This is a genomic window from Micromonospora ureilytica, from assembly GCF_015751765.1.
Lineage (GTDB): Bacteria > Actinomycetota > Actinomycetes > Mycobacteriales > Micromonosporaceae > Micromonospora > Micromonospora ureilytica.
Map to the genome: position 1 here is coordinate 2,179,850 of NZ_JADOTX010000001.1, position 54,592 is coordinate 2,234,441.

General features: G+C 71.3%; 63 protein-coding genes and 1 riboswitch (2 of these 64 cut by a window edge). Of the genes, 18 read left to right on the plus strand and 45 right to left on the minus strand.

Features of this window, described 5'->3' with window-relative positions:
• The 6 genes from IW248_RS09625 to IW248_RS09650 form a co-directional block, all read right to left on the minus strand.
• Positions 1-785 carry the 5' portion of an MFS transporter gene (locus IW248_RS09625; protein ID WP_196926668.1) on the minus strand. Its footprint begins 610 nt before the window's first position, so the window shows 785 of its 1,395 coding nt (coding positions 1-785); the start codon lies at positions 783-785; the stop codon falls past the left edge of the window.
• A 17-nt stretch (positions 786-802) separates the two neighbouring features.
• On the minus strand, positions 803-1,570 hold the full coding sequence (locus tag IW248_RS09630) for a glycerophosphodiester phosphodiesterase family protein (RefSeq protein WP_196926669.1): 768 nt from the start codon (positions 1,568-1,570) through the stop codon (positions 803-805).
• 96 nt (positions 1,571-1,666) lie between these two features.
• A complete protein-coding gene (locus IW248_RS09635) occupies positions 1,667-2,242 on the minus strand; it encodes a hypothetical protein (RefSeq protein WP_196926670.1) in 576 nt (191 codons plus the stop codon).
• Between the two features lie 59 nt (positions 2,243-2,301).
• Positions 2,302-3,261, minus strand: coding sequence for an SDR family NAD(P)-dependent oxidoreductase (locus IW248_RS09640; protein ID WP_196926671.1), 960 nt, complete (start codon positions 3,259-3,261; stop codon positions 2,302-2,304).
• Between the two features lie 48 nt (positions 3,262-3,309).
• The gene (locus IW248_RS09645) at positions 3,310-3,885 is read right to left on the minus strand and encodes a TetR/AcrR family transcriptional regulator (protein WP_196926672.1); all 576 of its coding nucleotides are present in this window, start codon (positions 3,883-3,885) and stop codon (positions 3,310-3,312) included.
• Between the two features lie 58 nt (positions 3,886-3,943).
• Positions 3,944-4,717, minus strand: coding sequence for a lysophospholipid acyltransferase family protein (locus IW248_RS09650; protein ID WP_196926673.1), 774 nt, complete (start codon positions 4,715-4,717; stop codon positions 3,944-3,946).
• A gap of 152 nt (positions 4,718-4,869) precedes the next feature.
• On the opposite strand from IW248_RS09650, the gene IW248_RS09655 reads away from it, so the two are divergent.
• From IW248_RS09655 to IW248_RS09675, 5 genes are all read left to right on the plus strand, one after another.
• A complete protein-coding gene (locus tag IW248_RS09655; protein ID WP_196926674.1) occupies positions 4,870-6,282 on the plus strand; it encodes a cytochrome ubiquinol oxidase subunit I in 1,413 nt (470 codons plus the stop codon).
• Positions 6,283-6,296: 14 nt separating this feature from the next.
• Complete coding sequence (gene cydB / locus IW248_RS09660) at positions 6,297-7,295, plus strand: cytochrome d ubiquinol oxidase subunit II (RefSeq protein WP_196926675.1); 999 nt, start codon at positions 6,297-6,299, stop codon at positions 7,293-7,295.
• 167 nt (positions 7,296-7,462) lie between these two features.
• The gene (locus IW248_RS09665; protein WP_196926676.1) at positions 7,463-8,644 is read left to right on the plus strand and encodes a GNAT family N-acetyltransferase; all 1,182 of its coding nucleotides are present in this window, start codon (positions 7,463-7,465) and stop codon (positions 8,642-8,644) included.
• Between the two features lie 76 nt (positions 8,645-8,720).
• Positions 8,721-9,305 (plus strand): RNA polymerase sigma factor, encoded by a 585-nt coding sequence (locus IW248_RS09670; protein ID WP_307787888.1) that lies wholly within the window; start codon positions 8,721-8,723, stop codon positions 9,303-9,305.
• On the plus strand, positions 9,302-10,234 hold the full coding sequence (locus IW248_RS09675) for a CU044_5270 family protein (protein ID WP_196926677.1): 933 nt from the start codon (positions 9,302-9,304) through the stop codon (positions 10,232-10,234). Before IW248_RS09670 ends, IW248_RS09675 begins: the two co-directional genes overlap by 4 nt.
• Positions 10,235-10,292: 58 nt before the next feature.
• On the opposite strand, the gene IW248_RS09680 is transcribed toward IW248_RS09675, so the two are convergent.
• Positions 10,293-10,739 carry a winged helix DNA-binding protein gene (locus IW248_RS09680; RefSeq protein ID WP_196926678.1) on the minus strand — a complete coding sequence of 149 codons (447 nt, stop codon included), beginning with the start codon at positions 10,737-10,739 and terminating at the stop codon, positions 10,293-10,295.
• A 96-nt stretch (positions 10,740-10,835) separates the two neighbouring features.
• On the opposite strand from IW248_RS09680, the gene IW248_RS09685 reads away from it, so the two are divergent.
• Positions 10,836-11,288, plus strand: a complete 453-nt coding sequence (locus IW248_RS09685; protein ID WP_196926679.1) for a MarR family winged helix-turn-helix transcriptional regulator — start codon at positions 10,836-10,838, stop codon at positions 11,286-11,288.
• Positions 11,289-11,294: 6 nt separating this feature from the next.
• On the opposite strand, the gene IW248_RS09690 is transcribed toward IW248_RS09685, so the two are convergent.
• Together IW248_RS09690 and IW248_RS09695 are read right to left on the minus strand one after the other, a co-directional pair.
• The gene (locus IW248_RS09690) at positions 11,295-11,978 is read right to left on the minus strand and encodes a hypothetical protein (RefSeq protein ID WP_196926680.1); all 684 of its coding nucleotides are present in this window, start codon (positions 11,976-11,978) and stop codon (positions 11,295-11,297) included.
• Positions 11,979-12,061: 83 nt separating this feature from the next.
• Positions 12,062-12,523 carry a peroxiredoxin gene (locus IW248_RS09695; protein ID WP_307787889.1) on the minus strand — a complete coding sequence of 154 codons (462 nt, stop codon included), beginning with the start codon at positions 12,521-12,523 and terminating at the stop codon, positions 12,062-12,064.
• A gap of 159 nt (positions 12,524-12,682) precedes the next feature.
• On the opposite strand from IW248_RS09695, the gene IW248_RS09700 reads away from it, so the two are divergent.
• Entirely contained in the window at positions 12,683-13,411 is a 729-nt protein-coding gene (locus IW248_RS09700) for an SDR family oxidoreductase (protein ID WP_196926681.1), read from the plus strand.
• 63 nt (positions 13,412-13,474) lie between these two features.
• On the opposite strand, the gene IW248_RS33495 is transcribed toward IW248_RS09700, so the two are convergent.
• The 3 genes from IW248_RS33495 to zwf form a co-directional block, all read right to left on the minus strand.
• Entirely contained in the window at positions 13,475-13,600 is a 126-nt protein-coding gene (locus IW248_RS33495; protein ID WP_255750329.1) for an MFS transporter small subunit, read from the minus strand.
• Positions 13,597-15,045, minus strand: coding sequence for an OFA family MFS transporter (locus IW248_RS09705; RefSeq protein WP_231396252.1), 1,449 nt, complete (start codon positions 15,043-15,045; stop codon positions 13,597-13,599). Before IW248_RS09705 ends, IW248_RS33495 begins: the two co-directional genes overlap by 4 nt.
• 141 nt (positions 15,046-15,186) lie before the next feature.
• Complete coding sequence (zwf, locus tag IW248_RS09710; RefSeq protein ID WP_231396253.1) at positions 15,187-16,578, minus strand: glucose-6-phosphate dehydrogenase; 1,392 nt, start codon at positions 16,576-16,578, stop codon at positions 15,187-15,189.
• Between the two features lie 201 nt (positions 16,579-16,779).
• Between zwf and IW248_RS09715 the strand changes: the two genes are divergently transcribed.
• Entirely contained in the window at positions 16,780-18,378 is a 1,599-nt protein-coding gene (locus IW248_RS09715) for a beta-N-acetylhexosaminidase (protein WP_307787890.1), read from the plus strand.
• Between the two features lie 58 nt (positions 18,379-18,436).
• On the opposite strand, the gene IW248_RS09720 is transcribed toward IW248_RS09715, so the two are convergent.
• Positions 18,437-18,901 carry a hypothetical protein gene (locus tag IW248_RS09720; RefSeq protein ID WP_196926683.1) on the minus strand — a complete coding sequence of 155 codons (465 nt, stop codon included), beginning with the start codon at positions 18,899-18,901 and terminating at the stop codon, positions 18,437-18,439.
• Between the two features lie 157 nt (positions 18,902-19,058).
• Here IW248_RS09720 and IW248_RS09725 point away from each other — a divergent pair, with 157 nt between their 5' ends.
• Positions 19,059-19,841: an alpha/beta fold hydrolase gene (locus IW248_RS09725; protein WP_196926684.1), complete on the plus strand. Its 783-nt coding sequence runs from the start codon at positions 19,059-19,061 to the stop codon at positions 19,839-19,841.
• A gap of 147 nt (positions 19,842-19,988) precedes the next feature.
• Here the strand turns inward: IW248_RS09725 and IW248_RS09730 are convergent, their stop codons facing one another.
• The 3 genes from IW248_RS09730 to IW248_RS09740 all read right to left on the minus strand — a co-directional run bounded on the left by IW248_RS09730 (position 19,989) and on the right by IW248_RS09740 (position 21,884).
• Positions 19,989-20,471 carry a GNAT family N-acetyltransferase gene (locus IW248_RS09730; protein WP_196926685.1) on the minus strand — a complete coding sequence of 161 codons (483 nt, stop codon included), beginning with the start codon at positions 20,469-20,471 and terminating at the stop codon, positions 19,989-19,991.
• Positions 20,472-20,727: 256 nt separating this feature from the next.
• Positions 20,728-21,486, minus strand: a complete 759-nt coding sequence (locus IW248_RS33000; protein ID WP_231396255.1) for a hypothetical protein — start codon at positions 21,484-21,486, stop codon at positions 20,728-20,730.
• Positions 21,483-21,884 (minus strand): AAA family ATPase, encoded by a 402-nt coding sequence (locus tag IW248_RS09740; RefSeq protein WP_196926686.1) that lies wholly within the window; start codon positions 21,882-21,884, stop codon positions 21,483-21,485. Before IW248_RS09740 ends, IW248_RS33000 begins: the two co-directional genes overlap by 4 nt.
• Before the next feature lie 59 nt (positions 21,885-21,943).
• On the opposite strand from IW248_RS09740, the gene IW248_RS09745 reads away from it, so the two are divergent.
• Positions 21,944-22,933, plus strand: coding sequence for a tyrosine-type recombinase/integrase (locus IW248_RS09745; RefSeq protein ID WP_196926687.1), 990 nt, complete (start codon positions 21,944-21,946; stop codon positions 22,931-22,933).
• Between the two features lie 5 nt (positions 22,934-22,938).
• On the opposite strand, the gene IW248_RS33685 is transcribed toward IW248_RS09745, so the two are convergent.
• The 5 genes from IW248_RS33685 to IW248_RS09770 form a co-directional block, all read right to left on the minus strand.
• The gene (locus IW248_RS33685) at positions 22,939-23,688 is read right to left on the minus strand and encodes a fasciclin domain-containing protein (protein ID WP_196926688.1); all 750 of its coding nucleotides are present in this window, start codon (positions 23,686-23,688) and stop codon (positions 22,939-22,941) included.
• Positions 23,689-23,729: 41 nt separating this feature from the next.
• Positions 23,730-25,838 (minus strand): M14 family zinc carboxypeptidase, encoded by a 2,109-nt coding sequence (locus tag IW248_RS09755; protein ID WP_196926689.1) that lies wholly within the window; start codon positions 25,836-25,838, stop codon positions 23,730-23,732.
• A 114-nt stretch (positions 25,839-25,952) separates the two neighbouring features.
• Positions 25,953-26,753, minus strand: coding sequence for an MBL fold metallo-hydrolase (locus tag IW248_RS09760; protein WP_307787891.1), 801 nt, complete (start codon positions 26,751-26,753; stop codon positions 25,953-25,955).
• Positions 26,750-27,550: an alpha/beta hydrolase gene (locus IW248_RS09765; protein WP_196926690.1), complete on the minus strand. Its 801-nt coding sequence runs from the start codon at positions 27,548-27,550 to the stop codon at positions 26,750-26,752. Before IW248_RS09765 ends, IW248_RS09760 begins: the two co-directional genes overlap by 4 nt.
• A 107-nt stretch (positions 27,551-27,657) precedes the next feature.
• Entirely contained in the window at positions 27,658-28,437 is a 780-nt protein-coding gene (locus IW248_RS09770; RefSeq protein ID WP_196926691.1) for an endonuclease/exonuclease/phosphatase family protein, read from the minus strand.
• Between the two features lie 183 nt (positions 28,438-28,620).
• Here IW248_RS09770 and IW248_RS09775 point away from each other — a divergent pair, with 183 nt between their 5' ends.
• On the plus strand, positions 28,621-29,391 hold the full coding sequence (locus IW248_RS09775) for a TSUP family transporter (protein WP_307787892.1): 771 nt from the start codon (positions 28,621-28,623) through the stop codon (positions 29,389-29,391).
• Here the strand turns inward: IW248_RS09775 and def are convergent.
• On the minus strand, positions 29,388-29,897 hold the full coding sequence (def, locus tag IW248_RS09780) for a peptide deformylase (RefSeq protein WP_196926692.1): 510 nt from the start codon (positions 29,895-29,897) through the stop codon (positions 29,388-29,390). The genes IW248_RS09775 and def overlap by 4 nt on opposite strands.
• Positions 29,898-29,929: 32 nt before the next feature.
• Positions 29,930-31,150, minus strand: a complete 1,221-nt coding sequence (locus IW248_RS09785; protein WP_372432084.1) for a chorismate-binding protein — start codon at positions 31,148-31,150, stop codon at positions 29,930-29,932.
• A gap of 123 nt (positions 31,151-31,273) precedes the next feature.
• Here IW248_RS09785 and IW248_RS09790 point away from each other — a divergent pair, with 123 nt between their 5' ends.
• A complete protein-coding gene (locus tag IW248_RS09790; RefSeq protein ID WP_007460326.1) occupies positions 31,274-31,474 on the plus strand; it encodes a DUF5999 family protein in 201 nt (66 codons plus the stop codon).
• Positions 31,475-31,624: 150 nt separating this feature from the next.
• Here the strand turns inward: IW248_RS09790 and gcvP are convergent, their stop codons facing one another.
• The 3 genes from gcvP to IW248_RS09805 all read right to left on the minus strand — a co-directional run bounded on the left by gcvP (position 31,625) and on the right by IW248_RS09805 (position 36,774).
• Positions 31,625-34,447 (minus strand): aminomethyl-transferring glycine dehydrogenase, encoded by a 2,823-nt coding sequence (gene gcvP, locus IW248_RS09795; protein WP_196926693.1) that lies wholly within the window; start codon positions 34,445-34,447, stop codon positions 31,625-31,627.
• 73 nt (positions 34,448-34,520) lie between these two features.
• Positions 34,521-34,619: riboswitch (glycine riboswitch) on the minus strand.
• Positions 34,620-34,721: 102 nt separating this feature from the next.
• Entirely contained in the window at positions 34,722-35,564 is an 843-nt protein-coding gene (locus IW248_RS09800; RefSeq protein WP_196926694.1) for an NAD-dependent protein deacetylase, read from the minus strand.
• Positions 35,565-35,706: 142 nt separating this feature from the next.
• The gene (locus IW248_RS09805; RefSeq protein WP_196930121.1) at positions 35,707-36,774 is read right to left on the minus strand and encodes a MerR family transcriptional regulator; all 1,068 of its coding nucleotides are present in this window, start codon (positions 36,772-36,774) and stop codon (positions 35,707-35,709) included.
• Positions 36,775-36,893: 119 nt separating this feature from the next.
• Here IW248_RS09805 and IW248_RS09810 point away from each other — a divergent pair, with 119 nt between their 5' ends.
• Both IW248_RS09810 and IW248_RS09815 read left to right on the plus strand, forming a co-directional pair.
• Positions 36,894-37,550, plus strand: a complete 657-nt coding sequence (locus IW248_RS09810) for an NAD(P)H-binding protein (RefSeq protein ID WP_196926695.1) — start codon at positions 36,894-36,896, stop codon at positions 37,548-37,550.
• Positions 37,551-37,575: 25 nt separating this feature from the next.
• On the plus strand, positions 37,576-37,854 hold the full coding sequence (locus tag IW248_RS09815) for a DUF1905 domain-containing protein (RefSeq protein ID WP_196926696.1): 279 nt from the start codon (positions 37,576-37,578) through the stop codon (positions 37,852-37,854).
• Between the two features lie 26 nt (positions 37,855-37,880).
• Here the strand turns inward: IW248_RS09815 and IW248_RS09820 are convergent, their stop codons facing one another.
• The 16 genes from IW248_RS09820 to IW248_RS09895 form a co-directional block, all read right to left on the minus strand.
• Positions 37,881-38,747: an SAM-dependent methyltransferase gene (locus tag IW248_RS09820; protein WP_196926697.1), complete on the minus strand. Its 867-nt coding sequence runs from the start codon at positions 38,745-38,747 to the stop codon at positions 37,881-37,883.
• Positions 38,748-38,958: 211 nt separating this feature from the next.
• The gene (locus tag IW248_RS09825) at positions 38,959-39,654 is read right to left on the minus strand and encodes a DivIVA domain-containing protein (protein WP_124822145.1); all 696 of its coding nucleotides are present in this window, start codon (positions 39,652-39,654) and stop codon (positions 38,959-38,961) included.
• 220 nt (positions 39,655-39,874) lie between these two features.
• A complete protein-coding gene (locus IW248_RS09830) occupies positions 39,875-41,056 on the minus strand; it encodes a globin domain-containing protein (RefSeq protein WP_196926698.1) in 1,182 nt (393 codons plus the stop codon).
• A 2-nt stretch (positions 41,057-41,058) separates the two neighbouring features.
• Entirely contained in the window at positions 41,059-41,457 is a 399-nt protein-coding gene (locus tag IW248_RS09835; protein ID WP_124822147.1) for a group I truncated hemoglobin, read from the minus strand.
• A gap of 258 nt (positions 41,458-41,715) precedes the next feature.
• Positions 41,716-42,312 (minus strand): MerR family transcriptional regulator, encoded by a 597-nt coding sequence (locus IW248_RS09840; protein WP_124822148.1) that lies wholly within the window; start codon positions 42,310-42,312, stop codon positions 41,716-41,718.
• A gap of 159 nt (positions 42,313-42,471) precedes the next feature.
• Positions 42,472-42,936: a bifunctional nuclease family protein gene (locus IW248_RS09845; RefSeq protein ID WP_030327706.1), complete on the minus strand. Its 465-nt coding sequence runs from the start codon at positions 42,934-42,936 to the stop codon at positions 42,472-42,474.
• A 185-nt stretch (positions 42,937-43,121) separates the two neighbouring features.
• Complete coding sequence (gene ftsR, locus IW248_RS09850; protein WP_196926699.1) at positions 43,122-43,823, minus strand: transcriptional regulator FtsR; 702 nt, start codon at positions 43,821-43,823, stop codon at positions 43,122-43,124.
• Positions 43,824-43,873: 50 nt separating this feature from the next.
• A complete protein-coding gene (gene odhI / locus IW248_RS09855; protein WP_007071101.1) occupies positions 43,874-44,326 on the minus strand; it encodes an oxoglutarate dehydrogenase inhibitor Odhl in 453 nt (150 codons plus the stop codon).
• 214 nt (positions 44,327-44,540) lie between these two features.
• A complete protein-coding gene (gene gcvH, locus IW248_RS09860) occupies positions 44,541-44,921 on the minus strand; it encodes a glycine cleavage system protein GcvH (protein WP_196926700.1) in 381 nt (126 codons plus the stop codon).
• Positions 44,922-44,981: 60 nt separating this feature from the next.
• Positions 44,982-45,995 (minus strand): DUF881 domain-containing protein, encoded by a 1,014-nt coding sequence (locus tag IW248_RS09865; protein WP_196926701.1) that lies wholly within the window; start codon positions 45,993-45,995, stop codon positions 44,982-44,984.
• An 11-nt stretch (positions 45,996-46,006) separates the two neighbouring features.
• A complete protein-coding gene (locus IW248_RS09870; RefSeq protein WP_030327710.1) occupies positions 46,007-46,339 on the minus strand; it encodes a small basic family protein in 333 nt (110 codons plus the stop codon).
• Entirely contained in the window at positions 46,336-47,280 is a 945-nt protein-coding gene (locus IW248_RS09875; protein WP_196926702.1) for a DUF881 domain-containing protein, read from the minus strand. Before IW248_RS09875 ends, IW248_RS09870 begins: the two co-directional genes overlap by 4 nt.
• On the minus strand, positions 47,277-47,909 hold the full coding sequence (clsA, locus tag IW248_RS09880; RefSeq protein WP_196926703.1) for a cardiolipin synthase ClsA: 633 nt from the start codon (positions 47,907-47,909) through the stop codon (positions 47,277-47,279). Before clsA ends, IW248_RS09875 begins: the two co-directional genes overlap by 4 nt.
• 294 nt (positions 47,910-48,203) lie before the next feature.
• Positions 48,204-48,665: a MarR family winged helix-turn-helix transcriptional regulator gene (locus IW248_RS09885; RefSeq protein ID WP_124822164.1), complete on the minus strand. Its 462-nt coding sequence runs from the start codon at positions 48,663-48,665 to the stop codon at positions 48,204-48,206.
• A 56-nt stretch (positions 48,666-48,721) separates the two neighbouring features.
• Positions 48,722-49,894 (minus strand): PP2C family protein-serine/threonine phosphatase, encoded by a 1,173-nt coding sequence (locus tag IW248_RS09890; RefSeq protein ID WP_196926704.1) that lies wholly within the window; start codon positions 49,892-49,894, stop codon positions 48,722-48,724.
• 71 nt (positions 49,895-49,965) lie between these two features.
• Complete coding sequence (locus tag IW248_RS09895; RefSeq protein WP_196926705.1) at positions 49,966-50,712, minus strand: SAM-dependent methyltransferase; 747 nt, start codon at positions 50,710-50,712, stop codon at positions 49,966-49,968.
• Between the two features lie 116 nt (positions 50,713-50,828).
• Between IW248_RS09895 and IW248_RS09900 the strand changes: the two genes are divergently transcribed.
• From IW248_RS09900 to IW248_RS09910, 3 genes are all read left to right on the plus strand, one after another.
• Complete coding sequence (locus IW248_RS09900; RefSeq protein ID WP_196926706.1) at positions 50,829-51,710, plus strand: universal stress protein; 882 nt, start codon at positions 50,829-50,831, stop codon at positions 51,708-51,710.
• Positions 51,711-51,809: 99 nt separating this feature from the next.
• Positions 51,810-52,022 (plus strand): phosphatidylethanolamine-binding protein, encoded by a 213-nt coding sequence (locus tag IW248_RS09905; protein ID WP_088989541.1) that lies wholly within the window; start codon positions 51,810-51,812, stop codon positions 52,020-52,022.
• Entirely contained in the window at positions 52,019-52,495 is a 477-nt protein-coding gene (locus IW248_RS09910) for a hypothetical protein (protein WP_196926707.1), read from the plus strand. The genes IW248_RS09905 and IW248_RS09910 overlap by 4 nt, the downstream gene beginning before the upstream one ends.
• On the opposite strand, the gene IW248_RS09915 is transcribed toward IW248_RS09910, so the two are convergent.
• The gene (locus tag IW248_RS09915; protein WP_124822158.1) at positions 52,496-52,699 is read right to left on the minus strand and encodes a hypothetical protein; all 204 of its coding nucleotides are present in this window, start codon (positions 52,697-52,699) and stop codon (positions 52,496-52,498) included.
• A 131-nt stretch (positions 52,700-52,830) separates the two neighbouring features.
• Here IW248_RS09915 and IW248_RS09920 point away from each other — a divergent pair, with 131 nt between their 5' ends.
• Positions 52,831-53,481 (plus strand): HhH-GDP family DNA glycosylase, encoded by a 651-nt coding sequence (locus tag IW248_RS09920; RefSeq protein ID WP_124822159.1) that lies wholly within the window; start codon positions 52,831-52,833, stop codon positions 53,479-53,481.
• Between the two features lie 5 nt (positions 53,482-53,486).
• Here the strand turns inward: IW248_RS09920 and IW248_RS09925 are convergent, their stop codons facing one another.
• Together IW248_RS09925 and IW248_RS09930 are read right to left on the minus strand one after the other, a co-directional pair.
• Positions 53,487-53,672, minus strand: coding sequence for a hypothetical protein (locus IW248_RS09925; RefSeq protein ID WP_036410487.1), 186 nt, complete (start codon positions 53,670-53,672; stop codon positions 53,487-53,489).
• A 73-nt stretch (positions 53,673-53,745) separates the two neighbouring features.
• Positions 53,746-54,592 carry the 3' portion of a hemolysin family protein gene (locus tag IW248_RS09930; protein WP_196926708.1) on the minus strand. 431 nt of this gene lie beyond the right edge of the window, so only the last 847 of its 1,278 coding nucleotides appear in the window; the start codon falls outside the window, past its right edge; the stop codon is at positions 53,746-53,748.

The window sequence follows — 54,592 nt, forward strand, 5'->3', positions numbered from 1 at the left end:
AGGGTGCGGCCCAGCTGCCGGAACCCGTCGGTGAGCACGTTGCCCTGCCGGGCCAGCGCCGCCGCCGCGCTGGGGCGTTCCCGCAGCCAGCGCAGCGGCACGAGGGTGAACACGGCCCACCACACCCCGGCGGAGACGATCGACCAGCGGGCCAGGTCCAGGGTGCGTTGCGGGTTGTCGTCCTCGCTGAACAGGGTGACCGCGACCAGGTTGAACGCCAGCAGAAGGCCACCGCCCAGGTAGCCCAGCGCCCAGCCGCGGCTGGAGATGCCGTCGCGTTCGTCCGGACCACCGAGTTGCGGCAGGAACGAGTTGTAGACCACGAGGGCCGCGCCGAAGGAGATGTTGGCGATCAGGAACAGCGCCCCGCCGAGCAGGTAGCGGTCGCCGGTGACGAAGATCATTCCGATGGTCGCGCCGGCGCCGGTGAACGCGGCGCCGCCCAGCAGCCGCTTCTTGTGCGCCGACCGGTCGGCGATCGCCCCGATCACCGGCAGCACGAACACGGTGAGGAACACCGACAGCGAGATCAGGTACGGGTAGTAGGACCCCGCCGCGACCCGGATGCCCAGCGGGTACACGTACCCGTCGCAGGTGTCCGCGCCCAGTTCGCAACCGGCGGCCAGCTCGGCGACGGTGGTGATGAACGGACCGAGGAACACAGTGATGACGGTGCTCTGGAACGCGGAGTTGGCCCAGTCGTAGATGTACCAGCCGCGCCGCTCCCGGCGAGTGCTCGCCGGAGGCGGGGTGTCGTGCACCGCGGGGGTCGCGGTTTCGGCCATCGGGGGTCCTTCGACGGTCAGGCGGCCCAGTGGCCGCGGCTGCGGTAGACGTCGCGCAGCACGCCGACGTGATCGGTCATGATGCCATCCACGCCACGATCCAGTAACTCGTGCATCTGGGCCGGTTCGTCGATCGTCCAGACGTGCACCTGCAGGCCGATGCGGTGGCAGTAGTCGAGGAAACGGCGGTCCACCACCGGCACCCGCCGGTAGCTTGGCGGCACCTGCGCGGCGACCACCGACGGCGGCAGTCGCAGCGGACGCCCGTGCAGGGAGGCGAGCCGCAGCCGGGCGACGCCGCGCATGCCCAGGCTGGTGGCGACCCGTCCCTCGGTGAGCGCCCGCAGCCGGGTCAGCCGGGCGTCGTTGAACGAGGCGAGCAGCACCCGGCCGCCGGCGCCGGCCCGAGTCACGGTCGCGACCGTCGGCTCGACGCCGCCGTCGGTCTTCACGTCGATGTTGAAGCGGACCTGCGGCCACGCGCCCAACACCTCGTCGAGCCGGGGTACGACGGCAGCGCCGCCGACGCGTACCGAGGCGAGGTCGGCCCAGCTCATCTCGGCGATGCGCCCCGCCTCACCGGTGACCCGGCGCAGCGTCGGATCGTGGAAGATCACCGCCACGCCGTCCGTGGTGGCGTGCACGTCGGTCTCCACGTACCGGTAGCCCATCCCGATGGCCCGGGCGAACGCCTCGGTGGTGTTCTCGTCGCCCTCGGCCGCGCCGCCACGGTGGGCGAACGCCAGTGGCGCGGGCGCGTCGAGGTAGCCCAGTCGGGTCAACACGCGACGCAGTATGCCCTCGGTTGGTGGCCGGCGGGTGGCCGGCCGGCGTCTGTCGCCCGCTCGCGCCGCCGCCCCGTCCGGTGATCGACTGGAACCTCAGCTCCAGTCGGTCTGGTAGCCGTCGTGACGCAGCAGGTCCAGCAGTTCGGCGTCGCTGGGCCGGTGGGCGTCGGTGAGCGCGGCGGTCAACTCGTCGACTGCGACCGGGTCCGGCCCCTGCACCTCGATCGCCCGTACGGTGGCGCCCTCGGTGCGATAGAGGGCGATGGACGGGTCACTGTTGTCGGTGTCGTGAGTCACGATCAGCGTGCTCCCGCCGCCCAGGTCGGTGCAGGTGCGCAGCCGGGGCGTGGTGCAGTCGACACCGTCGGGTAGCCCGCTCGCGGGTTGCGGCACGCGCAACCGCCAGAGCACGGGCACGGCCCGGCCGTCGGCGGTACGCAGCGAGTAGGCGATGTCGAGGCCGCCGCGATCGAGCCAGCCGACGGTGCCGGGCCGGGTGACGTCGTCGGGGATCAGCAGCTGATCTCGAGACCACGGTGACGACCGCGTCAGGTGGGCGAGGTCCCGCTGGTCCTTGGCGTGGTGGTACTCGACCCGCAGACCGGCATAGCCGATCCCGCCGACGACGAGGAGCAGCACTGCGACGAGGACGAGAGGGCGACGCGACACATGATCATTGTCCCCGGCGCCCGTGCGGCTCAGGTGCCCGGGCACCCGAGCCGACCCGGTCAGCGCCCCAGGAGCCGGAGCGTCTCGTCCCAGAGGACGTCGGCGTCCTTGTCGTCGAGGGCGTACGGGAGCACGCCGCTCCTGCCGTCGGCCCGCTCGGCGATGATCGGTGCCTCGTTGGCGTCCTCGAAGTATCGGCCGGTCACGCCCTCGACCTGAGGGCTGGCGGCCAGCAGGACCGAGGTGGCCGCGCCCTGCTGGGGGGTCTTCCAGCCCGGCGGCACCTCCAAGCGGTTGCCCTGCTCGTCGAGCGCGCCGACCCAGCGCAACTGCGCGTCGTCGAGGTGCCGTTGCAGGTTGGTCATGATGCCGCCGGGGTGCAGGGCGTTGGCGGTGATGCCGTCGGCGGCCCACTTCCTGGCCAGGGCCACGGTGAACAGGATGGTGGCGGTCTTCGACTGGCCGTACGCCGACCACGCCTCGTAGGGGCGGGCGGTGAAGTGGATGTCGTCGAAGACGACAGGGGACTGCTGGTGGGCCGACGAGCTGATGACGACGATGCGGGCGCCCCGCGCGGCGGCCAGCGCGTCGTGCAGACCCAGGGTCAGTGCGGCGTGACCGAGGTGGTTGATGGCGAACTGCGTCTCCCAGCCGTCGGCTGTCCTGGTCAGCTCGGGCAGGGCCATGATGCCGGCGTTGTTCACCAGGATGTGCAGTGGGCCTGTCCAGCCGGCCACGAAGGCGTCGATGGAGGCGCGGTCGGCCAGGTCGAGGTGGTCGACCCGGACCTTGCCGGGTGCCCCGCCGGCGGTGATGTCGGCGGCGGCGCGCTCACCGGCGGCGGTGTCGCGTACGGCCAACGTCACCTCGGCGCCGGCGTCGGCCAGCGCCCGGGCGGTCTCCAGGCCGATCCCGGACGCGCCGCCGGTGACGATGGCCCGCCGGCCGGTGAGGTCGACGCCGTCGACGACCTCGGCGGCGGTCGACTGGGCCGAGTACGGGGTGATGATTCGTGACATTTCGGGCCTCCTGGGATGCAAGATCATGGCTTTTCGGGGCGGAGTGTGTCAGCGGTGCAGCAGCCGCAGAGCTCGGCGCAGCCGGTCGCGGAACTCGTCCCTGGAGGTCGAGGTCGACTTCCAGCTGAGCGCCGCGGAGAAGAGCAGGTCCATGACGTCGTCCGCGGTCCGCCCCTCGTCGAGCAGACCGGCCGGGGCGACGGCGTCGATGTGGGCTCGCAGTGCCGCCTGAGCCCGCACCTGGTAGTCGTGGAACATCGAGCCCAACTGTGGCTCGCTGTTCTCCAGCAGGTCGTTGAGGTCGCGGGCCATCTGGGTGTCGATGTACGAGCCCATCAGGGCGTCCAGCCCGGCCACGACCTGCTCGTCGAAGCTCGTCGACCGGTCGGCGAGGCAGGCTTCCATGGCGTGCTGGGCGCGTTCCATGACGCCCTGCATGGTGGCGCGGTACAGCTGCTCCTTGTTGGGGAACATCAGGTACAGGCCCGGCCGGGAGATGCCCGCCGCCTTGGCGACCGCCTCCATCGACGTCTTCTGGAAGCCGTAGCGCCCGAACACCGCGACCGCCGCCGCCAGGACGGCGGCGCGCTTCGGGTCCTCGACATTCGTCTCCACGGTGCTCACGCTAGACAGATTAGACGACTTTCCAAAAATTGTCTAACGCGTTCACCGGGGGCGGGCTTCAGGCCGAGTGGCGGCGGTGCGCCCGGCTGAGGTCGATGGGGCGGCCGGGGTCGACGTGGCGGGGCAGGTCCGGCTCGTCGGGGCGCAGCGGGGCGAGGGTGTCGGTGAGCGCGTCGATGATCCGGTCGGTGGCCCGGCGGGCCGAGCCGGGGTTGGCGGCCGCCGTCTCGGCCAGGTCGACGGGCGTGCCGAAGTGCACCCGGATGACGGGTCGGCGCCACAGCGAGCGGGCGACGCCGCGCAGCATTCCGCGCGGCGCCTGGTAGGGCAACACCTCGTGCGTGCCCCACTGCGCGACCGGGACGACCGGGGCGCCGCAGGCCAGGGCGAGTCGGGCGGCGCCGGTCTTGCCGCGTTCGGGCCACAGGCCGGGGTCCAGGCCGATGCGCCCCTCGGGGTAGATGAGGATCACCGAGCCGCGGGCGACCGCCGTGGCGGCGTCGTCGAGCGCCTGGTGTACGGCGCTGGTGCCCCGGTCGACCCGGATGTGCCCGGCGTGGCGCATGGCGGCGCCGAACACCGGGACGCGGAACAGCCCGGCGGTCGCCATGATCCGCGGGGCGATGCCGCGGGTCTGGCAGGCGGCGGCCATGACCACCGGGTCGAACGGGCTGATGTGGTTCGCGGCCAGCACCAGCGGGCCGCGACGCAGGTGCGCCGGAACGTCGCCGGTGACCTCGAGTCGGGCGAGCAGGCCGACCAGGCCCCGGGTCAGCAGAAGGGCTGCGCGCCAGATCAGCGGCGGCTGCCAGGTGGTGTGTGCGGTGTCCATCAGCGCGCCATCGTCGCACGCGGTCACGGGGTCGCGAGGGCGGGTCGGGTGATCAGGGTCATTGATCCCGGGGCGGCACCGGCCGCCTCACCTTCTACGACGAGCAGTAGTATTTACTACGTCTCGTAGTACGGATGGTTGGGGGTTTTCAGGTGGACGCGTTGGACGTTGCCCGCTGGCAGTTCGGTGTCACCACCGTCTACCACTTTCTCTTCGTGCCGTTGACCATCGGCCTCTCCGTGCTGGTGGCCATCCTGCAGACGATGTGGCACCGCACCGGCAACGAGCGCTACCTCAAGCTCACCAAGTTCTACGGCAAGCTGTTCCTGATCAACTTCGCGATGGGCGTGGTCACCGGCATCGTGCAGGAGTTCCAGTTCGGCATGAACTGGAGCGACTACTCCCGCTTCGTCGGCGACGTCTTCGGCGCACCCCTGGCCATCGAGGCGCTTGTCGCGTTCTTCCTCGAATCCACCTTCATCGGCCTGTGGATCTTCGGCTGGGACCGGCTGCCCAAGCGGGCGCACCTGGCCAGCATCTGGGCCGCCGCGATCGGCACCAACCTCAGCGCGTACTTCATCCTCGCGGCGAACTCGTTCATGCAGAACCCGGTCGGCTACCGGATCAACCCCGACAGCGGACGCGCCGAACTGACCGACTTCCCGGCCGTGCTGACCAACAAGGTCGCCCTGATCACCTTCCCGCACACCCTGGCCGGCTCGTTCCTGGTCGCCGGGTCGCTGATCGTCGCCGTCGGTCTGTGGCACGTCATCCGCAACCGCGACTCCGCCGACACCGGCGCGTACCGCTTCGCCACCAAGTTCGGCTCCTGGGTGGTCCTGGTCGCCTCCGCCGCCGTGCTGTTCACCGGCGACATCCAGGGCAAGATCATGACGGACGTGCAGCCGATGAAGATGGCCGCCGCCGAGGGCCTCTACACCACCGAGAGCCCCGCCTCGTTCTCCGTGCTCACCATCGGCAGCCTCGACGGCAGCCGCGAGGTGTTCGCCCTCAAGATCCCGTACCTGCTGTCGTACCTGGGCACCGGCGACCCGCACGGCACCGTGCACGGCATCAACGACCTGCAGGCCCAGTACGCCACCCAGTACGGCGCGGGCAGCTACACCCCGATCATCCCGGTCACCTACTGGAGCTTCCGCTTCATGATCGCCTTCGGAATGGCGGCCGGCGCTATCGCCCTGCTGGTGCTCTGGAGCCAGCGCAAGGGCCGCACCCCGAGCAGCAGGTGGCTGCTGCGCGCCGGGCTGGCCATGCCGGTGCTGCCGTTGCTGGCCAACTCCTTCGGCTGGATCTTCACCGAGATGGGCCGCCAGCCGTGGATCGTGTTCGGCGAGATGCTCACCCGCAACGGGGTGTCCCGCAGCGTCTCGCTGGCCGAGGTGCTCACCTCGTTCACCGCGTTCACGCTGATCTACGCCACCCTCGCCGTGATCGAGGTCAAGCTGCTGCTGCGCTACGCCAAGGCAGGCGTGCCGGACGTCAGCGAGCAACCCCCCACCGACGACACCGACGACGCCGAGCGCCCGCTCGCCTTCGCCTACTGATCCCGGAGCCCATCGTGGAACTGACCACCATCTGGTTTCTCCTCGTCGCCGTGCTGTTCACCGGGTACTTCATCCTGGAGGGCTTCGACTTCGGCGTCGGCATGCTGCTGCCCGTGCTCGGCCGCGACGACCGGGAACGCCGCGTCCTGATCAACACCATCGGCCCGGTCTGGGACGGCAACGAGGTCTGGCTGATCACCGCCGGTGGCGCCATGTTCGCCGCGTTCCCCGAGTGGTACGCCACCCTCTTCTCCGGGTTCTACCTGCCGCTGCTGCTGATCCTGCTGGCCCTGATCGCCCGAGGAGTCGCCTTCGAGTACCGGCACAAGCGCCCCGAGGCGTCCTGGAAACGCCGCTGGGACACAGCGATCGTGGTCGGCTCGCTGCTGCCGGCGATCCTGTGGGGCGTCGCCTTCGCCAACATCCTGCGCGGCGTGCCGCTGGACGCCGACCACGAGTACGTCGGCGGACTGTTGGACCTGCTCAACCCGTACGCCCTGCTGGGTGGCGCGACCACCCTCGCGCTGTTCCTCACCCACGGCGCGGTGTTCCTCGCCCTGAAGACCTCCGGCGACATCCGCGAGCGCGCGGGCGCGCTCGCGGTGCGCCTGGGCGTGGGTGCCGCCGTGCTCGCGGTCGGGTTCCTGACCTGGACGCTGACCATCCGATCCAGCGCGGCCGCCGTCGTGCTCGCCGTCGGCGCGGCCCTCGCCCTGCTCGGCGCGCTGGCCGCCGCCCGAGTACGCCGGGAGGGCTGGGCGTTCACCGGCACCGCCGTGGCGATCGGCCTGGCCGTGGCGACCCTGTTCGCGGCGCTGTTCCCGAACGTGCTGCCCTCCACCCTGGACGCGGCCGGCACGCTGACGGCCACCAACGCGGCGTCCACCCCGTACACCCTGAAGATCATGACCTGGGTGGCGGTGATCTTCACCCCGGTGGTGCTGGCCTACCAGGGCTGGACCTACTGGGTGTTCCGCAAGCGCATCGGCGTGGCCAACATCCCCCAGCACTGACCGACACGGTGCTCGCCCCACGCCGATCTTGCACTTTCGGTTGCCGATATCCACGTAATGCCCTCTTATGTCGCGACAGAAAGTGCAAGATCGCGGACCGGTCGGCGGGGAGGGGTGCTGGCGGTAAATGGGCGGTCGGTGCGGGGTCGTGCGGCTACGGTTTGCCGATGCCCGCCACTGTGCACGTACGCGAACTCACCGCGGACGACCTCGACGCCGCCTGGGAACTGGGTCGGTTCGCGTTCGGCTCCGACCCGCAGCGCCCGGCGCCCGCGTCCGCCCCGGTGCCCGGCCTGACCCGTTACGGCGCGTTCGACGACACCGGACGGCTCATCGGCAAGGCCGTCGACCTGCACCACGACCAGTGGTGGTCCGGGCGGGCGGTGCCCGCCGCCGACGTGGCCGGGGTGGCGGTCGCCCCCGAGGCTCGGGGTCGTGGCGTGGCTCGCGCCCTGCTCGCCGGGCTGCTGCGCGGCGCCCACGAGCGTGGGGCGGCGATCAGCGCGCTGTACCCGACCGTCGCCGCCCCCTACCGGGCCTGCGGGTGGGAGTCCGCCGGGGTGCTGCGAACCGTCGATTTGGCCACCGCCGCGTTGCCTCGACACCGACCCGCGTCGCACCTCACCGTCCGGGCCGGTACGACCGCCGATCTGGCGGCCGTCGACGCCCTGTACGAGAAGGTCGCCCGGCACCGCAACGGCATGCTGACCCGCCGGGGCGGGCTTTTCGACGCCGCCGACCGCGGCCTGCCGGGCGACGGGCTCACCCTGGTCGAGGCCGACGGCGAGCTGGTCGGCTACGCCACCTGGCAGCGGGGTCGGGGCTACGGGGCGGACTCCGTGCTCACCGTCGACGAGGCCCTGGCCGTCACGGCCGAAGCCGCCCGGGAACTCGTCGGTGTGCTGGGCAGTTGGGCCAGCGTCGCGCCGACCCTACGACTGTGCCCGCTCGACGGGGACGCCGTCAGCATCCAGTTGCCACTGGAGTCGGCCCGCGAGCACGAGCGGGACCTGTGGATGCACCGGCCGGTCGACGTCGCCCTGGCGGTCAGCGCACGGGGCTGGCCCGCCCACACCCGGGGCGTCGTCGACTTCGGCCTCACCGACCCGCTCGCCGAGTGGAACACCGGCACCTGGCGGTTGGCAGTCGCCGACGGCGCCGCCGAGCTGACCCGCGTCGACGGCGAGGCGGATCTCCGGCTGGACGTCCGTGGTTTCGCGCTGCTGTACGCCGGGGCGGCACGGGCCCGGTCGGTCGCGCATGCCGGCCTGCTGCACGGCGCCGGCGACCCGACCGCCCTCGACCTGCTGGGCGTCGGAGGTCCGGCGCAGCTGCTCGACTACTTCTGACCGGCGCTTCCCGGGCGCCGATCGATCCGCGCGCCGCAAAGTGGGAACTCGTCGGCGGCAGCGGACAGATACTGGTGTGACAGCCGAGATGCGGACCCGGATCCGGGCCGGAGACTCCGAAGCGTTGGGTGAGCTCTTCGACGAGCACGCCGACGCGGTTCATCGACATGCGCTGTGGAGCGGAAGCGAGCCGGGGCACGCCGAGGACGTGGTGTCGCTGACCTTCCTCGAGGCGTGGCGGATCCGCGAATCCCTCCGTCCGGGCGGGGACAGCCTGCGCCCGTGGCTGCTCGGCATCGCGACCAATGTGCTGCGTAATCGCCGACGGACGGCGCGCCGGCACCGGGAGGCGTTACGGCGGTTGCCGGTACGCGACGCCGTCCCGGACATTGCCGACGAGGTGGTCGACCGGATGCACGACGCCGATCAGGTGGCCGCCGCCATGGCGGGGCTGCGGGTGCTGCGTCCCGCCGACCGGGAGGTGTTCCTGCTCTGCGTGTGGTCGCAGCTGGATTACACGGCGGCGGCCGAAGCGCTGGGCGTACCCGTCGGGACCGTGCGCTCCCGGCTGTCGCGGGCCCGCGCCCGGCTGCGAGCGCTGGCGCAGCAGGAACTGGCCGGCACCCGGATGATCCCCATCGAGCAGGGAGAATACCGATGAGCGAGCCCTCCGCCCCACCCGTGCCGGCCCTGCCGGCGCTGCGCCGACAGGCACTGCGCCATCATCTGCTGACCGAGGTCCGGCGGCCGTCGAGGCGACGCTGGCGGGTAAGGGTGCTCGTGCCGGTGGCGGGGGCGTTGGTTGTCGCGGTCGCGGCCGGGGTGATCGCCCAGCCGTGGGCGCCGCGCAGCGCGCCGATGGTCGTCCCGGTCGAGCAGGGGGACCGGGTCGGCGCGACGCTGCTGCTGAACCGGATGGCCGTGGTCACCGCCGACAGGCCAGGGCCGCCGTCCGGCGAGGGCGCCTACGTCTACATCCGCAGCCGGGGCGCCTTCGCCGAACTCGGTGACGGCCCGGCGCGGCTGCGACCGGTGCACGAGCGGGAAATCTGGATCCCGCGGGACGAGCGGGGTGACGGCCTGCTGCGACAGCCGTTCTTACACGTGCCGATCGTCGGCGCGATTCCGGAGCACGAGACGCTCACGGACGTGACGCCGAATGCCGCGCTCATCGATCTGCCTGACGACCCGGACGCTCTGCTGGCGACGCTGTACCGGGAGCGCGAGGAGCGGGGCCGGGGCAACAGCCGCGACGGGGCGGCGTTCACCGCGATCGGGGACATCCTGCGCGAGTCGTTGGTGCCGCCGCGCACGAGTGCCGCGCTTTACCGAGCCGCGGCGAAGATCCCCGGGGTCGAGGTGGTGCGCGGGGTCACCGATGCGGCCGGGCGGCAGGGGATAGCCGTCGCGCACACTGAGCGGAGCCGCCGCGACGAGTGGATCTTCGATGAGCGGACGTTCGACTACCTCGGTGAGCGCAGTTATCTGGTGGCGGACACCGTCGACGGGCCGGCTGGGACGGTGTTGGGCACGACCGCGGTGCTGCAACGGGCCGTGGTGGCGCAGCTCGGGCGGCGCCCGCAACGGTAGGCGCACCGGCGGCCGGCCCGGACCTCTGGGTACCGGCCGCCTGGCGACGTCGTCGCGGTCAGGTCGGGGTCGCTGCCAGTTCGGCGTTGGCGCGCTGGGTGACCACGGTGAGGGCCCGGGCGGCGGCGCTCGCCTCGTCGGTCGGGATGTCCGCGTAGAGGCGGGCGCTGATGCCCGCGACGGCGTCGGCGATGCGGGCCTGCACGGCGTGGCCGGTGTCGGTGAGCCGCAGCCGTGGCGCGTCGGCGTGGTGGTCGGCCTGGGCGAGGTTCGCGTCGACGAGGGTGGCGAGCACCCGCTGCACCTCCTGCTCGTCGACCTTGAGCGTGCTGGTGATCCGCTGCGTCAGTTGTGCGCGTTCGACCGGGCCGTTGGCGAGGACGTTGAGGGCGAGCAACTGGTTGAACTCGACGCCGAGGGGAGCGACGGCCCGTTCGAGCAGGGCCCGGGTGGCGTAGTGGGCGTGGCCGATGACCTGGCCGTTGAGGGTGGGGACGGTGGACATGACGCCTCCTTCAATACGTTGGCCGAGCCAACGTTGGTCGCACCAACGTAACATCCGATCGTGGGTCGCGCCAACGATTCCTGGTAGGCTGCGCCCATGGATCACGCGGCCCCGCAGTCACCCGCCGGGCTCAGCACCACCCCGAGTTGGCTGCTCAACCAGACCGCCAGCCACGCCGCCCGCCTGCTCAGCGAGGGCTTCGCCGCGCACGACCTGCGCGGCTACCACTACCGGCTGCTCGCCACCCTGGCCGAGGACGGCCCGGCCAGCCAGGCCGACCTCGGCCGGCGCTGCGGCATCGACCGCAGCGACGTGGTGGCCGCCATCAACGACCTGGCCGGCCGAGGGCTCGTGGTACGCGCCCCCGACCCGGCCGATCGCCGCCGCAACGTCATCAGCGTCACCGACGCCGGCGCCGACGAAGCCCGCCGGATGGGCGCGACCGTCGAACGCGTCCAAGCCGACCTGCTCGCCCCGCTGTCCGCCACCGAGCGCAAGCAGCTGACGCGACTGCTCACCCGACTGCTACAGCACCACAGCCGACACTGACCCGCCTCAGCGGGCCTCGCGCAGCTCCGCCAGCCGGGCCTCGATCTCGGCCAACTCGGCGCGCAGCTTCTCGGCCTGCTGCTCCGCCTCGGCCCGCTCGGTGCCGAGGATCTGCTCCACCGCCTCCTGCACCCCCGGCACGTCGACCAGGGCCACCATCTTCAACGCCTCCGCCGGCTTCACCACGTACGGCTTCGCGAGGGCCTTGCTGCCCTGCTGCGCCGCCACGGTCCACTCACCGTCGGCGTACGCCAGGGTCACGGTGAGGCCCGCGGGCCCCTTCGGCTTGACGGCCTTGACCGCCCGCCGCGCCGGCGGCTTCTCCGACTGCTCCACCTTCGGCTCCTCCTGTCGCTGCGCGGGCACCCGCGGCGTGTCCAACACGAACTCCGGCGCGGCCACCGCGGGCGGCTCGGGCTCCGGCTCCGGCTTCGGCTCCACCACCCGACGAGTAACGCCCTTGGGCGCCACGGCCAGATCGGCGGGGGAGAACGGCAACTCGTCGCGACCGAAGCGCACCACCACGAACTCGTCGGACACCTCGGGGTCGGTCAGCTCGATCACCTGACCGACCTGACCGGCGATCTGCCCCGCCGCCGCGGTGAACACCACCCGCGGTTTGCGCCCGGCCGCCAACGCCTCCCGGATGCTCTGCACCTCGCTAGTGGACAAACCCTGGCCGGCATCCATCACAACCCTCTTCCGTACACCTGTTTGATTGCTGTCTTGATACCAGCCGACTGCGACACCCGCCGCACGGGGCTGTCGCCCGCTCAGCCGCCCAACGCCCGCAGCGCCCGATCCGCGTGGTCATTCATGCTGACCTCGCTGTGGATCACCTCGATGATCCGCCGGTCGGCGCCGATCACGAACGTCATCCGCTTCATGCTCAACGGCCCCAACGGCACCCGCCGCTTGACCCCGAACTGCTGCGCCACCGCACCGTCGACGTCCGACAGCAGCGGATAGTCGAAGCCGTGCAGCTTCGAGAACTCGGCCTGCTTCGCCACCGTGTCGCGGCTGATGCCCACCCGCGACGCGCCCAGCGCCGTGAACTCCGCCGCGAGGTCGCGGAAGTGGCAGCTCTCCGCCGTGCACCCCCGGGTCATCGCCCCCGGGTAGAAGAACAGCACCACCGGCCCGCCCGCCAGGAACTCCGACAGCCGCCGTGGCGTGCCCGTCTCATCCGGCAGCTCGAAATCCTGCACCACGTCGCCGACACCCACACCCGCCACCGCGCACCTCCATCGTCTGATCGACCGCGCGGTGAGCGTAAGCGATCACTCCCAGAGCGCAACCAGATCCGCATCGGTGACCTGCACACGCCCCACCGGCGCCGGTCACGGTAGCGTCGGCACGACCATCGCGCAGCCGTCAGACCCCCGGGAGGCACCGTGGCACCCGTCACCGTCATCACCGGCGGCGGCCGGGGCATCGGCGCGGCCACCGCCCGCCGGCTCGCCGCCGCCGGTCACCACGTCGCCCTGTGCTACCGCCGCGACGAGGCCGCCGCCACCGCCGTCCTGGCCGACCTGCGGGCCGCCGGCGCACAGGCCATCGCGGTACGCGCCGACACCACCGACCCCGAGCAGGTGCGCGCCCTGTTCGACGCGGCCACCCAGCTCGGCCCGCTCACCGGCCTGGTCAACAACGCCGGCGTCACCAGCCCCATCGGGCCCTTCACCGAGCTGCGCGTCGACGACCTGCGCCGGGTCGTCGACGTCAACCTCGTCGGCTACGTCCTCTGCGCCCAGCAGGCCGCCCGGCGGCTCACCGACGGCGGGGCGATCGTCAACGTCTCCTCGGCGGCCGCGACCCTCGGCAGCCCGGGGGAGTACGTGCACTACGCCGCCGTGAAGGCCGCCACCGACACCCTCACCGTCGGCCTGGCCAAGGAACTCGCCCCGAAGGGCATCCGGGTCAACGCCGTCGCCCCCGGCATCGTGCGCACCGACATCCACGCCGACTCCGGGGTGCCCGACCGCGCCGACTCCGCCGCCGGGCGCATCCCGCTGGGCCGCGCCGGTGAGCCCGACGAGATCGCCGCCGCCATCGCCTGGCTGCTCGGCCCGGACGCCTCGTACGCGACCGGGACCGTGCTGCGCGTCTCCGGCGGTCTCTGACCACGCCTCCACGCGGTCGGAGACCGCCGGGCGTTCGCGCGGTCGGAGACCGCCGGATCCGGTTCAGTGGGTGAAGAGCTTCGCCGCGGTCACGACGGTCTGCGCGACCCCGTAGCCGAGCAGCGCCGCCACCACCAACCAGGAGATCCACAACCGGGCCTGCTGCCCGGGTCGGCTGTCCGCACTCATCGCGTACCACTCCTCTGCGCCGTCGTGTCCTCGTCCACGTCCCGATCCGCGTTCCCATCGGCGTCCCGTTGCGTGTTCTGCTCCGCCGACGGTTCGTGGTAGCGCTGCGGCACCGGCCGCACCAGCAGGTTCGCCACGAAGCCCACGGCCAGCACCCCCACCATCGTGAACAGCGCCGGACGGTACGCCGCGGCCGTCAGCGAGCCCGGCTCGCCCTGCGCGTCGAGGAACCCGTTGACGATCAGCGGACCCGCGATTCCCGCCGCCGACCAGGCGGTCAGCAGCCGACCGTGGATCGCACCGACCTGGAAGGTGCCGAACAGGTCCCGCAGGTACGCCGGCACGGTCGCGAACCCACCACCGTAGAACGACAGGATCACGCAGGCCAACAGCACGAACAGGGCCGTCGAGGTCTGCCCGACCAGCGCCAGCAGCGCGTACAGCACCATGCCGACACCCAGGTACACCAGGTAGATCGGTTTGCGGCCGATGACGTCCGAGGTGGACGACCACACGAACCGGCCGGCCATGTTGAACAGCGACAGCAGACCCACGAACCCGCCGGCCGCCGCGACGGTCACCGCCGAGGTGCCGTTGTCGCGGAAGAAGTCCTGGATCATCGGGCTGGCCTGCTCCAGGATGCCGATGCCGGCGGTCACGTTGCAGAACAGCACCACCCACAGCAGCCAGAACGAGCGGGTCTTCACCGCGTTCGCCGCCGACACGTTCGCCGTGGTGACCAGCGGCTTCGCCGCCACGCTGGCCGGGTCGAAGCCGGCCGGCCGCCAGTCCGGCGCCGGCACCCGCACGTTCGCCACCCCGAACATCATGATCACGAAGTAGCCCAGGCCGAGCGTCACGAACAGCCACACCAGGGCGCTGCCCGACGCCGTCGACCCCGCGTTGGACGGGTCGTACCCGGAGTCGTAGAACGACAACAGTTGCCGCGACAGGGGAGAGGCAACCATCGCCCCACCACCGAACCCCATGATCGCCAACCCGGTGGCCAGCCCCGGCCGGTCCGGGAACCACTTGATCAGGGTGGAGACGGGGGAGATGTAGCCGATGCCCAGCCCGATGCCGCCGAGCAGCCCGTAGCCCAGATACAGCAGCCACAGCTGCTTCGTGGCGATGCCCAGCGAGCCCACCAGGAAACCCGTCGCCCAGAAACAGGCCGAGACGAACATGGCCTTACGCGGCCCGTTCGCCTCCACCCAGGTCCCGGCGACCGCGGCGGACAACCCGAGCATCACGATCGCGATGCTGAAGATCACCCCGATCGCCGTCTGACCGGTGTCGAAGTGGGCGATCAGGGAGTTCTTGTAGACGCTTGTGGCGTAGACCTGACCGATGCAGAGGTGGATGGCCAACGCCGCCGGGGGGATGAGCCAACGGCTGTAGCCGGGCGGCGCGACGGTGTGCCGACGATCGAGTGCGGAAAGCATGCGCTGCTTCCTCTCCGACGAGGACGAGAAACGTCGCACCCAACGTGCCCACACCACTCGTATGCGGCAAACCTCACCGTCGCCGGACGGTCGTTCCGCTGAGCTGAGCGGTCAGTCAGCGTCCGCGCGCACCGCGCGCCGCTAGCGCAGGTCCGGGGTGTGCCAGCCGCCGGCCAACGCGTCGGCGTCCGCCGGACCCCAACTGCCCTTCTCGTACGACTGCACCGCCGTCGACAGATCCAGGATCGGCTCGACGATGCGCCACTCCTGCTCGATCGTCTCGGCACGCGCGAAGCGCAGGTGCTGCCCGTCCATCGCGTCGTCGAGCAGCCGCTCGTACGCTTCCTGTCGGCGCCCGAAAGCCGCGCCGAAGTCGACGGACAGGTCCACCGGACGGCTCGCCACCTCGGCGCCCGGGCTCTTCGCCTGGATCGACATCGTGATGCCGTCACCACGCCCGAGGCGGAAACGCAGCAGGTTCGCGAGCCCCACCGTGCCCCGCTCGGCCGGGATCAGCGGGCGCTGCGGCTGCTTGAACTCGACCACGACCTCCGTCGCCGTCCCCGGCAGGGACTTGCCGGTGCGCAGATAGAAGGGCACACCCGCCCAGCGGGGGGAGTCGACAGTCAACCGGGTCGACACGAACGTCTCCGTGTTCGAGTCCGCCGCCACGCCCGGCTCGTCGCGGTAGCCGGCGTACTGCCCACGGACCGTGGACTCCGGCGACAGCGGCGCGACCTGCCGCAGCACCGCGGCCTCCGCCTCCCGGAACGCCGCGGTGTCCTCGCTGGCCGGCGCCTCCATCGCGATGAGCGCGACGACCTGCAGGATGTGGTTCTGCAGCACATCGCGGGTCGCGCCCACCGTGTCGTAGAAGCCGGCCCGGCCCTGCGTACCGAAACCCTCGGCGAGGGTCACCTGGATGTTGTCGATGTGCTCGTTGTTCCACAGCGGCTCGAACAGCCGGTTGGCGAACCGGAAGGCGTAGAGACTCTCGACGGCTTCCTTGCCGAGGTAGTGGTCGATGCGGAACACGCGCTCCGACGCGAAGGCCGAGGCCAACGTGCGTTCCAACTCGCGGGAGGACTCCAGGTCACGCCCGAACGGCTTCTCCACGATCGCCCGACCCCGGTCGGCCAGACCCACGGCCGCCAGGCCCTCGACGACGGAGCCGAACACCGCCGGAGGGATCGCCAGGTAGAAGACGGGACGCTCGGCGTCGCGCAGCCGCTCAGCCAGCCGCTGGTACGTCGTCGGGTCCGCGTAGTTTCCGGAGATCATCGAAAGGTTGTCCGCCAGCCGATCGAAGGTCTCGTCGTCGATCTCGTCGGTGACCTCGGTGACCGACTTGCGGGCCATGGTGACCAACTGCTGATCATCCCAGGGGGAGCGGGCCACGCCGATCACCGGGACGTCGAGCCGGTCGCGCCGGGTCAACTCGTACAGGGCCGGGAACAGCTTTTTCGAGACAAGGTCCCCCGTGACGCCGAACAGCACTACCGCGTCCGAGCGCATGTGCATGGCACTTCCCATTCGATCATCCGAACCTGATCTTCCGAACGGACAACGGCACGACCCACTCCAGGAATTCCCCAGCGTGGGGCGTACGTGAGGTCGGCGACAACACTGTCTCGACGAGCCCTTATGTTAAGGAAGGTTTACAGTACAGGCGGGGCACCGGTAGCCTGCGACTCTAATCGACCAACGTCGATCATGACGAGGCCTGGAGGTACCGTGCGTCGCCGAAACACCACCACACGGCTGCTGGCCATAGCCGCACTCGCGCTACCACTCACCCTGCCCGCAACGCCCGCCGCCGCCGAGGCACCCACCGCACCAGCCCGACACCTCAGCGACGTCATCCCCGCACCTGTCGAAACCCGACCCGACCCGCACACCGCGTTCCGGCTCACCCCACTGACAGTCATCCGCACCACCCCCGGCTCGGCCGCCGCCTGGCGCATCGGCCACCAACTCGCCACGACACTGCGCCCCGCCACCGGCCACCCCCTGCCCGTCCTGCCCGTACGCTCCACCCCGCTACCCGAGATCGCCCTGCTCATCGGGGGCGCCGACGACCGCATCGGCCAGCAGGGCTACCAACTCGACGTCACCCGCCGCGGCGTCACCATCCGAGCCAACACCCCTGACGGGCTGTTCGCCGGCACCCAGACACTGCGCCAACTGCTGCCCGCCGAGATCGAGGCACCCAACCGGCAGCGGAACACCTGGACCGTCCCCGGCGGACGAATCATCGACTACCCACGCTTCGCCTACCGCGGCGCGATGCTCGACCTCGCACGACACTTCCACACGGTCGACGACATCACCGCCTACGTGGACCTGCTCAGCCAGTACAAAATCAACTACCTGCACCTGCACCTCACCGACGACCAGGGCTGGCGCATCCAGATCGACTCCTGGCCCCGCCTCACCACCGTCGGCGGCGGACCCGGCACCGGAGTCGACGGCGTCGGCCCCGGATACCTCACCAAAGCCGACTACAAGACCGTCGTCGCCTACGCCGCCGCGCGACACATCACCATCATCCCCGAGATCGACATGCCCGGACACACCAACGCCGCCCAGTCGACCTACCCCGAACTCAACTGCGACGGCGTCGCACCGCCCCCGCGCACCGACATCACCGTCGGCTACAGCTCCCTCTGCATCAACGACGAACTCACCTACCGATTCGTCGAGGACGTCATCCGCGAACTCGCCGCCATCACCCCCGGACCGTTCCTGCACATCGGCGGCGACGAAGCCCACGCGACCACCGACGAGGACTACCGCACCTTCATGAACCGCGTCCTGCCCCTGGTCGCGAAGTACGGCAAGCGCGCCTCCGGATGGAACGAGATCACCCAGGCCGACACGTCCACCGACGTCGTCGCCCAGTTCTGGGGCACCGGCACCACCAACGCCAGCCTCGCCGCGGCCGCCGCCCGCGGCAACAAAGTCATCATGTCCCCGGCGAACAAGGCCTACCTGGACATGAAGTACGACGCCAACACCCGCCTCGGCCTGCGCTGGGCCGGCCTGATCGAGGTGTCCGACGCGTACGGCTGGGACCCCGCCACCCGAGTCACCGGCGTCGGCGAGAACGCCATCCTCGGCGTCGAGGCCCCACTCTGGTCCGAGACGCTGCGCACCCTCGACGACATCGAATACATGGCCTTCCCCCGCCTACCCGCCATCGCCGAACTCGGCTGGTCCACCTCCGCCAGCCACGACTGGGAATCGTTCCGGACCCGACTGGGGGAGCAGGCACCCCGCTGGCACCTGCAACAGGTCGACTTCTACCCGTCCCCGCAGGTGCCCTGGACCTGAGCCGCACCCCGCCACACAGTGTGGGCACCGGCCGACCCGGCCGGTGCCCACGCGACGATCAGCGACCGCAGACGGTGTCCAACGCCTTCAGCGGCGGGTCGAGATCCGGCGCCTCGACCTCGGTGGCCTTCGGACTGGCCAGGTGCTTCTCGACCCCCGCGGCCAAGGTCTCCAACGCGGTACGCACCTGCGGATCGACAGCGGTCGGCGCCGCCGTCCGGAGATCCTGCAACAGCGCGGTGTAGTGGCCCCGGACCTTCACGCCCGCCTCCTTGGCGCTGACCGGCTTGTCGATCGCGGCGATCGCGTCGTCGGCCATCGCGACGTAATGCTTCTTGACAAAAACGAGGCTGGCGTCGCAGACCTCCTTGCTGTTCGCCGCCACGTCGACGGTCGGGCTGGGCGCCGATGTCGCCGTCGGCGCGCCGGTCCCCGCGCTCTCCTTCTCGGCAGGCTGGCAGCCGACAACGAGCCCAACGGTCGCGACCAGGCCAACGACAATACGGACAGGCTTACTCGTCAAGGTGTTCCCCCGTGGTGATGCGGCCCCACCGTTCACGATGAACGCGCAGTGGCCAGAGCGCACCACTGTAGACAGCCAACGTCGATGACGCACACGCCTTTCACCCGCCGGACATGAGACGTTGGAGCACACAGCCAACTCCAGCGAGGACCCCTCCATGAACCTGGCGTACGACCAATCACCGGACACCGGACCAGCGGTGGTGTGCCTACCCATGTTCAGCATGAGCCGCACCGCCACGGCCTCCGCCTTCAGCCCCGCCCTGGCAGGCTCGGGCCTACGAGAGATCCACCTGGACCTGCCCGGCCACGGAGACACCCCCGCACACTGCCCACCCACCTCCCAGGCGGTGCTGGACACCGTCTGCGCCTGGCTCGACCACCACCTCGACACGCCAGCCCTGCTCGCCGGTGGCTCCTACGGCGCGTACCTGGCCGCCGGCATCGCCCGCCAACGACCCGACCTCGTCCGCGGGCTGCTCCTCGTCTGCCCCGGCGTCACCATCGCCCGTCACAGCCGGAACCTGCCCGACCAACCACCGCTCGACGCGCCCACCGGCTGGCTCGACGCCGCCCCCACCGCCCTGCACGCACACCTCGACGCCGCCCTGGGACACCGCACCCCAGCCGTCGTCGCGACGGTGCTCGCGGCACTGAACTCCGGCGGCCCCGGCGACGCGACATTCCAACAGGAGCTGCAGAGCGGCCCCGGCTACGCGCTACCCGACGAGGACGCCGACGCCACCTTCGACGGCCCGGTCAGCGTCATCACCGGCCGACAGGACCACATCGTCGGGTACGCCGACCAGTTCCGCGCCATGCGCCACTACCCGCGCGGCACCTACACCGTGATCGACGCCGCCGGGCACTACCTGCCGTACGAACAACCCACCCTGCTGCGCGCGCTCACCCAGGACTGGCTGCGCCGTACGCACATCTGACGGCACGAGCTGGGGGAGTGGACCGCTTGGCGAACGCCACCGTCGCCTGGACAGCTTCACGATCACCACGAACGGTTGGCTCAGGCGCGGCCCTGCTGTGATCCGGGGCGGGACGCGGTCCTGTGCCCCGCCCCGGATCAGGTCAAATCAGAGTTCCCGGTAGTAGACGGCGACCGGCAGCGGCGTGCAACCCAGTGCTTCGTACAGGGCTCGGGCGGGCACATGGAATCCGTCCCCACCCGTGCCGATCGTGACGACCTCGGCGCCGAGGTCCCGCATCGCGGCGAACGCATGCTCGCACAGCACGGTTCCCGCGCCGAGCCGGCGGTGCTCCGCGGACACGGCGAGGATCGTGACGCTGGCGCTTCGGCGCTCGGGTTCTACGGCCCAGGCCACGTAACCGGCGATGGCACCGTCGATCTCAGCGACCGCAACGTACCGGTGCTCGGCGGGGTCGTGGAGCACGGCAACCTGCTCGACGTAGTCGTCACGCCACTTTCCGTGCTGGTTGGCAAAAACGATCTCGCCCACGAGCGGGCGGAACGATTCTTCGTAGAACGGTCCGAACGTCTCGATGGTCAGTTCGGTGAGCCGATCCAGGTCATGCTGAAGAAACGAGCGGATACGCATGTGAGTGTGCCTCTCAAGCTGAGGTTCTGAAGGCCGACAAACCAGGCATCAGATGGCCAGCCAGCGGCCGGAACGGCGGCGAGCCGACCCTCAGTGGCGGGTACGCCAAGCGGCGAAGCAACTCATGATCCGAATCCTACGCGGAGCTGCAACCGCATTCGCGGCACAGCACGACGGACTGGTAACGGCGATTCGATAATGCACATTATGTAAAGTAGCGCGTTCTGACGGTCCCCTCACGGTTGCTCGACAGGGGTCAGTCGCGCGTCAGGCCGGGCGGACACGCGTCCTCGTCCGGCCCGACGAGGCGTGCGTTGACCAGCGGGTTGTGCCGCAGTGCCGTGAGCACAGCGACGCTGGCACCGATGTCGGTCCAGGTGTCGTCCCAGAGGGCCGAGACGAGCCAGGAGCGATCCGCGGGAAAGAACAGGTCGGGCAACGCCCCGTCGCCGCGCAGGTGACCGGTCCGCCAGGTGAGGGCCTGTTCCGGCCCGGCCTCCACCAACAGGTAGGACCAGCCCCAGTAGAGGGACACTTTCGGAGCTTGTGGAAAGACGACGTCGTGGGCGCCGGTGTCGAGAAAGCCCAGCCACCAGGGCTGATCCGGCGTGCACGCGGCCAGCTCATCGATCACCGCGCGCTCGTGGGCGTCGAGACCGACGCCGGTGGGCGGGTGGAACGTGCCGTATGCGTCGAACACCGGCGGGATCGCGGTGGTGACCGACAAACCCTGCGTAGTGCGGCCGGCGAGCCAGGCGACGTCGCTGGCCGTGCCGATCCGCCACTGCCGCCCGTCCTTGCCGACCTGGACGCGGCCGGTCCGGGTTGTGGTGTCACCGGCGTGGGGTGCGGCGACGGCGGTGGGCGATGCCCATGGAGACCACCCGGGTCGGTCGGCCGCCGGCCACCGGTGCCCCTCGGGACAGATCCAGTTCAGGGGATCGTCCGGATCCCGGTACACCGTGGGTGTGCCGGGTAGACCACACTCGGGGCAGGTGGCGACGGGCGACGTCATGTCGCGCACCATACGTGTTTCTCGATCAGGGCCACCCGTTTTCGCACCGGTCCGGCAGGCACGTCGACCAGCTGGTACCCGTGCTCCTCGTACACCTCCTGGTGCACGCGCGCGAACGCCAGCGCGTCGGCGTAGCTGATCTGGCGCGCTGCGGTGTGTCGGATGAAGCCCAGCGGGCTGATCAGGAACACCAGGCGTTGGTAGGTGCGCTCGCGCACGATCCGGTCCAGCTCGGCGGTCAACGTCGGGCCGATCGGCCTGCCCAGGTGGCGGGCCAGTGCCAGGGTGCACAGCGGCGACCGGTCGTAGACGTGTCCCCTGTGGCGCAGTGCCTCGATCATGGTTGTCTTGCCGGCGCCGGGCGCTCCCGTGAGGACGTACCGCTGGGGTTTTGGCATCTCCTCCCCCTCCCTCGGCCCTCTTCCCGAGAACCTGAAAATGCTGCATAATATCCCTTATGCATGACAAACAGGACGAATCGCTCGCGGTGCTGATCGAGGAGTTCCTGACGGCGCGGGCCACCCGCAAGCCCTCCCCCCACACCCTGGCCGCGTACCGCAGGGATCTGCACGCGGTCGCGGCTCTGGTCGCGGAAACCCCTCCCCTCCCCCTGGACTCGTTGTCGATCACCGACCTCTCCCCCCGGGTGATGCGGGCGGCCTTCGCCCGGTTCGCCGCTCCCCGCTCGCCGGCGTCGGTGCATCGGGCCTGGTCCACCTGGAACAGCTTCTTCACGTTCCTGGTCGCGGACGGGTTCGTGGCGGGTAACCCGATGCCGGCGGTCGGGCGACCTCGGGCGCTACTCCCCCAGCCGAAGCCGCTACGCGGCGCGGACACCCCCGAGGTGCTGCTCGCGTCCGCCGCGCGCGACGACGGTCGGCAACGCGACCCGTGGCCGGAGCGGGACGTCGCGGTGTTGGCGGTGGCGCTCTGCGCCGGGCTACGCCTGTCGGAGTTGTTGGCGTTGCGCGTCGACTCGCTCGGCGGTCGGCCCGGGGAGCGGCGGGTCGAGGTGGCGGGCAAGGGCGGGCGGCCTCGGGTGGTGCCGATCGAGGCGGACCTGGACCGGGTGCTGCTGGACTACCTGGACAGTCGGGTGCGGCGCTTCGGTTCACGGTCGGTACGCCCCGACTCGGCGTTTCTGGTGGACCGGCGTGGCGAGCCGTTGCGTCGTGGTGGCCTGCAGTATCTCGTCGAGTCGTGTTATCGGCGGGCGGGCATCGGTGACCGGGTGCCGCGGGGGGCGCGGCTGCACGCGCTGCGGCACACCTTCGCGACCCGGTTGGCGGAGGACGGTGCGAGCGCGGCGGAGATCATGCGGTTGTTGGGGCACGCGTCGTTGGCGTCGTCGCAGACGTACATCGAGGTGACGGCCGGGCAGCAGCGCGACGCGGTCCGCGCCAACCGGACCAACCGGGCGCTGGCGGGTCTGGTGCCGCCGGGGTGAGTGGGTCAGTGTGCGCGGTGTCCGGTGCCGTCGGCGGTGACGGGCAGCGGGCCGAGGACGGCGTTGATGATGTGGATGCGGGCGTTGGTGGCCTGGTAGTCGGCGCAGACGGTGTCGGCGCGGTCGGCGAGGCGGGCGGTGGGTCCGGTGCGGGTGACGGTGACGGTGACGCCGTCGAGGGTGGTGGCGGTGCCGGCGGTGGTGAGGTCGGCGATCGGGTGGGTTCCGGTGATGAGGTGGGCTTTCAGCAGGGTGCGCAGTTGGTCGGTGTGGTGGGTCATGAGGTCGTCCCAGTTGTCCTCGGAGAACGTGGCGGCGAAGGCGTCGTCGGAGGGCGCCAGGACGGTGACGCCGGCGTCGGCGGGCAGGTCGGTGAGGACGCCGCTGGTGCGCAGGGCCGCCTCGAAGGTGGTGAGGGTGGGGATCCAGCGCAGCGCCTGGTCGACGGGTTGACCGGCGAGGAAGCTCGGGTTGCCGGGTTCGGTGCCGGTGGGCAGGGCGGCGCAGAGTGGCCCGGTGACCTGGGGTGCGGTGGTGGTCGGCGCGGCATCCGCGTGGGGAGCTGCGGGGCTGCCCGTGCAGGCGGCGAGCAGCAGGGTCGGTAGGAGCAGGCCGAGCGTCCGTCGGACGCCGTGCGGTCCGCCGGATCGGCGGGGGTGTCGCGGTGTGGTGGCGGGGTGCGACACGGTGGCCTCCACGGGGTTGGTGGGTGGTGCGGTGCCGGCGGCGGGGCGTCGGGCCCGCGCCGCCGGCACGGCGGCTCGCTAGTTGTCGGTCACGGTGCCGCAGTTGTCGGTCAGAGTGCCGCGCACTGGGTGGTGCGGGGGCCGTGGACGGTGTTGGCGACGCCGAGGTTGGTCGGGGCGGTGCTGTTCGCGGTGCAGGTGAGCGGGCCGCGGATGGTGTTGCCGGCCAGCAGGGGTGCGTCGGTGCCGGTGGTGTTGCCGGACAGGTTGACCGGGCCGGCGATCGTGACGTCGATGATGGAGATCGCGTCGGTGGTGTTGGTGATCTGTAGCGGCCCGTTGACTGTGGTGTCGGCGAGGAGGACGCCGGCGGCACGGGTGGCGCTGACTGGTCCACTGATGGTCGTTCCGGTCGCGACGAGTGCGGCGCCCGTCTGGACGGTGACCGGGCCGTTGATGGTGGCGTCGTCGGCGCAGGTGAAGCCGGATACGACCAGCGGTCCGTTGCGCCGGCCGGTGAGGGTCGGGTAGACGCGTTCGCCGTCGGTCAGCTTCTCCACGCCCTTGGTGTCGAGCAGCAGCGGGATCAGGCCGCGTTCGGGCTGGTTGAGGGGTACGTAGTAGCCGTCGCCGGTCTTGATGACCTTCCAGCCGTGTGCGGCGATGCGCTGCGCCACTGTGGTGCCCGCACCGCCTGGTCCGTCGGTGCGGGCGCCGTTGTACTGCGCGTCGGTGAGTTTGTAGGCGCAGGGCGCGTTGTCGAGGATCAGGTCGGCGGGTGGCGCGTCGAGTGGTGGTGGGCTGTCGCCGGGGTGTGGTGCCGGGTGGGCGGGGATGGGGCGGGATCCGCGGAAGACCAGCCGGCCGGTGTTGGCGGCCTGGGATTCGATGGCCTCGGCGCGGGCTTTCAGGATGTCGGCGCGGTCGGTGCGGTGGTAGTCGAGGAACTGGTGGAACGTCCACAGGGCGGAGTAGGTCTTGCGGCGCCGGTTGTTGGCGGTGTTGCCCTCGTCGGGGCGGGTCTGGCCGCCGGAGCTGCGTAGTTCCAGCAGGGAGTTGGTGACGTTCTTGAGGCCGAGGGTGTTGCGCAGGATGGTTTCCTCGCTGAGGCCGACGTTGCCGCCGCCTTCGCAGCCGTAGGGGCAGGCCCACCAGCCGGCTTCGGCGCCCTTGGCGTACATGTGGCCTTCGATCATGTCCTGGGACTGGTCGAAGATGGGTTGGGCGACGTTCTGGTGTCGGGGTGGCAGCATCGGCAGGTCGCCGGCGCGGGAGTTGCCGAATTCGTGGCCGTCGTAGCCGGCGACGGGTCGGTAGTCGCGGACCATCTTGATGTACGCGGTGGTCTCGGGCTGGCGGATGAGCGAGTAGTCGCGGTTGAGGTCCTGGCCGGTGGAGTTGCCGCGGGTGTTGTTGGCGCGGCCGTCTCCGTTGATGGTGGGGACGATCAGGACTGTGGTGCGGCTGAGCAGGTCCGTGATGCGGGGGTCGGTGCTGAAGGCGAGTTGGCGGGCCATGATGAGGCAGGCTTCGCGGTCGCCGGGTTCGTTGCCGTGCACGTTGCAGTTGATGGCGACGGGCGCGGTGGCGGCGACGGCTTCCGGGGTGGTTGCCGGGGTGGGGTGTCCGATGACCAGCATGTTGATGGGTCGGTTCTGGACGGTGCGGCCGAGTTCGACGACGCGTACGCGGTCGCTGAGGGTGTCGATGGTGGCGGTGTAGGCGTACTCGTCGGTGTCGCTGGTGTATTGCGCGGCGTGGGTGGTTTCCCATTGGGTGCGCAGGTTCTGGCCGGGGGTGTCGGGGTTGCCCCAGGGTGCGGTGGTGGTGGCGGTGACCGGCTCGGAGTAGGGCTGTTCGGTGGTGCCGGTGCGGGCGCGTACGCGCCATTGGAAGGTGTCGCCGGGGTTGTAGCCGGCGTCGGCGAAGGTGGGTGCCTGTTGGTTGATCTGGCGGTTGGGTCGCCAGATGCCGACGATGGTGGGTGCGCCGGTGGGGGTGTTGTCGGCGTCGACGGGGGTTCGCTCGATCTGGTAGTCGGTGGCGCCGTTGACGGGTTGCCAGGCGAGGGTGGTGTATCCGTCGGCCTGGTGGGCGGTGAGGGCGGTGACCTGGTCGGGTGGCGCGGCGCGTTGGGCGTTGGCGGGGGTGGCTGCGGTGGTGAGGGTGACGGCGATGAGGGTTGACACGGCGATGAGGGTGGGTCGCTTGCGTCTCATGTGGCCTCCGACGAGTTGATCGTGGCGCGTATCGATCAGCATGATCGTCGGAGTTCGTCGATGCAATGATCTTGAGGGAATCTTGCGACTCGGTGGTCCGCTCCCCCGCCCTTGTCAGGCGTCGATGGTGGTGGGTTCGCCCGGTGGGAGCCAGCGGATGCTGTCGCGCGCGGGAGACGGCGCGGCGGTGAACGCCCGCTCGATGACCTCACGGGGTTCCTGGAAGTGTTGCCAACCCTCGTAGTGCACCGGGATCGCGGTGTGGGGCCGCAGGGCGGCACACAGTTGCGCGGCTCGCCGGGCCGTCATCGAGTAGCGCAGCGGCCCGGTGATGGGAAATCGCACTCCGCCCAGGTGCAGCAGTACCGTGCCGACCCGGATGCGGGTGGCGACCTGGCGTACCCGGCGGGTCAGCACGGTGTCGCCAAGGATCCACAGCGCGCCGTGTTGTTGCCCGGCCCAGCGCAGGGCGAAGCCGATGACGGCGCCGACGATCGGGCCGCTCAGCGGCGGGCCGTGCCGGCATGGCGTGGCGGTCACCTCGATCGTCGGTCGTCCGGGGTGCGTGAGCCGGGTGCTCTGCCCGGCGCGCAGGCCGCGGGTCTCAGGGCCGAGCCGGCGTGCGGCGGGCACGGTGGTGAGGACCGTGCCCGCCAAGCTCAGGAGCGCACGGCCGGTGTCGTCGAGGTTGTCGCCGTGGTGGTCGTGGCTGAGCAGGACCGCGTGGATCGGCCCGAGGTCGGCGGCGGGGATCGCCGGGCCGGTGACCTTGCGCGACGAGGTGCCCCAGCCGAAGGTGTAGCGCCGCCCGGGTGGGTCGAAGGTGGGGTCGGTGAGCAGCCGCCACCCGCCGATTTCGATCAGCGTGGTGGGGCCGCCGATGTGGGTGATCCGCAGCTGGTGTGCGGTGCTCACCGGGCGTGCCGCAGGGCCCAGTCGAGGGCGACGTCGGCGATGCGCTGCCAGCCCTGCTGGGCGGGCAGCAGGTGCGCGTACCCGTCGAAGAGCTCGACCTCGGTGATGGTGTCGCCCTTGTAGTGCACGGCGTTGGCGCGTTGCACGCTGGGCGGCATGATGTGGTCTTCCGAGCCGGAGATGAACAGCAGCGGCGCGCGCTGGTCGTTGTGGTAGTTGACGGCGATGTCCTGGGGGCCGGGCAGCAGGTTGGCCAGGACGCTGTCCCAGAGGATGCCGCCGGCGGCGGGGATGGCGTAGCGCTCGTACAGGGCGCGGGCGGTCTGCTCGTCGAAGGTGTTGGTGAACGCGTAGTTCCACTGTTCGAAGGTGAACCCGACGGCGCGGTGCCGGTTGGCGGGGTTGCGCAGCACCGGGAAGGTGGAGCGCAACTGCGAGAAGGGAGTCACCTTGACGCCTTCGGTGGGTGCCGAGTTGAGTACGACCGCCGAGGCGCCGTAGCCGCGGTCGAGCAGCACCTGGGTGAACGCCCCGCCGGCGGAGTGGCCCATGATGATCGGCGGCTTGGGTAGCGCGGCGACCACATCGGTGAGGTGCGCGATGACCTGCGGCGCGGTCAGCGTCTCCAGGGGGCTGGGGTCCGCGTTGACCGCCTCGACCTCGCCCTCCAGCCCGGGGTAGGTGGGGGTGAGCACTCGGAAGCCCTTGTCCTGGTAGTGGGTGACCCAGTGTTCCCAGCTGCGGGGGGTGACCCAGAAACCGTGGATGAGGACGATCGTGTCCGGCGTGTCGCTCATGGTCAGCTCCGTGATCGTCGGGGTGGCGATGGCGCAACGGCGGTGGTGTTCGGTGGGTCCACCCTAGACATTCGTGAGCCGTGATGCGGCCGGTTGGACGATGACGCTCAGCCGAGGTCGACCAGCAGGGGCCGGTGGTCGGAGATGGTGGACGGTGGCGCGGTGACGGCGCGTACCGGTGGGAGATCGGCGAGGGCGTGCCGGTCGGCGAGGATGTGGTCGAGTTGGACGCGGGGCTGCCCGGAGGGGTAGGTGGGGCGTCGGCCCAGGGGGTGCCAGCCGGAGATGAGCCGGGCCGCGCCGGCGGGCAGGTTGAGGTCGCCGAGCAGGACGCGGGGGCCCGGTAGCGCGCGCAGGGCGCGCACGGTCTGGCGCAGTTGGCGGGCGTTCCAGCCGGGCACGAAGGACAGGTGGGTCGCGGCGACGGTGAGGGGGCCGTGGGGGGTGTCCAGGACGGCGGCGAGGATCACGCGGGGTTCGTCGTGCAGCAGGATGAGGCCGCCGCGGGGGCCGGGCACGTAGACCGGTGAGCGCACGGGCGCCGGTTTGAGTCGGGTCACCTGCCAGCTGCGTACGGGGTGTCGGCTGATCAGCCCGATGCCGTAGCAGGGTTCACCGTGGCCGTCGTCGTCGTGGCGCAGCGGGCGGAACCGTTCGCCGGGGGTGCCGACGACGGCGGCGGCGAAGCGGTGGTGGGGCGCGTCGAGGGCGCGGGCGGCGATGGCGGTGAGGTCGAGGTTGCCGCTGCGGCGTTGGTCGCGGTCGACCTCCTGCAGGGCGAGCACGTCGGCGTCGAGGGCGCCGATGGCGGCGGCGAGTCGGTCGGAGTCGACGAGCCCGTCGGTGAGGGACCGTCCGTGCAGCAGGTTGAAGGTGGCCAGGCGCACTCCTGCACCTTACGTGCCCATGGCATGGTTGCCGGGTGGTCAAGGTGTTGCTGTGTTCAGTGCTGGTGTTCGTGGCGGTCGGGGCGTTGGGGGTGTGGTTGCGGCGTACGCGAGGTCGGTGACCGGGTGAGGCTGGCCACTTGGGCGCCGGCGGGGCGCGTCGGGTGGGCAGAATTGCCGCCCGTGGACGCCGTATCGCTGAGTACCCTGCTGGCCGCCGCCGCGATGGCCGGGTGGGTGGATGCCGTGGTCGGTGGTGGCGGGTTGTTGCTGCTGCCGGCGTTGCTGGTGGCCGCCCCGGGGTTGCCGGTGGCCACCGCGCTGGGCACGAACAAGTTGGCCGCGATCTTCGGTACGGCCACGGCGGCGACGACGTACGCCCGCAGGACGACTGTCGACTGGCGGGTGGCGGGGCCGGCGGCGGGGTTGGCGGTGTTCAGCGCGGGCGTGGGCGCGGCGCTCGCCGGGGCGGTGCCGGCGGCGGCGTACCGGCCGGTGGTGTTGGTGGTGTTGGTGGCGGTGGCGGTGTTCGTGCTGCTGCGCCCCCGGCTGGGGGTGGTGGCGGCGCCGGCGAAGCGCACTCCGGTGCGGGTGGCGGCGGTGATCGCGGTGGCCGGGGTGGGGATCGCCCTGTACGACGGGTTGATCGGTCCGGGCACCGGCACGTTCCTGGTGTTGGCGTTCACCGCTCTCGTGGGCGCGGACTTCGTGCACGGCTCGGCGATGGCGAAGGTCGTGAACGCGGGGACGAATCTGGGCGCGCTCGTGGTGTTCGGGGTGACCGGGCACGTGTGGTGGCTGTTGGGCGCGGGCATGGCGGTGTGCAACATCGCCGGCGCGGTGCTGGGGGCGCGGATGGCGTTGCGCCGCGGCTCCGGGTTCGTGCGGGTGGTGTTGCTGGTGGTGGTGGTGGCGTTGGTCGCGAAGCTGGGCTACGACCAGTGGGTGGGCTAGTTGCGGCGGCTGGGTGAGTCGAAGCGCCCGGCGCGGATCTCGCGCAGGGCCCGGCGGCGGGTGTCGCCGCGCAGGGTGTCGACGTAGAGCCGGCCGCCCAGGTGGTCGGTCTCGTGTTGCAGGGCGCGGGCCAGGAACCCGCTGCCGGCGATGGTCAACGGTTCGCCGTGCTGGTCCACACCGCGCGCGGTGGCGTGCAGGGCCCGCACGGTCGGGAAGTACAGCCCGGGGATGGACAGGCAGCCCTCCTCGTCGTCCTGGAGCTCGTCGGACAGCTCCAGGGTGGGGTTGATGAGGTGGCCGCGGTGCCCGTCGGCGTCGTAGACGAACACCTGGGCGCTGACGCCGATCTGCGGTGCGGCGACGCCGGCGCGCCCGGGGGCGCCGAGCAGGGTGTCCATCAGGTCGGTGACGAGGGCGCGCAGCTCGGCGTCGAAGGTGGTGACCGGTTCGCATCCGGTGCGCAGGACAGGGTCGCCGATGATCCGGATGGGCCGCATGGTCATGCGGGTCAGCGTATCGCCGTCCGGTGCGGGGGTCAGCGCCCGGCCAGGGTGGCGCGGATCGGGGTGGTCTTCGCGGCGGCCTCGGCGACCTCGGCGCTCGGGTCGCTGTCCCAGGTGATGCCGCCGCCGGCCCAGGTGTGCAGCCGCTCGCCGTCTGCGGCGGCGGTGCGGATGGTCAGGCCGAGGTCGACGTGACCCGGGGCGACCCAACCCAACGCGCCCATGCTGGCGCCCCGCCCGACGGGTTCGAGGGCGCTGATCTGGGTCAGGGCGGCGAGTTTCGGGGCGCCGGTGACGGAGCCGCCGGGGCAGGTGGCGCGCAGCAGGTCGGCGAGGCCAAGGCCGTCGGCGGCGGTGGCGCGGACTGTCGACTCGGCCTGCCACAGGTCGCACCAGCGGCGCACGGCGAACAGGTCGTCGACGGTGACGGTGCCGGTGCGGGCGACGCGGGCGAGGTCGTTGCGTTCCAGGTCGACGATCATGATGTGTTCGGCGCGTTCCTTCGCGCTGGCGAGCAGTTCGGCGCGGCCGGCGGCGGTGGCCGGGCGGGTGCCCTTGATCGGTCGGGTGATCACCTGCCCGTCGCTGACCTCGACGAGGGTCTCCGGGGACGCGCAGCCGATGGCCCAGCCGTCGCCGGTGAGGACGCCGCCGTAGCGGGCGCCGGGGAGCGCGCCGAGGCGGCTCAGGGCGGGCAACGGGTCGCCGGTGTAGGGGGCGCGGGCGTGGCCGACGATGTTGCTCTGGTAGACGTCGCCGCGGCCGATGGCGGCGCGGACCGCGTCGACGGCGGCGGCGTGCTGGTGGGGGGTCCAGCTCTCGGTCCACTCGCCGAGCCACCACGGTGACCCTGCGCCGGGCCGGGTGGCCCGGGTGGGGCCGTGGCCGTAGACGACGACGGCGAGGTCGGGCAGGTTCGGCGCGGGTTCGGGCGCCCCGGTGGGGGCGCCGGCGAGCAGCGCCCCGGCGGCGGCGGAGAGGTACAGGGCCGCGCCGCAGACCCCGGCGCCGTGCTGGGCGGGGGCGGGTCGGGTCAGGTCGTGCAGGGGCAGGCCGTGCGCGGCGAGGAACTCCTCGGCGAGGGCCGCGGGGTCGCCGCCGTCGCCGCGGGACCAGTGCAGTCGGGCGCGTTCGACGAGCGCGCCCCGGCACGCGGCCGGCGCGGCCGGTACATCGACCAACGCGACTTGGCTGCGGTCCGCGACACAGACCTGTGGGAGCGTTTCCACGCCGTACGGTCCAACCTTCCTCATCCGTTCAGTGGATTTCCCGCGCACCAGGCGTGCACCTGCTCGATGCTGGACACTTTCGCTTGGTACTGTGCGTCACTGGTCATGTGAACCATGACACAGTGCCCCCACAGTCCGGAGAACCCGATGTGCCAGCACCAACCGACCTGCCCCTCCGCTGAAGCCACCGATCGGGAAGCCGCGCGGGTCCTCGCCTGCTTCCGTGAGCAGGGCTGGAGCCTGCTCTGCAACGGTGTCATCGTTTTCGAGGACACCGGCGAGTTGCTTCCCGACGGCAGCAGCATCGCACCGCACCGCGGCCCCGCCCGCCACGCCCTCGTGGCCTAACCGACCACTCAGAGTTACCGAATAGCCGCCGTCGACCCAGGCTAGTCCCCCGGTAAGGGACGTCTCCGCCCAGGTCGCAGCGGCTGCCGGGGCAGGCCGTACCGCCCGCCCCGGCGCGCCGTCGTCAGTCCTCGAACGCCTCCGGCGTTGTCAGTCCTCGAACGCCTCCGGCGACGGGCACGAGCAGACCAGGTTCCGGTCGCCGTACGCGCCGTCGATGCGCCGCACCGGCGGCCAGTACTTCCCGGCCCGGTCCACCCCGGCCGGGTACGCGCCCACCGACCGCGGGTACGCGTGCGACCACTCGTCACCGCTGACCATCGCCGCGGTGTGCGGCGCGTTGGCCAGGGGGTTGTCCCCCGCCGGCCAGGCCCCGGAACCCACCTGCTCGATCTCCGCGCGGATCGCGATCATCGCGTCGCAGAACCGGTCCAGCTCGGCCAGGTCCTCGCTCTCGGTCGGCTCCACCATCAGCGTCCCCGCCACCGGGAACGACATCGTGGGCGCGTGGAAGCCGTAGTCGATCAGCCGCTTCGCCACGTCGTCGACGCTCACCCCGGTCGCCTTCGTCAACGGCCGCAGGTCGAGGATGCACTCGTGCGCCACCAGGCCCTTGTTGCCGGCGTACAGCACCGGGAAGTGCCCGCGCAGCCGCGCCGCCACGTAGTTCGCCGCGAGGACCGCCACCCCGGTCGCCCGGGTCAGCCCCTCGGCGCCCATCATCCGCAGGTACGCCCACGGGATCGGCAGGATGCCCGCCGACCCGTACTTCGCCGCCGAGATCGCCGGCGTGGCGTCCACGTGCGCGCCCAGCGGGTCACCGGGCAGGAACGGCGCCAGGTGCGCGCGGGCCGCCACCGGGCCGACACCGGGGCCACCGCCGCCGTGCGGGATGCAGAACGTCTTGTGCAGGTTCAGGTGCGACACGTCAGCGCCGAACTTGCCGGGCTTCGCGAACCCGACCAGGGCGTTGAGGTTCGCCCCGTCGACGTACACCTGCCCGCCGGCGTCGTGGACCTTCGCGCACAGCGACGCGATGCCCGTCTCGTACACGCCGTGCGTCGACGGGTAGGTCACCATGATCGCGGCGAGGGCGTCCCGGTGCTTCTCGATCTTCGCGTCCAGGTCGACGAGGTCGACGTTGCCGTCGTCGTCGCAGGCCACCACCACGACCCGCATGCCGGCCATCACCGCCGACGCCGCGTTCGTGCCGTGCGCCGACGACGGGATCAGGCACACGTCGCGGTGCGTATCACCCCGCGACGCGTGGTAGGAGCGGATTGCCAACAACCCGGCCAGCTCACCCTGCGAACCGGCGTTGGGCTGCACGCTCACCGCGTCGTAGCCGGTCACCTCGGCCAGCCACGACTCCAGCTGACCGATCAGCTCCCGGTACCCGACGGTCTGTGTGTCCGGCGCGAACGGGTGGATGTTCGCGAACTCCGCCCAGCTGACCGGCTCCATCTCGGTGGTCGCGTTCAGCTTCATCGTGCACGACCCGAGCGGGATCATGCCCCGGTCCAGGGCGTAGTCGAAGTCCGACAGCCGCCGCAGGTAGCGCAGCATCGCCGTCTCGGAGTGGTGGCTGCGGAACACCGGGTGGGTGAGGAAGTCGCTGCCGCGCATCAGGTCGACCGGCAGGGCCGCGTCCACGTCGCCGTCGAACGCGGGCACCCCGAACGCCGCCCACACCTCCCGCAGGTGCGCGTCGGTCGTCGTCTCGTCGCAGGACACCCCGACCCGGTCGGCGTCGACCAGCCGCAGGTTCACGCCCCGCTGCGCGGCCGCCGCGACGACCCGCGCCGCCGCGCCCGGCACTGTCGCGGTGACGGTGTCGAAGAACGCGACGTCCGCGACGTCCACCCCACCGGCGCGCAACCCGGCCGCGAGCCGCGCCGCCATCCGATGGGTACGCGTCGCGATGTCCCGCAGCCCGTCCGGGCCGTGGTAGACGGCGTACATGCCGGCCATCACCGCGAGCAGCACCTGCGCGGTGCAGATGTTGCTCGTCGCCTTCTCCCGCCGGATGTGCTGCTCACGGGTCTGCAACGCCAACCGGTACGCCGGGTTGCCGTCCGCGTCGCGCGACACCCCGACGAGACGCCCGGGCAGCATCCGCTCCAGGCCCGAGCGCACCGCCAGGTAACCGGCGTGCGGCCCACCGAAGCCCATCGGTACGCCGAAACGCTGGGTGGTGCCGGCGGCGATGTCCGCGCCGATCTCCCCCGGTGCGCGCAGCAGCGTCAACGCCAGCAGGTCCGCCGCGACGGTGACCAGGGCGCCGACGGCGTGCGCCGCCTCGACGAGGCTCGCGTGGTCGCGCACCGCCCCGGACGCCCCCGGGTACTGCAGGTGCAGGCCGAAGAACTCCGCCGGCAACTCGTCGCGCTGCACGTCGAGGACCCGCACGTCGATGCCGAGCGGCTCGGCCCGGCTGGTGATCACCGCGATGGTCTGCGGCAGGGCGTCGGCGTCGACGACGTACACGCCGCTCTTGCTCTTGGAGGCCCGCCGCGCCAGGGTCATCGCCTCCGCCGCCGCGGTGCCCTCGTCGAGCATGGAGGCGTTCGCGGTGGCCAACCCGGTCAGGTCGGTGACCATGGTCTGGAAGTTCAGCAGCGCCTCCAGGCGGCCCTGGCTGATCTCCGGCTGGTACGGCGTGTACGCCGTGTACCAGGCCGGGTCCTCCAGCACGTTGCGGCGGATCACCGCCGGGGTGTGCGTGCCGTGGTACCCCAACCCGATCATGGAGACGGCGACGGTGTTACGCGCCGCGATCGCCCGCAGCTCGGCGATCGTCTCGGCCTCGGTGGCCGGGTCGGGCAGGTCGAGGGTGCCGTGCCAGCGGATCACCTCGGGGATCGCGGCGTCCATCAGCTCGTCGATCGAGTCGTGCCCGACGACGTCCAGCATCCGACGCTCATCGTCGGGGCCGGGACCGATGTGACGGGTGGCGAACTGCTCTACGGTCATAGGGGGCACTCCCGGGGCGAGGTCGACGTGTCGGCCTCCCCCTCTGTCGCACCCACAGGGGCACTCCACAGTGCCTGCCCACGAGGTCCTTTTGCCTGAGAGGTTCCGGGGAGGATTTGCCCCTTCGGCGCCGCCCTGCGTGCTGTCGGGCGGTCTCTCCCACGTGGGTGTTACCGGCGTGGTCAACGCTACCAGCGTTGGTGTTTCCGGCTGATGTCCTACCCCCGGGGGCCCGCGGTCACACCCGGGCGGCACCCCACCCGGGGCCGCGCCGTCACACGTTGAGCGGCGCCCCGGCGCCGACCCGCGCGGCCAGTTGCGGCAACACCGCACCCAACGGCGCGTCGACGCACACAGTGGCGTGGCCGTCACCACGGGTCGGCCCCTGGTTGACGATCGCGACCGGGATGCCCCGTTTCGCAGCCCGGATCACGAAACGGCGCCCCGACATCACCGTCAACGACGACCCGAGCACCAGCAACGAACGGGCCTGCTCCACGGCAGCGAAACACCGCGCCACCCGCTGCGGCGGCACCGTCTCACCGAAGAACACCACGTCCGGTTTCACCATCCCGGCGCCGCAGATCCCGCAGTCCACCGGCCGGAACGCCGCCACCTGCTCGTCGGGGAGATCAACATCACCGTCCGGGTTGACCGCGGCGACGCGGGCCACGAAGTCCGGGTTGGCCTCGCGCAGCCGCCGGTCCAACTCCTCCCGGGAGGTCAGGTTGCCGCAGTCCAGGCAGGTCACCTCGTCGAGGCGACCGTGCAACTCGATCACCGACGTGCTGCCGGCAGCGCCGTGCAGACCGTCGACGTTCTGGGTGATCACCGTGTCGACCAGACCCGCGTGTTGCAGCTCGGCCACCGCCCGGTGCCCGGCGTTGGGCGCGGCGCCAGCGATCAACCGCCACCCCAGGTGGCTGCGTGCCCAGTAGCGCCGCCGGGCCAGGGGATCCCCGGTGAACGCCTGGAAGGTCATCGGCGTGTGCCGCCGCGCCACCCCGCTGGGCCCCCGGTAGTCCGGAATCCCCGACTCGGTGGACAGGCCGGCGCCGCTGAGCACCACCACCCCACCGCCGGCCACCAGCGAGGTCAACGCGTCGAGACTCTCCATCACCTCTCCATGCTGCCTCAACCCGTCCGCCAACGCCGAACCCCGCGCCGGATGGGTGGCCCCACCCGGCGCAGGTCGCCGGCGACGGCTGACGCCCGCAGGTCGCCGGCGACGGCTGACGCCCTAGGTGGCCGGCGGCGTCTTACGCCGCGACGACGTCGGCGACGACGCAGGCGATGTTGTCCGGCGCCCCCTCGCCCCGCGCCAGCTCGATCAACTCCCGCACCGTGTCCTCGGGATCGGCGGGCGCGGCCAGCGCCGACCGCAGGTCGGCCCGGTCGACGACCGCGGACAACCCGTCGGAGCACAGCAGGTACCGGTCACCGGGCTGCGCGGTGCGCAGCGCCAGATCCGCCTCGACCTGCCGACCGCCACCGAGGGCACGCACCAGCACCGCGCGCTGGGGATGCGTCGCCGCCTGGCCCCGGTCGAGCCTGCCCTGATCAACCTGGGCCTGCACCCAGGTGTGATCCTGGGTGAGCAGCGACAACTCACCGTCGCGCAGCAGGTACGCCCGGGTGTCACCGACGTGCACCAGCGCCAGTTGGGCGCCGCTGAGCAGCAGCGCGGTCAGGGTGGTGACCGGCTGGTCGGCGTCGCTCGCCAACCCCCGTACGGCGCGGTCGGCGTCGCTCACCGCACCGGCCACCATCGTCAGCAGGTCGGCGGCCGGTACGTCGGTGAGCGCCAACGGCTTCAGGGCGTCGACGGCGGCGGCGCTGGCAGCCGCCCCGCCGGACCCCCGCATCCCGTCGGCCACCGCGAGCAACCGCCCGCCGGCATACGCGGTGTCCTCGTTGCTGTCGCGTACCAGCCCGGTGTCGCAACCGGCGGCGCAGCGCACGGCAACTGCGGAATTCGGGTCGGACATGGTGGCGCCTCCTTCAGACAGGTGGTCCACGAGGAGGGTGGCGAGCCGGGCGCGAGCCGCGGCGTCGGCGCTGACCTGCCGCCAGTACGCGGTGATCGCCTCGGCGGCCGCCGCCGGATCCAGGTCACACACGACCCGGATCGTCGCCAGTGGCATGCCGAGCCGACGCAACTGGGCGACCAGCCGGGCCATCGGCAGTTGAGCCGGGTCATAGAGCCGGTAGCCGGACTCCGGATCCACAGCCGCCGGCACCAGCAGCCCCACCTGGTCGTACAGGCGCAACGCCTTCGGCGTCAGCCTTGCCGCCCGGGCGAACGCCCCGATGGTCATCAGCCCCACGTCGACATCCTCCTCGTGCCGGCCACGGCGACCGGCGCCCACCAGGCTCAGGGTTACCCGAAGGTCAAGGTCAAGGCCGGCGCCGCCGCTGTCACCCGCAACGCCGGTAGGTTGGGCGCATGCGCGTCGTCATCGCCGGAGGCCACGGCAAGATCGCCCTACTGCTGCAACGTCACCTCGCCGGGCGCGGCGACACGGCCGTCGGCCTCATCCGCAACCCCGAGCAGACCGCGACGCTCCGCGCCGCCGGCGCCACCGGAGTCGTCTGCGACCTGGAACACACACCGGTCGCGCAGGTGGCCGCGCACCTCGACGGCGCCGACGCGGTGATCTTCGCCGCCGGCGCCGGCCCCGGCAGCGGCGTCGCCCGCAAGGACACCGTCGACCGGGCCGCCGCCGCGCTGCTCGCCGACGCCGCCACCCGCGCCGGCGTGCACCGCTACCTGCTCGTCTCCTCCATGGGCGTGGACCGACCACCCGCCCCCGGCAGCGACGACGTGTGGGCGGCGTACCTGCGCGCCAAACGCGCCGCCGAGGACGACCTGCGCGGCCGCGACCTGGCCTGGACGGTGCTGCGACCCGGCCGGCTCACCGACGACCCACCCACCGGGCGGGTCACCCTCACCCCACACGCCGGCCGTGGCGCCATCAGCCGCACCGACGTCGCCCACGTCCTCGCCGGCCTGCTCGACGAACCACGCACCACCGGCACGACCCTGGAACTCGTCGACGGGCCCACCCCGATCGCCGACGCCATCCGCGCCACCGCCACCTGACCGACCCGCCGCGCCGAGGAGAGCCATGGACCCGCAACCACTCGACTACCGCTTCACCGCGCCCATCGAGAAAGACGGCGCGTTCGCCACGTACGTGACGGTGCCCGACTCCGCGGACCTGCTCGGCACCCGACGCGCCGTCAAGGTCACCGGCACCATCGACGGGCACCCGTTCAGCGCCACCCTCATGCCCTCCGGTACCGGCCCCCACTGGCTGCCCATCCGCGCCGCCCTGTGCAAGACCATCGGCAAGAGCGCCGCCGGCGCCGAGGTCACCTTCCACCTCGAACAACGGCTCAGCTGACCACCCGCACCCGCCAACGGCGGGCGTCAGCCACCCGGACGGTGCGCGGCGACCAGCACCGGCCCACCGGGGACTGTCGAAAAACGGCGGACATCGCCCAACCCCGCCCCCGCCAGCACCTCCGCCATCCGGTCCGCGTCGAAGGCGTTGCCGCCGTTGCGCACGGCGTTCCACCTGTCGACGGCCGCCCGCAACGGATCCCCGGCCGGCGGGTTCGTGCCCGCCACCAGCCAACCACCCGGGCGCAGCGCCCCCACCAGCCGGGGCAACGCGACCGCCAACGTCTGCTGGGGCAGGAACGGCGCCGGCAGCCACACCAGGTCGTACCCGCCCGGCTCGGCCACCTCCGCGACATCCTGAAGGCGCAGCGTGATCCGATCCGCGACGTCGCGCGCCTCGGCCAACTCCCCGACCGCGAGGTCCAACGCCCGCTGCAGCACGTCGATGCCCACCACCGACACCCGCGGCAACGCGCGAGCCACAGCGACAGCCAACCCCGCCACACCGGTGCCAACGTCCAACACCCGGGCGTCCGCCGAGTCCAAACGCCGCGCCAGCCCCGGCAACTCGGGCACCACCCGCGTCGCCAACGCCCGGCCGGTCGCCGCCGACGCCCGACCCTGATGCAGCAGCACCTCGTCGTCCAGCGCCGCCCAACCGGCCCCGCCCGGCGCAGAAGGCTCCTGCGCCGCCGCGGCGACCGCCTGCCGCAGCGAACTCAACCGCGCCTGCACGGCACTGCGCCCGGTCGGCCCATCGGGTGGCACCAGCGACGGGTGCGCGACCGGCACCCCACCGTCCCAGGACAGCAGACCAGCGGCCTCCAACACCGCGCTGCGGTGCGGCGACGCCGCGAGGACCTCCGCGAGCGGGGCCGACAGGGCGTCACTCATGGTGCCCACCGCGGCCGCCAGAGCCCACGCCGAAGCCTCCAACGCCGCGAGGGGGTCCGGTGACCCGCCGGGCGGGGACGGTGAAACAGCCACGGCAGCGCCTCTCCCAGCGGCGGGGCGCAGGTCAGCCCCACCTGACCCCTCCGACTATGCCACCGCCGCCAACGCGCCGAGTGGGGTCCGCGACAGCGAACCCCACTGCGGCGACCACTCAGCGCTGCTGGTGCCGCGGCAACGCCGACTGCCCCACCACACCACCCACGAACGGCGCCCCCGGCGTCTCCGCCGCGATCCGATCCATCGTGCGCGCCAACTGCTCACTGCCGTCATCGAGATGCCGCGCCGCCGCCTGCATGTGCGACACCATCATCTCGCCGAAAATCCGCAACGCCTCCCGGGTCGCCACCGTGTCGTCGAAGCTCGGCCCGGCCGCGCTGCGATACTCCGCCACCGCCCGCTCCGCCTCCTGCTTCGCCTCCGCCTGCGCCGCGTGCAGGTAGCTCTCGTACTGCACCCGGGCGTACTCGGCGACCCGACGCGCGTAGTCATGCGCCTGCGCGATGATCTGCTCCGCCTCCCGCTGCGCCGCCGACAGCAGATTCACCTCCCGCGCCGCCGGGACCTTCGCCGCCGCCCCCGTACTCGGAATCACCCCGTGCCGGTGCAACTCCACCCGGTCGGTCAGCCGCTCGTTCTCCGCCCGCAACGTCGCGATCTGCGTCGCCAACAGGTCCAACTCGTCAGCGACCTGCACCCGGAAGCGGTCCACGTCAGCGTTGTCGTAACCGCGCCGGGCGAACGACGCGGCACCGAACTCCCACCGCCGAACCCGATCGGCGGTCATCCGCACCTGCACACCGCCGGAAATCTGCACCCCGTCATACCGACTGATCGGCGTCGCACTCACCTGTGCAGACCCCCGTTCGCGACTGCGGGGCTCGCAAGCTCACTCCTCGCGCTCACCTGACCCGCCCTTCGTTCGCGACTGCGGGGCTCGCAAGCTCACTCCTCGCGCTCACCTGACCCGCCCTTCGTTCGCGACTGCGGGGCTCGCAAGCTCACTCCTCGCGCTCACCTGACCCGCCCTTCGTTCGCGACTGCGGGGCTCGCAAGCTCACTCCTCGCGCTCACCTGTGCCCACCTCCCGAAGTGTCACCCGCAGCCGACTGCTGCACCGCCGTCCGCCACGCCGGGCCGTACCACTGCGCACCCAGGCCCTCGTGGTGCACCTGCCCCGCGTGGTAACCCGCCTGAACCAACGTCTGCACCGCGTACGACACCATCTCGTCCGACCCACACACGAACACGTGCCGGGAACGCCAGTCACCGTCGGCCAACGCCCGGTCCACCGCCTGCACGAACTCCCCTGGCCGGTGCACGTCGGCACCCACCACGTACGTCACCGTCAACCACGGATACGACGACGCCAACTTGTCCATCGCGTCGCTGTCGTAGAACTCGCTACGGGAACGGGCCCCCACGTAGAGGTCCACCCGCCGGCGGGAACCCTCCGCGGCCACCTGCTCCACCAACGCCTTCACCGGCGCCCAGCCGGTACCCGCGACCAACAACAACAGGTCACTCGAGCCCGCCGACCACAACCCCAGCCGGTCCCCCACCGGCGCCGCCAGGTGGACCCGATCCCCCACCGCCGACCCGTACACCAGCCGCGACGACACCGCGCCACCCGGCGCGGCCCGCACGTGCAACTCCAACGTGCCGTCCGCCCGCGGCGCGTTCGCCGGCGAGTAGTACCGCCACGACCGCACCGACGGGTGCGACACCCCGATCGACTGACCCGGGGTGAACGGCAACAGGTACTGCGGGCGCACCGTCAACACCGCCACGTCGAACGCCCGCCGCTCGTGCGCCACGATCTCCGCCACCCACCACGGCGGATTGACCGCCTCGGCGGCCTGCGCGGCCTCCATCATCACCTGGGCGACCAACCCGTACGCGGCCGTCCAGTCCGCAGCCAACTCGTCGGTCCACTGCTCGGCGAGGAAATGCTGCAACGTCGCCACCAGCGCCTCACCGACCGCCGGATAGTGCTCCGCGCGGACCGCGAACTTGCGGTGATCCGCGCCGAGATCCTGCAGGAAACCCACCAGCCGATCCACCTGGTCCACATTGGACACGATGTGACCCAACGCGGTCACGAGGCGATCCCGCTGACCGGCCATGTTCGTCGGGAACATCTGCCGCGTCTCAGGATGAGAGAGGAACAACGTCGAGTAGAAGTAGAGCGGCACCTGGTCGCCGTGACCGGCGACCACCGACCAGCTCTGCTTGAGGCGAGCCGCGTCCACGCTCAGACGCCCGACCTGTTCCCGGCAGCCACCACCTGGCCCTGCACCTGCCCCAGCACCGTCTGCACATCCGCCAGGATGTCCGCCGGCACCCCCAGCTCGGTCAACGTCACCGTCAGGTGCTCGCCCACCTTCGCGTAGTGCTCCACCGTGATGTTCAACGGCTGGTGCGCCTCGGCCAACCCACGACCCGTGTACTCGTTCGGGCCACCCAGCACCACGGTCAACATCAACGCCAGGTGCCGCCGCTGACCCGCCATGTCCACATCGGCGAAGTAGTCCGCCAACTCCGGGTCCGCGAGCACCTTGTCGTAGAACAGCTCAACGGCCGCCTTGACCGAGCTGGCACCGCCAATGCGGTCGAAGTGCGAAGCGGGCGCCGTCTCTTCCGTAACCGTCACGGTCGTTCCTTCCGGGGATGAAGGGTCCAGAACCGTGAGGGACCATAGCGTGTCAACCGCCTCCGGTCAGCGACCCCTTATCGGATTCCCGACAACACGCCGACACGTTGCGTCACCACTACCGACGGGTACTTCCACAATCGGCCACCGAAGCGACACCCACCGTATCCACAGTGGACCGTGACGGCCGACAAACCCCGGCCACCGTCACCGACGGTCGCGAGAAAACAACCGAAAAAAATCCGAAAGTTCGGACGATCAGCCGGCGCGCCGCCGCGCCCGCCGCGCCGCCAACTCGTCACCCACCGGATCCGACCCCGACACCACCGCCGGCTCCACCGGGCCGCTCATCGCCGGCTCCGCCGGCAGATGCGACAACGACCCCTGGATCTCCTTGAAAGCACCACCGATCGCGATGCCGAAGACCCCCTGGCCACCCTGCAACAGGTCGACCACCTCCTCCGGAGACCGGCACTCATACACCGTCGTCCCATCAGAGATCAGCGTGATCCCCGCCAGATCCTCCACACCACGCGACCGCAACGCCTCGATCGCCTTACGGATGTTCTGCAGGGACACCCCCGCATCCAACAACCGCTTCACGACCTTCAACACCACCAGGTCCCGGAACGAATACAACCGCTGCGTCCCCGAACCCGAGGCATCACGAACGCTCGGCACCACAAGCGTCGTCCGCGCCCAGTAATCCAACTGCCGGTAACTGATGCCCACCGCGTGGCAGGCCGTCACACCCCGGTAGCCAACCGAACCGTCACCCTCAGCCGCCACACCTGGCGACGAGGCACCCGACTCGTCGAACTCTGCACCCGGATCGGAATCCCGCGGCTCGTGCATCCGGACAACCTCCCCGTCAGTGTGGCGACGCATCGTTTCCGGGACGCGCACCCCTCGACATGGAAACCCTATCGCCACCACCAAGGGTTACCACGGAGGAACCGACGCGACACGCCGCGCAGCCACCGAGAAAGATCACCAACCGAGCCTGGGCACACCTCAGCCCGCGAAATCCTCCGGACGCACCTGCTCCAGGAACTCGCGGAACTTCTCCACCTCGTCCTCCTGCTCATCAGGGATAACGATCCCCGCCTCGCTGAGGACCTGCTCCGCACAACGAATCGGCGCACCGACACGCAACGCCAACGCGATCGAATCGCTCGGCCGCGCCGACACCCGCACCCCATCGCCGATCAACAGATCCGCGTAGAAGACGTTCTCCTTCAGCTCGGTGATCTCCACCGCCTGCAAGGGAGCCTTCAACGCCGCCAACACGTCCCGCAGAAGATCATGCGTCAACGGCCGGGCCGGCTTGACCCCCTGCTGCTCATAAGCGATAGCCGTCGCCTCGACCGCGCCGATCCAGATCGGCAGATAGCGGTCCCCCTCGACCTCCCTGAGCAGGACGATCGGCTGGTTGCTGGGCAGCTCCACCCGAACTCCGACCACGCTCAGCTCGCGCACCGCCGCCTCCGTGTCGTTGTCACCTACGCCGCACCGCGCCCTTCCCTGCACGGTACACGGACCGCAACACGGCCGTCCCATGCGCTACAGCACCACGCCCGCGCCGAAAAGGGGTTACCCCGGCAAGCCTACGGCACGCTTCCCCGAAGAGATCTTTCCGCTCAGCCGCCACCCGCCGGGCACCCTCACCGACCCAACGTCGACCGCAAACCCACCCGCACCAACGCCGCGTGCAGCTGCTCCGACAACGCCACCAACTCACGCGCCGTCTCCGCCGCCCGCGCCCGCGCCGCCGGATCACTCTGCCGCGCCAACGGCGCCACCAACTGCGCGAACAAACCGACCTCCCGGTCCGCCGCCGTCCGATAACCCCGCAGGTGCCGCGGCTCCAACCCGTACGACGCCAACCCCGCCACCGCCGACGCGATGATCAAAGCATCCGCGTCATACCAACCCGGCGGATCCGACACCAGCACACCGAGCCGCTCCAACTCCACCAACGTCGACTCGTCGATCCCACTGCGCGCCACCAGATCCGTCCGGCCGAGCCGCACCTGCGACGACTCGGCCGGCTCCGCCAACTCACGACCCGGCACCGCACCATCAGGACCAACCGCCACCAACGCCGGCCGCGACCGCCCCGGCTGCTCACCGGACGAATCCCACTCGGCCAACTGCTCCCGGATCACCCGCAACGGCAGGTACTTGTCCCGCTGCGCGGTCAACACGAACCGCAACCGCGCCACATCGTCCCAGCTGTACTTCCGGTAACCCGCCGCCGTCCGCTGCGGCTCGACCAAACCCTCGGCCTCAAGAAACCGCAGCTTCGAAATCGTGGTGTCCGGAAAATCCACCCGCAACTGCCCAAGCACCTCACCGATGCTCATCAGCGGCTCAGACCGAGCCGCCCCGGGTGACATGGAGGCCGCAGGCTCGTTCACCCCCGGCCGGCCTCCTCCTCCGGGCGCGGACCGGCGATGAACACCACCCGGAACTTACCGATCTGGACCTCGTCACCATTGCTCAACGTGGCCGCCTCAACCCGCTCACGATTGACGTACGTGCCATTCAGGCTGCCCACGTCCCGCACCGTGAACGTCCCACCATCGCGGTGGAACTCCGCATGCCGACGCGACACCGTCACGTCATCCAGGAAGATGTCACTGTCCGGGTGCCGGCCACTGGTCGTCACATCGTGGTCCAACAGGAACCGGGCACCCGCATTCGGGCCTCGACGAACCACCAGCAGCGCCATACCCGGCGGCAACGAACCGGACATCCGGCTCGGCACCACATCGGTATCCGGCCCCTCCAGCACTTCGTCGAGCGAACCGAGATTGAGCGTCGAAGTGACGTCGAGTGGGGGGAACTCGTCGTCTGGCCGCGTCATGGGACCACCTCACGGATCTGTTCGGTCGGCGTCGGGTAATGGCGGGTCTGGCCGCCGGGCACTTGAACACCCGGCGGCTGGCTCCCCGTGCCCGGGAAGGCAATTCCGCAACGCTCAACTATTGGGTTCTCGGTCGACTGGGCGAGCCTAGCCAGCGCCGAAATGCAGGGCAACCGGACGCGCGCAGACATCCCACGCACCGGATCAAGCACACTCAGCCTTCGGTGATCTTCTGATACGCGGCCGCCGTCAGCAACCCGTCCGTCGCAGTCGGATCATTCGGCGTGATCTCCACCAACCAACCCTCACCGTACGGATCAGTGTTGATCAGCTCAGGCGTGTCGCCCAACGCGTCGTTGCGCGCCGCCACCGTACCGGCCACCGGCGCGTAGATCTCCGACACACTCTTGGTCGACTCGATCTCACCCAACGAGTCACCGGCCGCGACCACCGCACCCGCCTCGGGCAACTGCACGTACACGATGTCACCGAGCGCGTCCTGCGCGAAGTGGGTGATGCCGACCCGGACAGAAGCCGTGCCGTCACCCGCCACCCACTCATGCTCGGCGGTGTATCGCAGATCCTCGGGAATCACCAGACGCGTCCTTCATCCATCGGTGCCCCGGACCACCCGGGTCCGGCGCGGCCGCGCCGGTCAGGAGACCGGACGGGCGTGTTCCAACTTGATCGGCACGTGCAGCGCCGAAACCTCGGCAACCTCACGCTCCCCAAACGTCACGTTACCGCCGTCACCCCGGACCGACGCCACCACCCCACCAGGAATGTTCAACGCCGTACGCATCGTCGCCGGATCACCGATCACCGTGATCGTGTACGGCCCCGACAACCGACGCCCCTCCACCATCAACGACCCGTCGTCCTCATCGAGGAAGTACGTCGATGCGATGATCCGCACCGTCGCCCGATCCCCACCGGATATCTGCATCGCCTCGGCGCCCGCACCGCGCAACTCCTGCACCGCGTCCAACACCCGGTTCGCCGAGATCGGCTTCGCACCCGCGTCGAACTGCACAGTCAACCCCGGCCCCACCGCCGGCAACGTCCCCGCCAGGATGCCCAGCTCGTCCGCCCGCCGCGTCGCCTCGTCCAACGCCGCCTGACGACCCTGCTCACCGGAGCGCAACTGCCGCTGACTGTCCTCCAGAGCACGGATGTCCTGCTGCAGGCGGTTCTCCCGCGCATCCAGATCCGACAGGATCCGAACCAGGTCCTCCTGCCGGGTGGCCCCCAACGTCGGGTCCGTCGACGTCGTCTTCAACTGCACGACCAACGTGAACCCCAGCAACGCCAACAACGCCGCGATCATCACCCCGGCCGCACTCCACCGGGACCGACCAGCCGCCACCGGCGCCACCGGCTCCCCCACCGGCTCCGCCAACCCGTCGGAATCCGCGACCGGCTCCCCCGACCGCGACACCGCGCTCAGGTCCACCGTCGCACCGTCGTCGACCGGCTCCACACCCGGCTCCGCCGCGGGCTCGTCATCCGACGGCTGCGGCTGCGCGGGCCCCTGCGGCGCCAACGGACTCAACTCATCCGGATCCGGCGCATCCGGCCGCGGATCCGGCTCACCCGCCGGACCACCCGGCCGCACCGGACCCGCCGGCTGCGGCCAGCCGGTGCCCGTGTCGGTCTGCTCGTCACTCATCGCAACCCAACCTACGCCCGGAAGAGGTGTCGACGGATCGCCGCCACGTTGCCGAAGATACGCACACCCAGCACAACGACCACACCTGTGGACAACTGCCCGCCCACCCCCAACTGGTCACCCAGATACACGATCAGACCAGCAACCAGCACATTCGAAATGAACGACACCACGAACTGCTTGTCGTCGAAGATGCGATCCAACCGGGCCCGCACCCCACCGAACACCGCGTCCAACGCGGCCACCACCGCGATCGGCAGGTACGGCTGCAACGCCGCCGGCACCGTGGGATCAAGCCACACGCCCAGCACCACACCGGCGAGCAACGCCAGCACCGCGATCATCGGCCACCTCCGGAGGGACTAACAGTCGTCGCCGGACCGGACGACCCGGGACTGCCGGACCGGACACCCGACGCGGAAGGGCTCGGACTGACCGACGGCTTGGCGTAGCGTAGCTGCGGCTCCGGCGCCGCCGGCAGGGTGAGGTCATCCGCCTCCCGCACACCGAACGACAACCCGGTCCCCTGCGCGACCTTCCGCATCAGCGCCGCGTTCCGGCTGTCCTCGAACTTGCGCCGCATCGAACCCGGCCCAATCGCCGACACCTCATACGGCCCGGTCACCGGCCGGAAGTCCACGAGCATCGCCTCACCCGCCGACCGGATCGTCGACGTCGACGTCAACCGCTGCCCGTTGATGGCGATCGCCTCCGCGCCAGCACTCCACAACGCGTTCGCCACCCCCTGCAGGTCGCTGTAGAGCACCCGCGGCGGCCCAGCTCCGGCACCGGTCACCGCGTCCGCCTTGTCCGGCGCGTCCGCCAACCGCACCACCACACCATCACCACGCACCCGACCCAGCCCGGTGCTCGCCTCCAGGTTGCGCAACCGGGCGGCGGCCGACCCGCTCAACGCCGCGTCCCGCTGCCGGCTGACCTCCTCGCGCAGCTGATCCGCTTGGGTGGACAACCGGTCGGTCTGGCTCTCCCGCTCCTTGATCTGCGTCACCAGACCCGAGCGGGCCTGGCTGCGCCCCGGCTCGTCCGCCACCGTCTGCCGGTACGCCACCGCGAACAGGAAACCGAGCATCACCACCACGACCAGGCTCACCGACCGCGCCGGCAAGGCCCGCCACCCCCGCGCCGGAGCGGACTCCGCCGCGCCTCGACGGGCGGCAGCCGCGTCCGCGTACCCCGGATCCAGCGGGTTGCGGAACAACTCGGTGAGGAAATCCGGCGCGTACACCCGGTCCTGGCCGGGCTTTCCCAGCCGCGGCGCGCTCACGCCGCCGCTCCCCGGCCCCGCGCCGCGCGCACCAGCCGGGCCGCCTGCACGACGTACATCCCGCCGGCCACCCAGTAGAGCACCAGCCCCCACCAGGCCAACGCCCAACCGATGGCGCTCGCCGCCGTCGCCACGTCGGCCGCCGCGGAGGCCAACAACAGCACCGGGAACGCCGCGAGCAGCAGGAACGTGGCGGTCTTGCCCACGTAGTGCACCGGCGGCGGCCCGTACCCGTAGCGACGCAGCACCGCCAGCGAGGCGAGCAGGAGCACCTCACGGGCCAGCAGCGCCGCGGTGAACTGCCACGGCACCACCTCCCGCGCGGTGAAGGCGATCAGGGTGGCGAGGATGTAGAGCCGGTCGGCGAGCGGGTCCAGCAGCTCGCCCAGGCGGCTCACCTGGTGCAGGCGGCGGGCGATCCACCCGTCGACCCAGTCGGTGGTGCCGCCGATGGCCAGCACGACGACCGCCGCCACGTCGGCCCGCTCCACCAGGAACAGGTAGAGGAAGAGCGGCACGCCCAGCAGCCGCCCGAAGCTGATCAGGTTGGGCAGGGTGAGCACCTGGTTGCCGGGGGCCTCGTCACCGGTGTCCCGCGGTTGCTCTGCCCGAGCCGGCCGACGCGACACCGATCCTCCTCCACGGCACGCGGGCCCCCGGCCGACGCCGGGCGCGGCTGAGGGTCGTGCGCGCTGTCGGGCCGACGAGCGCCGGCTCTCCCCTGCGGCCCCGGGCGGGGCCCCTTCCCCTGACGCGGCCCGCGATCTCGATGATCGCGGGCCGGGTAGGTGCGCTGTCACTATATCGGGCTTCCTCTCACCGGCCGGGTGCCGCCGCCGGGCTGTCGGTGCGGCTGCGGCGCACTGTGGCGTGGATCACCACGCGTAGAGCGTCCTAGGATACTAGTGGAAAGGAGACGGCGTTCAGGCCGTCTGCACGGCGGAATCGGTCTGCTGCTCGGGCACCGAGGTCGCCGCCCGCGCGAACCCGACAAGCGCCAGCAACAGCTCGTGCTGCATCCGCGCCGGCATCCGGTCCAGCACCACCTGCACCGCACGCTGCCGCCGCTCGGCCAACTCCCCCAACAGGGTCAGCGCGGCGGCGGTCGGCACCAACCGCACCTCACGCCGGTCACGCGGATCGGCCACCCGGCGCAACAGCCCGGTCGCCTCCAGCCGGTCACACAGGCGGCTCGCCGACGAGGGCACCACGTCCAGCAGCTCCGCCAACCCGTTGACGTTGGTCTCCGGTCGACCGCTGAGCAGCGTGAGCACCCTCAGCTGGGTGGGCGGCACCTGGTGCCGCGACGCGGCCGAATCCAGCACGGCGATCAGCGTCCCGGCGGCGGCGTCGATCGCCGCGGCGAGATCCGCAGGTCGCTCCACCTGATGTCCCCTGCCGTCGTCGCGCTGGTGCCCGCCCGGCAACGCGGCGGCGATTCTCACCCCGTGCCCCGTTCGCGCGGACCGCGCCAGTCCAGACAGACCACGACGGCGTCGTCGCGCAGATCGGAATCCGCGTGATAGGCGTGCAGTTCGCGCATCACCGTACCAACCGCCTCGGCCGGCGGCTGCAGCCGCGTGGCGCGCAGGGAACGAGCCATCATCCGCTGCCCGTACGGCTCCTGACCCGGTGGCTCGGCAGCCCACACCCCGTCGCTGACCACGAAGAGGCGGTCACCCGGCGCCAGTTGCATCTCCTGAAGCTCGTAGCGGGTCTCGGCGAACATGCCCAACGGCAACTGCGGATCGAGCTTCATCGGCTCGACAGTGGACCCGCGCATCCGCAACAGATGGGGCGAGCCCGCGTCGACCGCCCGCACCCGGCCGGAGCGGGTGTCCACCTCGAGCAGCAGGGTGGCCACGTAACGCGCGCCCCGGTGCTGGTAGAAGACCGTGTCCGAGGCCAACTCGGCCTGTTCCACGAGGCCACCACCGGAGCGACGCGCGTTGCGCATCGCGTTGACAGTGACCGCGGTCAACAGGGACGCGGCCAGCCCACTGCCCTCGCCGTTGAGCACCGTCACGGTGAGACGGTCGCCGTCCAGCGACCAGTCGAAGTGGTCGCCACCCACCGTGTACGCCGGTTCGAGCTGACCGGCGAGGTCGAACGCGTGGTGCGCCACGCCGCGACCGGGCAGCAGGTCCCACTGCATCTCGGCGGCCATCGTCAGCCGCTCCCGGCGCCGGGCCCGCCGGTAACGGTCGGTCTCCCGGTCCGCCGCGCGCATCGCCACCGCCAGGGCGCCGGCGATGTCCGTGGCACGACCGGTGACCGCCGGATTCGGTACGGTCGGAAGCTCGATCAGCAGCACGCCCAGCCGCTCTCCCCACACTGTCAACGGCAGGTAGAGCCGGCAGGGGCCCTCGCCGTCGCGTACCGGTTGCTGGCTGCTGAAGCAGCGCTGGGCCATGGTGTGGCAGGCCAGGAAACCGGCAGCCGGCAGGTCCGGGTCCAGCACCGGCCAGAGGCCGCTGATCCGGTAGTCGGCGACGAAGACGTCGGTGCGCAGCGCGCCCATCGTCGACCGGATCGCCCGGTCCGCGGCCTCCGCCAACTGATCGGGCGGGGCCTCGCGCAACGCGCGCGACACCACGTCCGGCGCGTCTACCATCGTCGTCCTCCCCAGAAGCTTGCTATAGGGCAAGCATCATACGGACGCCCCCGGACGGATGATCGGCGCGGTCAGTCACCCGGGCGGGTCGCGAGCACACCGTGGAACGCATCGGGCACCCGCGCCGGCGGACCGTCCGGCCGCCACTCGGCGACCGGGACGATCCCGTCCGCCGTCGGCGCCCACCGACCCAGCAGGGGCGCGAACGCCGCCGGTGGACGCATCCGGAACTGCGGCCCCATCATGGCCAGCGCCTGCGGATGAGCCGCCAACTCCTCGGTGTCGAAGTCCACCGCCAGCAGGCTGCCCGGCGCCGCGGCAGCGTACAGCTCGTCGAGGGTACGGGTCAGCGTCGCGTCGTCGAGGAACGCGGCCAACCCGAGGAAGACCACTCCGACCGGCCGCCGACCCCACCCCGGCACGAAGCGGTGCAGCTGTGCCGGGTCGACCGAGCCGATGTCGGTCGCGTCGCCGAAGCCGTAGCCGGCCCGGTCGCTGCCGGCGAGGATGCTCTGTCCCAGTCGGATGGTGACCGGGTCGACGTCGGTGTAGAGCACTGTCGCGTCGGTGGCGACCTCGTGCACGTTGCCCATCGTCGGCACCCCGGCGCCGAACACCAGGAACCCGTCCACGCCGTCGGCGGCCATGGCCCGCACCGTCCGGCCCAGAAACGCCCGCAGCTCCCGGAACACCGGCGCGCACGGCCCGTACGCCTGTTCGAAGGCGCTCGCGGCGGCCACGTCCACGGGGAAGTGATGCTGCCCGCCGAGCCAGAAGTCGATCATGCGCGCGGTGCTCGGCTGGTCTGGTTCACCCATCGGCGACGCTCCCTCCCCGGCCGGTCGTCGCCAGCGTACCGACCGGGACGCGCTCAGCGGTATCGCGGCGCGGGGGCGTCCGGGCCCGCGATACTGGCCGCGAGCGGAGGTGGGCGGTGAACTCGGCGAACAACGCGGCGGTGGTGGTCGGCGTCGACGGCTCGGAGTCGGCGCTGCGCGCCGTACGCCTCGCCGCGACCGAGGCGGCACGCCGACACCGACCACTGCGGGTCGTGCACGGTTTCATCTGGCCGCTGCTGCACGTACCGGTCTCCCCCGCCCCGGACGCGCCACCCGGCGGTGGGCTGCGCCACCGGGCCGAGGAACTCATCGAGGCCGCGGTGCGCGAGGCCGAGGCGACAGTGCCCGGGTTGTCGATCTCCGGCGAGATCATCGACGGGGAGGCCGCCGCGGTGCTGGTGGGCGAGTCCCCCACCGCCGCGCTCATCGTGCTCGGCGACCGCGGCTTGGGTGGATTCTCCGCGCTGGTGGTCGGCTCGGTCGCGGTGCAGGTCGCCGCGTACGCCGACTGCCCGGTGCTTGTCGCGCGCGGGACGCAACGACCCGACGAGCCGGTGCTGGTCGCGGTGGACGGTTCGGACGGCTCCCGGCGGGCGGCGGACTTCGCCGCCGAGACCGCCGTGTCGCTCGGCGTGCCGCTGGTGGCGCTGCACGCCTACCGACACCCCGGCAGCAGCGGGCCAGGCGACATGCAACCCCTGGTGTACGACGAGGCGAAGCTGCACGGCGAGCAGGAGCGGATGCTCACCGGGTGGCTGACCGGGCTCACCGAGGACCACAGGGGTCTGCGGTTGACCTGCCGGGTCGTCCACGGTCGACCCGGCAGTGTGCTCGCCGAGGCGTCCCGTTCCGCCCAACTGGCGGTCGTCGGTGGGCGCGGGCGCGGCGAGGTGACCGGGTTGCTGTTGGGGTCGGTGAGCCAGTCGATGCTGCACCACGCGCAGTGCCCGGTCGTCGTGGTCCGCGCGCCCCAGTAGCCCGCCGGGGTTGGTCCGCCGTGAGACGGGTAGACGGCCGCGGTACGCCCAGCGGACGGTGGGCAGCACCAGGTGCCCAGACCGACGAAGGAGGCACAGATGCCAGGACCACGGCCGGGCAGCAACGCGTACGACAAGCAGCGGGCGCGGTTGCGCAACGCCATCGACGACTCCGGACGCCGAGTACCCGACGGCAAGGCCAACCAGGTGGCCAACAGGATCCTCCAGGAGGATCGCGGACAGCGGGGCGTGGTGCGCGGTGACCGCACGTACGGCCCGAAGAGCGAGCGCGAACCGGGCGACCCTAAGTGAGGACTGTCGACGTGGCCGACGGCGCCATCGCGGGCGCCGTCGGCAGCACCGCGCTGAACGTGGTCAGCTACCTCGACATGGCGCTACGGGCACGACCGGGGAGCGACGTTCCGCAGGAGACCGTCGACCGGCTGGCCGGGATCGCGCACGTGGACCTGGGCAACGGGGCCCGGGCGGCCAACCGCCGCTCGGGCCTCGGGCCGCTGATCGGTTACGGGCTGGGCATCGCCGCGGGCGTCGGGTTCGCGCTGTACGCCGGTGGTAGGCGTCAGCCGTTGCCGGTGGCCACCGGCCTGCTCGGCGCGGGCGTCATGACCATGACCGACGGGTCGATCACCGTGCTGGGGATCAGCGACCCGCGTACGTGGCGGCGCTCCGACTGGATCTCCGACATCATCCCGCACCTCGCGTACGGGCTGGCGGCCGCCGCAACCTGGAACAGGTTGCGGCGGCCGCCAGGTCGCGGCCGCTAGTCAGCGGGCGTCGCTGTCGTCCTCGGCCACCGGCTCACCGGCCGGGCCGTACGGCGACACCTGCCCCTTGGGCACCGGCCGACCGGCGTCGCCGCGCGACGTGCCACGGTTGGCCGGATGCCCGCCAGGGGCGGGGCCCTTGTTGTCCTGACTGGTCGCGCCCAGTGCGTTGCGGCGCAACTCCGGTTGCTGCGGGTTCGTCACGGGGTGTCTCCCTCCGGTACGGGGCGGCATCGACCGCCTCCACCGTCGGCATACCCGCCCGCCCCGGTGGCATTCCGGCCGTGGTCACCGGCGCGAGGGCTAGCGGGGCCGCAAGTGGGTAACCCGTCCGGATGGGCGATGATCGACGTGTGGTGCGGGTCCTGCTCGACAGGCGTGGCAGCACGTACGCCGAGGAGGCCGGCATCCGGCTCGCCGACCGCCCCGGGCCGCTGTACCAACTGCTGGTGCTGACCACGCTGCTGAGCACCCGGATCCGGGCGTGCGTGGCGGTGGACGCCGCACGGGAGCTGTTCGCCGCCGGCTACCGCACCCCACAGGCCATGGAGGCGGCCAGCTGGCAGGAGCGCGTCGACGCGCTGGGCCGGGGGCACTACCGCCGCTACGACGAGCGGACCGCCACCATGCTCGGCACCGGCGCCCGGCTGTGCCTGGACCGCTGGCACGGTGACCTGCGACGCCTGCACCGGGAGGCCCAGGGCGACCCGGCCGGGCTGCGGCGGCGGCTCACCGAGTTCCCCGGCATCGGCCCCACCGGCGCCGACATCTACCTGCGCGAGGCGCAGGCGGTCTGGGCGGACGTACGCCCGTACGTCGACCGTAGGGCCCTGGCCGGGGCGAAGCGGCTGGGTCTGCCGGGGTCTCCGGACCGGCTCGCCGGTCTCGTCGACGGGCCGGACTTCGGCCGGCTCGCCTCAGCGCTGGTACGCGTGGCGCTGGGTGAGGAGTCCGCCGGTGAGGTCACCCGCGTCGCCGCCCGCTGAGGCGCTCACTTGACCGTCTTGTCCCCCGGGCGGGTCAGGTGCCACACCAGCAACGCGGCGAGCAACGCCAGCACCACCACCCCGCCGGAGATGCCACGGCCCTCCTCGGGGCTGCGGCCGGCGCTGCCGAAGTAGATCACCGCGAGACCGGCCAGCACCGTGACGAACGTACGCAACCCTCGGTCCTTCACGTCTGGCACCGTAGGCGGACCGCGATCGCCGCCTCGTCGATTTGGAGCTTTTGTCAGCCTTCTGGGTGAATGGTCAGCGCTCGGTGACGAACCCGCAGAGCCGCACCCGGCGCACCGCCCGATCGGCGACCTCCACCACCTGCAGGGTCAGCCCGGGCAGCCGCACCGTCTCACCCGGGGAGTCCGGCAGGTGCCGCAGCCGGGCCAGCACCAGACCAGCCACAGTCGTGTAGTCCCGGGACAACGGGAAGCTCAGCCGCACCCCCAGGTCGGGCAGGTCGTGCAGCGGGAAGTCACCGGGCACCAGCAGCGACCCGTCCGGTTCCCGGACGACCCCGCGCACGTCACGGTCTGTCTCGTCGTACAACTCGCCGACCACCTCGGCCAGCAGATCCTCCATGGTGATCATGCCGTCGATACCTCCGTGCTCGTCGACGACCAAAGCCAGTTGGTGATGTTCCTGCCGCAGTTGACGCATCGCGTCGGCCACCGGCAGGGTCACCGGCAGCAGCAGCGGCGGCCGAACCCGCTCGCCCACCGGGGCGGTGCCGGCGCGCACCAGGTCGCGGATGTGCACCACACCGAGCACCTCGTCCAGGCCGCCGGGACCGGTGACCGGAGCACGAGAGCGCCCGGCGGCGGCCAGCCGCCGAACACCCTCGTCGGAGGCCAGACCGGCCGGCAGCGTGGTCACCTCCCGCCGGGCCACCAGGATCTCCCGCAGGGTCCGGCCGGCGATGTCGAACGCGCCGGTCAGGATCTCCCGCTGCTGGGCCGACAGGCCGCGCTGGCTGGCCAACATCTCCCGCAGCTCCTCCTCGGTCATCTCCTCCCGGTTGGCCCGCGGGTCACCGCCGGCGAGCCGCACGATCGCGTCGGTGGCCCGGCTGAGCAGCCACACCGCCGGCCGGGACACCCGG

Excerpts from the sequence above, each read along its gene's own strand:
- IW248_RS09640 (WP_196926671.1), bottom strand. The coding sequence starts at position 3,261 with ATGTCACGAATCATCACCCCGTACTCGGCCCAGTCGACCGCCGCCGAG.
- IW248_RS09650 (WP_196926673.1), bottom strand. The coding sequence starts at position 4,717 with ATGGACACCGCACACACCACCTGGCAGCCGCCGCTGATCTGGCGCGCA.
- IW248_RS09665 (WP_196926676.1), top strand. The coding sequence starts at position 7,463 with ATGCCCGCCACTGTGCACGTACGCGAACTCACCGCGGACGACCTCGAC.
- IW248_RS09675 (WP_196926677.1), top strand. The coding sequence starts at position 9,302 with ATGAGCGAGCCCTCCGCCCCACCCGTGCCGGCCCTGCCGGCGCTGCGC.
- IW248_RS09680 (WP_196926678.1), bottom strand. The coding sequence starts at position 10,739 with ATGTCCACCGTCCCCACCCTCAACGGCCAGGTCATCGGCCACGCCCAC.
- IW248_RS09685 (WP_196926679.1), top strand. The coding sequence starts at position 10,836 with ATGGATCACGCGGCCCCGCAGTCACCCGCCGGGCTCAGCACCACCCCG.
- IW248_RS09690 (WP_196926680.1), bottom strand. The coding sequence starts at position 11,978 with ATGGATGCCGGCCAGGGTTTGTCCACTAGCGAGGTGCAGAGCATCCGG.
- IW248_RS33495 (WP_255750329.1), bottom strand. The coding sequence starts at position 13,600 with ATGAGTGCGGACAGCCGACCCGGGCAGCAGGCCCGGTTGTGGATCTCC.
- IW248_RS09705 (WP_231396252.1), bottom strand. The coding sequence starts at position 15,045 with ATGCTTTCCGCACTCGATCGTCGGCACACCGTCGCGCCGCCCGGCTAC.
- zwf (WP_231396253.1), bottom strand. The coding sequence starts at position 16,578 with ATGGGAAGTGCCATGCACATGCGCTCGGACGCGGTAGTGCTGTTCGGC.
- IW248_RS09725 (WP_196926684.1), top strand. The coding sequence starts at position 19,059 with ATGAACCTGGCGTACGACCAATCACCGGACACCGGACCAGCGGTGGTG.
- IW248_RS09730 (WP_196926685.1), bottom strand. The coding sequence starts at position 20,471 with ATGCGTATCCGCTCGTTTCTTCAGCATGACCTGGATCGGCTCACCGAA.
- IW248_RS33000 (WP_231396255.1), bottom strand. The coding sequence starts at position 21,486 with ATGACGTCGCCCGTCGCCACCTGCCCCGAGTGTGGTCTACCCGGCACA.
- IW248_RS09740 (WP_196926686.1), bottom strand. The coding sequence starts at position 21,884 with ATGCCAAAACCCCAGCGGTACGTCCTCACGGGAGCGCCCGGCGCCGGC.
- IW248_RS09745 (WP_196926687.1), top strand. The coding sequence starts at position 21,944 with ATGCATGACAAACAGGACGAATCGCTCGCGGTGCTGATCGAGGAGTTC.
- IW248_RS09755 (WP_196926689.1), bottom strand. The coding sequence starts at position 25,838 with ATGAGACGCAAGCGACCCACCCTCATCGCCGTGTCAACCCTCATCGCC.
- IW248_RS09765 (WP_196926690.1), bottom strand. The coding sequence starts at position 27,550 with ATGAGCGACACGCCGGACACGATCGTCCTCATCCACGGTTTCTGGGTC.
- def (WP_196926692.1), bottom strand. The coding sequence starts at position 29,897 with ATGACCATGCGGCCCATCCGGATCATCGGCGACCCTGTCCTGCGCACC.
- IW248_RS09785 (WP_372432084.1), bottom strand. The coding sequence starts at position 31,150 with ATGAGGAAGGTTGGACCGTACGGCGTGGAAACGCTCCCACAGGTCTGT.
- IW248_RS09790 (WP_007460326.1), top strand. The coding sequence starts at position 31,274 with ATGTGCCAGCACCAACCGACCTGCCCCTCCGCTGAAGCCACCGATCGG.
- gcvP (WP_196926693.1), bottom strand. The coding sequence starts at position 34,447 with ATGACCGTAGAGCAGTTCGCCACCCGTCACATCGGTCCCGGCCCCGAC.
- IW248_RS09800 (WP_196926694.1), bottom strand. The coding sequence starts at position 35,564 with ATGGAGAGTCTCGACGCGTTGACCTCGCTGGTGGCCGGCGGTGGGGTG.
- IW248_RS09810 (WP_196926695.1), top strand. The coding sequence starts at position 36,894 with ATGCGCGTCGTCATCGCCGGAGGCCACGGCAAGATCGCCCTACTGCTG.
- IW248_RS09815 (WP_196926696.1), top strand. The coding sequence starts at position 37,576 with ATGGACCCGCAACCACTCGACTACCGCTTCACCGCGCCCATCGAGAAA.
- IW248_RS09820 (WP_196926697.1), bottom strand. The coding sequence starts at position 38,747 with ATGAGTGACGCCCTGTCGGCCCCGCTCGCGGAGGTCCTCGCGGCGTCG.
- IW248_RS09840 (WP_124822148.1), bottom strand. The coding sequence starts at position 42,312 with ATGCACGAGCCGCGGGATTCCGATCCGGGTGCAGAGTTCGACGAGTCG.
- ftsR (WP_196926699.1), bottom strand. The coding sequence starts at position 43,823 with ATGAGCATCGGTGAGGTGCTTGGGCAGTTGCGGGTGGATTTTCCGGAC.
- odhI (WP_007071101.1), bottom strand. The coding sequence starts at position 44,326 with ATGACGCGGCCAGACGACGAGTTCCCCCCACTCGACGTCACTTCGACG.
- IW248_RS09865 (WP_196926701.1), bottom strand. The coding sequence starts at position 45,995 with ATGAGTGACGAGCAGACCGACACGGGCACCGGCTGGCCGCAGCCGGCG.
- IW248_RS09870 (WP_030327710.1), bottom strand. The coding sequence starts at position 46,339 with ATGATCGCGGTGCTGGCGTTGCTCGCCGGTGTGGTGCTGGGCGTGTGG.
- IW248_RS09890 (WP_196926704.1), bottom strand. The coding sequence starts at position 49,894 with ATGGTAGACGCGCCGGACGTGGTGTCGCGCGCGTTGCGCGAGGCCCCG.
- IW248_RS09895 (WP_196926705.1), bottom strand. The coding sequence starts at position 50,712 with ATGGGTGAACCAGACCAGCCGAGCACCGCGCGCATGATCGACTTCTGG.
- IW248_RS09905 (WP_088989541.1), top strand. The coding sequence starts at position 51,810 with ATGCCAGGACCACGGCCGGGCAGCAACGCGTACGACAAGCAGCGGGCG.
- IW248_RS09920 (WP_124822159.1), top strand. The coding sequence starts at position 52,831 with ATGGGCGATGATCGACGTGTGGTGCGGGTCCTGCTCGACAGGCGTGGC.